This is a genomic window from Enterococcus sp. HMSC072F02, assembly GCF_001837725.1.
GTDB classification, from domain to species: Bacteria; Bacillota; Bacilli; order Lactobacillales; family Enterococcaceae; genus Enterococcus_B; species Enterococcus_B lactis.
Genome location: NZ_KV833932.1, coordinates 38,117 through 79,410, shown reverse-complemented (window position 1 = coordinate 79,410; position 41,294 = coordinate 38,117). Strand labels below are relative to the sequence as shown.

Sequence of the window (41,294 nt, the reverse complement as noted above, 5' to 3'; positions counted from 1 at the left end):
AAATCAGATCGATTGATGATTCATGAAGAACTAAAGAAACACGATGAAAGATTAGATACACATGCAGAAAAATTGGTAGAACACACACAACAAATTAAAACTTTATTTAGGGAAACATCTCGATAAAAATAGAAAGAAGATGAATAAAGATGATCTTACCTGATAAATATTATCAAATCATTAAGTGGGCGGTACTTACGGTACTTCCGGCTACATCTGTATTAGTTGCAACACTAGGCAAAGCATATGGATGGAATGGAACAGATATGACAGTGCTGACTATCAATGCAGTAGCAACATTTTTAGGTGTTATCACTGGTGTGTCGGCTTATAATTTGAAAAAATAGGAGGAAACAAATGAAAAAGAAAATGACTATTACTGCGATGAGCCTATTAATGGCTCTTTTTTTATTGCCAATTAATGGGTTTGCCTATACGATTAACAATGAATTTAATTTAGGTGTAAATGAAGGTAGCTCTCAAGTAGCGAATAATCAGTATATTTTACTGCATGAAACAGCTAACGAAACAGCAACAGGACGCAATGAAGCACAGTATATGCAACGTTCATGGACTAGTGCTTACACTGCTTACATTGTGGGAGACGGCGGAATTGTTTACCAAGTTGGACAACTTGGTTATGTGCAGTATGGCGCTGGTTCATATGCTAATGCAAATAGTCCTGTGCAAATCGAGTTACAACACACACATGATAAAGAAACTTTTGAAAAGAACTATAAAGTATACGTTGAATTGGCAAGAGATTCAGCAATAAAATATGGTATTCCATTAACATTGGACACGCCTTATAACCAACCAGGAATCAAATCACATTTATGGGTAACACAAAATATTTGGGGCGATCATACAGATCCTTACGGTTATCTTTCTGAAATGGGTGTAAGTAAAGAAAAACTAGCCTATGATTTGGCTCATGGTTTTACGGATGATAATCCAACTACTTCGGAGGATAAACCAGTCATTGATCCAACTAGAGCAGGTGCTGCAAATTCTACGCTGACAGATGGAACAAATTACGCCCACATTGATCAGTTCGGAGAAATCGAAAACGCAAACTTGCATGTAGCTGGATGGCACATTGCTAATTATAAATACGAGTATATTTTCATTATGGACTACAATACTGGAAAAGAACTAGCTAGAGTAAGAGCTGATGGGATTTATAGACCAGACGTAAAATCAAGCTTATAATACTTTAGGAAATGTTGGCTATCATGTATCTTTCAATATGCGTGATTTCCCTAATAAGAAAGTATACGTCATGATGCGTGCGACAAACGATCCAGAAGGAAATACTAAGGGTGGAGCACAAGATTTTCATGACAAGCGTTGGTATTTAAATATTCCACAACGATAAAAAATTCCCCCCTCTTTGAGGGGCGGTACATAAAAATTTATTATTTAGATTCTATAAACATGTGCAACTTATCTAACAACAAAGTATATATTCTACAGAAGTAAACAAATAGCTTATATTTTAGGATGTACACAAATTGACAAGTATAATAAAACTTTGATAAAATACAAATGTTTTTTTATTTTTATGTGTGATTAGTTAGAACTTACTTAAATCCTATTATAATATTTTTGTTAATGATTTTAATAAAATGATTGGAGAGAAAATGATGGATCAAAAAGCGTTTATCGAATCTATTGATTCTACAATCGATAGATTAAAAAAAGAAATTCGATTTTATAATAGAGTAATTGGTATCGGAAATATTATAAAAATAGTCTTATCAGCTAGTATCCCAATATTAATTGATCAGGCTTCCGAACACAGGTCTTTACTATTGATTGTTTCAATTGCTTCAGCAATAATTACAATTATACAAAGTGGGATGTCTGCATTTAATTATCAAGATAAAGTACAGACTTCGACAGAGTTATTAATGAAAATTGAAAAAGAAAAGTTGTTATATATAACGAAAACATCCCCATATAATAAAACAGATGAAGAAAATTTCCATTTAATCGTTACAACCCTTCAAACTGAATTAAATGATATTATCTCTGATTTTAATCAAGTTAATAACTAAAAATTTATTTAATTAGAAAGTAGTGCAGATAATACTAATTTTACAATTAAGAAAAGAGATAAGACTTTACATTCCTAAAAAAATGTAAAGTCTTATCTCTTTTCTTAATGCTATAAATTCATAATAACATTATGGACAATAAATTTAAAATTTATTCAGACTGTAGACAAACTCCTAAATTTAGAGTGTTGTTTGCAGTCTGACGACTCAAAAATGAGTCGTATAAATCAATTATAGTAATAAGTCATTGATTTCTTTAAATTCTTTATCAAGTTCTTTTTCATCATATTTTTCATATTTATCAGCTTCATGAAGAACTTTTTTAATTTCATGAATAGCCTTTCGTTCAACTAACCATTTTTTTAGGTTATGTTTTTTTTCTGGATTTTCAGATACGTATCAAGTTCGTCTAACTCTTTATCCAGTTTATTGACAACAGAAACAATTTTGTTTACAACTTTTTCTTCTTTGTTTTCTAAATTTGACATTTAACTTCACGTCCTTTTTATTTGATAATTTAAGTATAGAACTTTGATATAGTTTATACAAATAGAAACGCTTCTTCGTGTATTCTGTGATTTTCTTTTGAAATGAGGAAAACTTTGGAGTAAAATGAACGTGGACAGAACAATATTTAGGAGGAATAAACTATGTGTACGTCTATTACTTATGTAACAAGTGATCATTATTTTGGAAGGAACTTTGATTATGAAATATCTTACAATGAAGTAGTCACTGTTACTCCAAGAAATTATAAGTTGAATTTTCGAAAGGTAAATGATTTGGATACTCATTATGCAATGATTGGTATTGCCGCTGGTATAGTTGACTACCCTCTTTATTACGATGCGACAAATGAAAAAGGATTGAGTATGGCTGGGCTAAATTTTTCTGGGTATGCTGATTATAAAGAAATACAAGAAGGGAAAGACAATGTATCTCCTTTTGAATTTATTCCTTGGATTTTAGGACAATGCTCAACAGTAGGAGAAGCTAAAAAATTGTTAAAAAATATCAATTTAGCAAATATAAATTATAGTGATGAACTTCCTTTATCCCCTTTACATTGGCTATTAGCTGATAAAGAAAAATCAATTGTCATTGAAAGTATGAAAGATGGACTTCATATATATGATAACCCTGTGGGCGTTCTTACCAATAATCCTTCATTTGACTATCAATTATTTAATTTAAACAATTATCGTGTCTTATCGAGTGAAACTCCTAAAAATAATTTTTCAAATCAAATAAGTTTGAATGCCTATAGCCGCGGTATGGGAGGGATAGGCTTGCCTGGAGATTTATCCTCAGTATCTCGTTTTGTTAAAGCGACTTTTACGAAGCTGAATTCTGTATCTGGAGATTCAGAGTCAGAAAGTATTAGTCAATTTTTCCATATCTTAGGTTCAGTAGAACAACAAAAAGGTTTGTGTGATGTTGGTGATGGAAAATATGAATATACAATTTATTCTTCTTGTTGCAATGTTGACAAAGGAATCTATTATTATCGAACATATGAAGACAGTCAAATTACTGCAATTGATATGAATAAAGAAGACTTAGATAGTCATAAGTTAATTAGTTATCCAATTATAGAAAAACAACAAATTAAATATATAAATTAGTTAATGTGTTGTGATTGATTATTTAATATAGATATAATACAAAAAGGCAAAGATATTTTCAAAACATTTTTTCTTGATGTGATATCCTTGTCTTTTTTGTAATGTTTTTAACTTATTGCTTTTGCAAAATTTATTTACCTGTTTTCTGGATCAACGATAGTGTATATTATGCTATCCTTGTTTGGATTTTAGGACGTTTAAAGAGGCACTTTTTTACATAACTTAATCCATAGACATAGACCTTTTAAGCATGCTGTGAGATAATAATAAAGAAGAGTTTAAAGCGCACCCCAAACCACTTCCCCATAAGTGTATTACGCTTTAAACTCTTTTATATTTGAATTCACTAAGAAGCATACCATATATTTGAATTTACTAAGAAGCATACCATATATTTGAATTCACTAAGAAGCATACCATATTTTTGAAAAAAAGTGAGAAAAAAGGCTTATAATTAGGATCTAGAGTAATTAATTAGATGTTTATTTTATAGGACTGATACTATAGATTACAAATAGTATAGTATTTCGCAATCTTAAATTATCTTCTTACTATAAATAAGATAATAAAATTTGTATTTGTCCTTTTTAGGTAACTTATTTTAATCTATATACCTTTCTGGATCAACGAAAGTATACTTTATATAGTCATAACGCCGATGATCGCTTCGTGCGTCTGGCACGTCAGTCACGATATCAAACAAAAAGTATACATCCTTCTTCATTCTAGTTTTCGCAGCAGGAATTTTGAAATAGTTCTTATTAGAATAGTAGAGATTGATTAATAAGCTATCTTCGATTGCTAAAAAGAAAACTTCTGAATCCCATACTTTGTGAAAGTCTTTAATGAATTTGTTCGAAGGATCAAATTTAAACCATAATTGTGTTTTTCCTTCCATTAACATATAAAGTTCACCTCAAAAAGAGTATACGAACAAACGTTCTTATTGTAAACCCTAAAATAGATTTTCCTGAATATGTATTGACAATATATAAACGATAATATGCATTTCTTCTTATAAAAAGACCCCAGCAATTAAATTTGGTTGAGGTCTTTTTTCGTTCTTCTATTAATTTTTCTAACTCCTGTTTCAATATACATATAAAAAAGTAAAAATAATAGAAAAACTAGTGATAGCTTTGGTGATAGTGATATTAAAAATCAGAAAAGATAGAAAAAACAAGAGATAGATAAAATGCTGATATTTCGGCGTTTTCTAACGGTATAAAAGAGAAAAAAAGTAATAAATGTATATATGATACAAGAAAAACATGTTCGCACTTCTAGGCAAACCAGGCTTTGAAGACCTTGCCAAAGAATTGAACGAACGCCTGTAAGATAAGGGTTTTTCACTAGATTTAAATAATTAGTGATAGAAACATGCTGACTTTAAAATGAAAGCTGGTACCCATTTAGGTACTTAACACATATCGGCACCATTTATTCGGAAAAAGGGGGCTGTGACAAGAATTTTGTCCCAGCCTCTTGTTTGTATGGGAATCGATTCATTGCCTTGTTCTTTAGTTAAGGACTTGAAGAACAGGAAAGTGACTTCGAAGACCAATTCTATTTTTTTCTAAAATCAGTAAGTAAAAAAGCACTCACTTCGAGTGCTTTTTTGCGATATTTTCTTAGTGTTAAGATAGCCCTAATTTGTCTTTTACAGATGAAGGTACTTTATCGCTAGTGATTACTTTTTTCTCTATAATTCGCTTTTCGCTTGCTTTCAACTGCAAGATTGTTCCTTCGGGATAAGCAGAACCATTAGCAGAGTCGCCAGAAGTAATGACATCAAAATCCAATTGTCTTTTTTCACCGTTTTCAGCGTACGCATCTACGTTATATTTAAACCCTTTTCCAATTACTTCTCCATTATCTGCTTTAATATCAGTTTCTGCAGGCATCGGTGCTTTGATTACTGCATAATAATCTTTTCCTACATAAGTAGACTGATAGTAGTCCCAGCCTTTCCAACCTATAAAAGCAATCAATACGATAACGATTAACCCTAAAATTTTTTTCATGAAAATTCTCCTTTTTTATTTTTATTCTATAGAATATTATACAAATCATAACAAAATATCATCATCGAAACAGCTAACAAAATTGTCATAAAAAGCGACGATAATTGATATTAAAACTATATTTTTGTTTAGGTCAAGAACAAATGACAGATATAATGACCAAATGTATGTAAAAAATATAAAAAGACGTCTGTCGCGGATCACCGTTACAAACGTCTTCTATTGATTTTCCGAGATCTCATCAGTCGCCATTTGGAATGGGTCACTCCCTATCTAGATTCATTTAATGCTCGGACTGCTTGTTCAATTGTAATACCAAACGCAACGTTATTTTCGTTTTGTGCATCAATCGCCATAAAACGGTTAGAAGTTGTATCAAAGGCTACGCGGTATTGCATATTTGTTTTTGTAAACGTCATAAAATTCATCTCCTTTGTAATGTAATTCAGTTCTTGAAAGTTTCCTTTAAACTTTCGAACCTATAACAAGTTTAGCATCGTCCGTTTTTTCATGCAATTAAAAAGCATTTATCACTTTTCTTATTTATTTTTTCTTAAATCAATCAGCTGTTTTCTTTCAAGCCAATAAGTAGCCCAACCATCAACGTTACAAAGACTATTGCTTGGATATAAATCATATACTCACCCCTTGTAAATAATTTAGCAGGATAATGAAAAGAACACACGAACAACATAGGAATATAAACAAACGTTTTTGTCACAACATCTAGAATTATGATAAGAAAATAGTTATCTAAAAAGTAAAAAATAAATCAAATAAAAATAAAAAAATGAAATAAAACGTTTTCAATTGAAGGAAGATTTGTTATTATAAAATAAAGAAAAACAAAGAAAAGAGGGAATGAAATGGTAAAAGCAGAAGTAGGAAGATCTTATATATGCAAACCGATTGGCGTATCTCACGAACTAATTGGCTGTATTGAACGTACATATAACAACACGGCTGTCGTGTATGTTGAAAGTTATGACCAACGAGACTATCCAATCATTTATGAAAGCAAGTACCGCATGCTCGTAAAATTCTGTGATATTAGTACACCTGCTGAATTGGTTTCTTAAACAGTATTTTTGAGAATTCGCAAGAACTCCCTTATAATATAAATAAAGACAGAAGGGAGCGAGAAGATATGCCTAAAAGAAAAAGTTCAGGGAAAATGGGAATTATTCTTGCAGTGATCTCTGCAATTCCTGCTATTTTAGCTATTGTTCGTGCGATGAAGGAATCAAGAGATAATTAAGGACACGTTATGAATGTCAAACAAAAAACGCATATACCTGCGGTAACAGGTTATGCGTTTTTTGTTGTATAAAAACTTATTTCATTAACGATTTTTGATTAGCCAACACCCAAAACAAAATTTAGTAGCTTGTCTGAATAAGTGATTTCTTCATCTGTTTGTTTCACACTTTCATTTAGTAGTCCCATCTCATCGGTTATGATACCATCCACACCATAAAACATCATGCGACTCATAGCATCTGAATCGTTGATCGTCCATACATATACTTTTTTTCCATCTTGATGGGCAGAATTAATGAAGTTACGATTGATCGTACTATACTCCATTGTCAAAAAATCAGCAGGCGTTACGGGAGGCCCAACGATATTGAAAGGCAAGATATAGCCCACATAAAAGTTTGGTTCTGCTTCTTTTAAATCAGAAACAGTTTGGTACGTCAAACTTTGCAAAATATGATGATTCTCTAAAATCGCTTTGCGGTATTTCTGAACAAATCGTTCGACCAGGTCATCTGAATCTTTTTTAGAGGTCTTAATCTCAATAAGTAATTTTTGGTTCAATTCATGCGCTTTTTCTAAATAAGAATCAAAAGAACACACAGGGGCTTGGAACCCATTTTCAGTAACCGTAAGATTTGTCAATTCTTTCAACGTCAAATCCTGTGGTGTTCGATTTACCCCAGTTAAGTGACGAAGATTTGCATCATGCATCACTACGAAACGGCCATCTTTTGTTTCCTGCACATCCATCTCTATATAATTAGGATGATAGTCTCTGCTTGTTTTTTCAAGTGCTTCTAAAGTATTTTGCGCCCCATTTTGCGTACTTACACCTCTGTGAGATACAGTCACTAGTTTTGTCTGAACTGCCGAAGTCAGATAATCCATATTGTAAAGACAAACGCCAATACCGAAAAAAACTGCAAAAAGGGTCAAACCAGTGTTTTTCAGCGCAGATAAATGCACGTTGGACGTTTGAGGCGTAAACCACTTGGGAATCTCTGGTAAGAAACCTTCGTCATCCATGAAATCAACGATGATATAAAAAATTCCTACAGTAGACATCACGATATTGAATAATAAAATTCCTTGTAAAAGCGTCATCGCAAATACAGCGCTGATCAATGCGTAATTCGGGAAAAATTCTTCAACAACACTTTGTGCCAAAATAACAACGATATATCCCAAAGAAGAAAGAAGTAAAATCGTACCGCCAATCACGATAAATTGCCCCGTGATAGCAAAAAGACGTGATTTGGTCAGCAACCAGCTTTCTCGAATGGATGCTCGAAAAGGTCGATCTCGTAAAATCATTTCAGGTAAAGCGAAAATCAGCCGAATCCCAATATAGCCAAGAAAAATGTAAACGAGTAAAAAGGAACTGACGACGATCCAACGGTTAGCAAAAATAAAATCCATGATAAAAGCAGGGATTTTTATTTTTGACAGTAGATCAGAATTGAAACTTAACCCGCTGATCGGTAGAATCAATAAAAAATAAGCAAGAAAAAACAGAAAAGTAATAGGTCTCACTTTCTTCAGTTGAAGTATCGTCAAGTGCAAGAGCTGCTTTAAAGAAACGGGTTCTTTCTTTTTAATAAAGAAGACACTCATCAAAAGAAATGCAAATTCGAAATAAACCAATAGTAAAATCGTCAATAAAACGGCGATTAACGACAGCAGAACTCCAGGATGCTGAGAGAAAATCAAAGGAATATTGTCATAAGACAAATAGTCAATTGCTCCTCGGTGCAAAATAAAACGAGTCGTACTGCTCAATAAGGGTAAACAAATAAATAAAATAAAGCCATGCATCAGCAAGACATCACGGAAATAAGCTTGTGTTCCTTTCAAAAAATCCCACGCGTTGCCTAAGCTACGTTTCAAATAATTCATCCTATCACCTACTTTCACATTGTAGCGCAAATCCAATGAAAAAGGAAAGGGTGCAATGTATCTTGCAGATCCTTTCCCAGAATTAACATTGGTAATCAATCAATAACTGATTTTGCAAAATAAATATTAACCAAGAAGACCACTTAGATATTGTCCTCCATAAATCAAAGCCATACTGTATAAGAAAATCGATAGTGGTTTAGCTATCAAAATAATCAGTGTATATCGTTTCATTGAAATGTTTGTCAATCCAGCCATCAAACATAACGCATCGTCCGGAGCAACAGGAAGAAAAATAGCTAGAGCAAACAGCTTCTCAAAGCGGTTTTGATTGTCTAACCAGCCAATATATTTGTTATAGGTCTTATCGCTGATCATGGAAAGAATGAATGGTTTTCCGTAACGTCGTCCTAGAAGAAAGATAATAATCGAACCAATACAGATTCCAACATAATTGTAAATAAAGCCAGCATAAGGACCAAATATCAGAACACCCGCTGCAGTGCTGATTCCTCCAGGAATGATTGGAATAACCACTTGCAAGATTTGGATGAAGATAAAAATGACCGGACCTAAAATGATCGAATCACCTACTAATCCTCTTAAAGCATTCAAATCTTTGAAAACACCTAAATTAATAAAATAAATCGTCAGCGCGATCGATAGACCTAATCCAATAATGGAAATGAAGTTTATCAGTTTTCGAGAGGCAGCAATATTCATTATTCATCAACTCCTTAGAGGTTCTTTGGTATCTATACTTTACTAGAAAAGCAACTGTCTGCGCCACTTTTTAAGATGACAGAAAACAAACAATTTTGTAAGTTCATCATACGTTCATTGTAAGTATAAAAGAATAATCTCAAAAAAACATCCAACTAAAGACTTATTTAATATCTTGTTTTTTCAAAAATAGAAAAAAGATAGAAAACGTTAACAATTATGCTTGGAAAGCATACTGATGGAGTAAACTAAGCATTGGACAGGTTAAAAAATAGGGCTTAAAATAAAATGCGAAGAAACAATAGATAATGATGTTATTTAAGAACAGTGTTTGAATCACCTAGCAATCACGAACGGAGGAAGTAAAAAAATGGCAGAAAAACAAACCGCAGGAAGAGATCAATTGGGGGAGTTTGCACCAAAATTTGCAGAATTGAATGACGATGTTTTATTTGGAGAAGTATGGTCAAGAGAAGAATTATCTCCTCATCAGCGTAGTATCATCACCCTATCTGCTTTGATCTCAGAAGGGAATTTTGAACAATTGCCGGCTCATCTGAAAATTGGCAAGCAAAATGGCATTACTAGTGAAGAAATAGCAGAAATCATTACCCATTTAGCTTTTTATGTAGGGTGGCCAAAAGCTTGGTCGGCTTTTAGTTTAGCAAAAGAAATCTATCTAGAAGAAAATAGTGAAGATAAGAAAGAGGCATAAATGATGACAAAACACGAAGAAATACAAAAAGGCGTGATTTTTCCAGCAGGTGAAAAAAACGAAGCTTACGCTCAAGTATTTACCGGGCAAAGCTATCTGAATATGTTAGTAAACGATCCCGAAATTTCTGTTGGTGTAGGTAATGTAACTTTTGAACCAGGCTGTCGCAATCACTGGCATGTCCATACAGACGGTTATCAAATCTTACTTGTGACCGGAGGAGAAGGCTGGTATCAGGAAGAAGGAAAGCCAGCAAGACGATTAATGGCTGGAGATGTCGTCGTAACGCACAAAGGGATCAAACATTGGCATGGTGCGACAAAAGACAGTTGGTTTGAACATTTGGCGATCACTGCTGGTAATTCAGAGTTTTTAGAACCTGTAACAGATAAATTATACGAAGGATTGGAAAATCAATAATATCAAGCTTAGAACAGCTCCTAAAAGTAGATTTTTAATCGAACTTTCAGGAGCTGTTTTAGGTGGATGAAGCTGTTTTGTAGAATAGGCTAATAATAAGGGCGAGGAGAAGCACGCCGAAAAATTTTGATATTGATAATCGGCTGGGCATACATGATTTCCACATCGTCAATCAAACTACCTAGCAGATGATAATCTTCCCGATCATGTCGAGGATTACCTAATAGCTCCTGATAGTAGATTTCCATGCTAGGGTCTCGAGGATTGTTCAGCAAATCAGCAAGTACATCTAGATCTTCTGGCTGAGATTCTGTTGTGCCCTGTATTTCTATGAAAAGTCCCTCCTCAGCAAATTCTACGCCAATACGTATTTCAGTTATTTCGTGGGAATATAGATAAGTAAGAAGCTCATCGATGATTCTTTTTGATAATTCTTTTTCCAAGTGTCTTTTTTTCCTTTCTGACAGCAGTAAAGTTATCTAGTATCGGTACAAGGATACCTGCAACGAATCCAGTTGAAAAACCACTGTTATATAAATTGAGTCCTCCGTGCAAAGTGCTGACGTTATGGACAAGAGCAATATGTAACATACCAGCTATTACACCGTAAAAACTGCCGTAAAAACCGCTTATGGGCGCGAGGCCTGTTCCAAACACAGCGGCAACGAGCATGCCGGTGCTGGTGATCTCATGAAACGTCCCAAACAAAGAAGCAAGAAAAATTCCGACTAGTATCGGAAAACTGTTTTTTAAATGACAACCAAAAGCACTGAAACCAACCGCAGATAAAATAGCACCGATGACAGGACCATTTAACTTACCACCAACCAGCAAAACATAAGAAGAAAGCATTAGACCAACTAGCCCCATGTTGATCAAAGTAGCACCGATACCAGAATTAGCAATGAAATCAGTTGTCAGTTTACCAGATGAATCGAAAATCTCTCGAATACCCGAAAGTCGAAAGGAATTATAATAGAAACCAAAACCGACTGTCAGCAAAAAAAAGCCGAAAATGATCCAGACGAGAGGGGAATGGTATTCATTGGAAACCAATGTATTCTCGACGATTGAGTAGCTGAACAATCGCAAAACAGCAGTAAAAGCCATGGCAATCAAGCCTGAGGTAAATCCAATATTATAAAGCGTGAACCCGCGTTGGAAAACTAAAGTTTGAGCAGCTAACGGCGGAAGAAGAAGACCAATTGCTATACCAGCCAAATTTCCCAGTAGAATTCCTACTAGCAAAGGAAAGCGCATACCAAAAGTAATGTAACTAACGACCGGCGACAATGCGCTGCCGAACAGGCCTATCATAATATACTGAGAAAAAGGTTTATTGACAAATACAGCATACAGGTATACACCTAAAATGATCGAGATTGAATTATAAAGGTTTTTGCCAAAAAAAGAAAAACGGGTAACTGTTAAAATCGAAGCGAATAAGGGGCCATTTAAAATCACCTTTTGCCGGTAAGCCACAAGCACAGAAAGTAAGGTCAAGATCCCAACGTTTATAAACGCGCTTCCAAAACCACCCAAAGCAAAATAATCTGTCAGAAGATTGCTTGGCGAGAATAGTCAGTAGACCACTCCAATTAGCGGCAGGTGTACCAGAAACTAAGCCAATAAAAAGAAAAAAAGCACCTGTAAAACTAAGATAAAAATATTTTCTTTTCTGTGAAACGATTCTTTTTTGAGGATGAATATAAATAACGTCAGTTTCGTTTTCCATTACACACCTTCTTTTTCGTTTTCTTTAACTATAACTTGAAATGAAAGATTTGGTCAACTATCATTTAGGTTAAAACTAAAAATGTAAGGGAACCCAGTGAATTTAACCAAATTTTTTTAATTTTGCAAAAAAAGTTAAAGAAGACTGATAAAAAAATTTAAAATATAACGTTTTGAGTAAAATGTTTGCAAAAAATACTAAAAATAGGGTACAATAAAACAACATATACTGCAGTAAAGAAGTGGGGGAGTTTTAATGAGAAGAAAAGTCTATACCAAGGATCAAATTCTAAAAGCTGCTTATGATGTTGTTGCAAAGGAAGGGTTTAAAGGATTTACTGCGAGAAACATTGCGAAAAAGATGGGGATTTCGACTCAGCCAATTTATCTGGAATTCAAAAACATGGAAGATTTGAAAAATACATTATTGGATTCGATCTTTGAACAACTAAAAGAAGATGTTTTCCCTATTGAGCGTACGGGTGATAAAATCATTGATCTCGGTTTGAACTATATCTACTTTGCAAAGAAACATCATAGTCTTTACATGGCATTGTACATTGATGAACATGGGGACGGAAAGAAAATACATGATTTTTCTTACAACTATTTCCGTGAAATAGTTAAAGAAGATGAAAGATACAATCAATTATCGGATGATTATATCGATGCCTTGCATACTGGTACATGGGTAGCGGTGACTGGCTTAGCATCATTGATGTCATCAAACATCATGCATCCAACAGAAGAACAAATCATCGCACTGATCAAACGGACAATTGACTCGATTTTAGCACTAGATAATCCTGAAACAATCAGATAGTGTTCTATCATGATGAATTTGATCGGTAAGTCCGTTGGCTGTAAACTGTCAATGGACTTTTTTTGTAAAAAAACGGTTTCTGTTATTTATCTGTTAGAAATAGGCTTGACATTTCGTGGGAAAAGTTTAAAAATAGTACTTGCGGAAGGTTGGCAGAGTGGTAATGCACCGGACTCGAAATCCGGCGAGCCGCAGTAATGTGGTGCACGGGTTCAAATCCCGTACCTTCCTTATATATCCATGTTTAGACACGATTTCGGTCGTGTCTTTTTGTTTGGAGGCTATTTTTTGAACAGCATCCACTAATATTTTTTTAACACGAAGAGAATAAGATAGCCTCAAAAAAGAAAACATGGTAAATTAGATATCGGGACTTTATTTTCTGTAAAAACAGAAACTTTCATCTTTTGTTTTCACGTGACGAAACTGTAAGAGAGAAAATATTCGTCCGCTATTTATTCTATGTTAAGATGCATATGGATGAAATAAACAGTAATTTTATATTAGGATGTGAAAGTTAAATGTGCGGTATTGTAGGTTTTGTTAACGACAAGGACAACAAAAAAACAATTATTAATACAATGATGGATCGAATCGTTCACCGTGGACCTAATAGTTCAGGGGAATATATCGATAAACACGTTGCTTTAGGATTTAGAAGATTAAGTATTATTGACTTAGAGGGCGGTACTCAGCCTATTTACAATGAAGATCGAACAAAGATCATTATTTTTAATGGCGAAATCTATAATTATCAGCCTTTGAGAGAAGAATTGATTACAGCTGGTCACGTTTTTCAAACACATGCAGATACAGAAGTCCTTTTGCATGGTTACGAAGAATGGGGAACAGAATTATTGCAAAAAATCCGCGGAATGTTTGCTTTTGCTATTTGGGATAATGAAAAAAATGAGTTATTCGGTGCGAGAGACCATTTTGGGATCAAACCATACTATTATGCAGAAATGAACGGAACATTTATGTTTGGTTCAGAAATCAAAAGTTTTTTGCCTCATCCTGATTTTAATAAAGAATTGAATAAAGAAGCATTGAAACCTTATATGACTTTCCAATATTCTCCATTGAACGGTGAAACCTTCTTCAAAGGTGTCTATCGTTTGCCTGAAGGTCATTATTATACGTATAAAGACGGAAAACTGGACATTCAACAATATTGGGATGCAGATTTTGAAACAAAAGAAACGCATTCCCGACAAGAATGGATCGAAAAAATCGACGAAACTGTTCAAGCTTCTATTGAAGCACACACAATCAGCGATGTAGAAGTTGGTTCTTTCTTATCCAGCGGGGTCGATTCCAGTTATGTAACCTCTGTATTGAAACCAGATCATTCTTTCTCAATTGGGTTTGATGATAAAACCTATAATGAAGCGATTGAAGCCAGAAAACTAACAGAATTGTTGGACTTAGACAATACGGCAGCTGTAATCGACGGAGACATGTCTTTTAAAGCATTCCCATTGATCCAGTATCACTTAGATGAACCAGACTCAAATCCTTCTTGTGTGCCGTTGTACTTTTTAGCAAATCTCGCTTCACAAAGTGTACGGGTGGTTCAATCAGGAGAAGGGGCAGATGAACTATTTGCGGGATACCAAACGTATGGATTCCACACGAATTCAAAATTTATCCGTGTGATTGCGCAAGGACTGAAAAAATTGCCAAAAGGGACACGCTATAATTTAGGACGTAAAATCGGAAAAATGAAAAATTTCCATGGACGTATCCATTTATATGAATCACTTGCGCCAGCAAAAGAATATTTTATCGGGCATGCTCGAGTGTTCGAAGAATCAGAAGCATCAGAAGTGTTGACGCCAAAATATCAAACAGCGCCATCTGTGAATGAGATCATGACTGTTCATTACGAGAAAACAGAAGGAATCAAAGATGAAGTCAATAAGATGCAATACGTCGATCTTCATCAATGGATGCCAAAAGATATTTTGTTGAAGGCAGATAAACTTTCTATGGCTAGTTCTCTAGAAGTTCGAGTACCTTTACTGGATATCGAAGTCATGAAATTGGCTCAACAAATACCAAGTAAGTTCTTATTGAATCAAAACAACACAAAAGATATTTTCAGACAAGCTGCGAACAAACATCTTCCAGAAGAGTGGTCGAATCGTGTGAAATTAGGATTCCCTGTGCCAATCAAAGCTTGGTTGAAAGAAGAACACGGCTACGAACAAGTCAAAGCACTATTCGAAGCAGATTTTGCAAAAGAATTTTTTGATCAAGAAAAAATTATGAAGTTGCTAGATGACCATCACGAAGGACGTAAAGAAGAACAACGTAAAATCTGGACGATCTTCAGTTTCTTGACATGGTATAAAGTTTACTTTGTCGATGAAACGATTCCGCAAGCAGAAGCAATCGACTATGTGACTGTTTGATAAAAAAAGAAACAACAATATGAGAAGAAGCATAGAAGCATGTGAGATGATCTCCTTGTTTCTATGCTTCTTTTTAAGCGCTTAGTAACTGATTTCTTTTTCTTTTGTCCCATCTTTTTTATAAATGATCAAAGTTGATTGTTTGTTTTGAGCTACTTGCTTTCCTTTTTCGATTGCTTCTTTTTTTGTATCAAAATGGTTGCTTGCCTTTTTTGCCCCTTTAGATTTCACGATCCATTGTTTTTCCTCATATTCTACGATCACATCTGAATCAAGCAGTTTTCCGGCACGAGGATTCGTATCGTGTTCATCCGTCTTGCTTGGATTTTTTTCTTTTTCGAAGGTTCGTTTTTCTGATTCACTAGCATCTTCATCCCATTTTTTTGCTTGATCAATGGCAATTGGGATCGCACGGCTATCAGGGTACCCTTCATCCAACAGTGCATTTGCGATGTCGATTGCTTTTTTTCTTGTCAGTTTATCTAAGTTTTTCATTGATGCAGGAAAGTCCTTCATGTTCCATGGCATATTAGTATCCCCCTTTATTAAAAAACATAATCTATATAAACAAGTGTAAGGGTATTTATACAAAAAGGAAAAGATTTTGTTTGAGAAGTAAAACCGTTGTATTTATCGTCAAGTAGTTTTACTTAACAAAATCGTGAAAAACACTAGCAATCTAGAAAAAATCATGGTAAGATAATCAAGTCTGAGAGTCATCTTAGAGGATTCTTGTAAAAATGGGAGGGAAAAACATGCGCGTAAACATCACTTTAGAGTGTACTTCTTGTAAAGAACGTAACTACCTAACAAGCAAAAACAAACGTAACAATCCTGATCGTTTGGAAAAACAAAAATATTGCCCACGCGAACGCAAAGTTACTTTGCACCGTGAAACAAAATAATGTTTTTAAAGTTCTCAATTCCTTGCTGGTCAAAGAATTGAGACTTTTTTTATCTCAAACCATCTAAAATCATAAGGAGCGGATGATATGTTTATTTCAATGTGGGCACAAGATAGGAATGGTCTGATCGGCAAAAATGGATTGCTACCGTGGCGATTGCCAAATGACATGCGTTTTTTTCGTGAACATACAATGGATCGAATCTTAGTGATGGGAAGAAAGACCTATGAAGGAATGGGCGATCTCTCACTTCCTTATCGCCATATCATCGTGTTGACAACGCAACCGAACTTTCGCACGAAAGAAAATGCAGAAGTGATGCATTCAATCGATGAACTTTTGGCGTATAGTCAAACAATCTCAGAAGATATCTATGTTTCGGGTGGCAGTCGGATTTTTCAAGAACTTCTTCCTTACACCGGTCGAATCTGGCGGACATTGATTGATAGCACGTTTGAAGGAGATACGTATATTGGGGATATCGATTTTTCAGACTTCGCTCTTATAGAGGAATACGAGGGAATAACGGATCAGGAAAATTTATATGCCCATCGTTTTCAAAAATGGGAAAGAGTAAGAAATAAGGTTGTTTCAAAAGAAGAATAATATCCGGGTATTTAGTTTTTAATAATAAAAAAGCATCTCGCGAATGAACGTGAAGATGCTTTTTTAGTTAAAATCAGTTTAGCTTTTCTTTGATATCATTGACCATTTCCTGACTGGCAATAGGTCCATTATATAGCCAGCTAGATTCAGGGCCGAATTGCAGTACGTGATTGTCCTTCACTGCTTTGAGATTTTTCCAGCTTGGTTCATTGAACATAGCAGCATCTTTATCACTGTTTACAAGAATGATGTAATCAGCATCTAATTCAGCTAGTTTTTCCGAAGAAACAGCAGACCAGTCAGAAGTGGCTTCTTTGGACACTTCTTCTACTAAATCAGGCACACCAAATTTTAGATCGTCATATACGATTCTACCGCTTGACCGATTTTTGCTGACCATGAAGGCGGAGTTATTGGTCACCCATAACACTGCAGCTGTCTTGTTCTCAATTTTATCTGCTAATTCTTCGCGAGTGCTCTCGACGGATTTTTGATAATCGGAAATGACTTTTTCCGCTTCTTTTTCTTTTGCCAAAGCCTTGCCGACATCTTTTAGTTGTTCTTCCCATGTGACGTCTGTTCCATTTTTTACGACATAAGTTGGTGCGATTTTACTATATTGCTCGTATTTTCCACCTTCGACAGTAGCGGAAGAAGAAATCAACAGCAAGTCAGGTTCGAAGCTTAATACTTTCTCGTAAGGAAGATCATAAGAAATAGTTGGAACATCTTTCAAATCATCTTGCAGATAATCTTGGATAGAACCACTGCCCACTGTCCATTGGGCGATAGGTTTTTCTCCTAGGGAAATCAGATAGTCTTCTAAGTAACTGCCGATGATTCGTTTAGGTGCGTTTGGAATGTCGACTTTATGTCCAAGCGTATCTGTGACTGTATGCGTGCTGGTGGATGAAGTCGTCGAATTGGTAGTTGTAGCTGTTTCTTTATCTGAAGAGGGGGAGCAAGCGCTCAATACTCCAGCCAGCAGCAACATGCTAGATAAGGTGAATACTTTTGTTTTTAAGTTCATTTCTTTCCTCCTGACATAATTGAGAATCTTTCTCATTGGTTATTATTCCTGATATTTCGAATGCTGTCAACCGCTTCATTTAGCTATAGATATGAAAGTAGCGCTTGACGAAATAGTGAAACAGCGTCATAATTGAGAATGATTTTCAGCGAAAGGGTGGGTGAAATGACGAGACTAAGGGCAGCTGATATTGCAGCCGGCTACGAAAATAAAAAAATTATTGAAAACATGTCTGTTACGATTCCTGAAGGGAAAATCACGAGCTTGATCGGGCCAAACGGAAGTGGAAAATCTACTTTATTGAAAAGCTTTACCCGTATACTACCTGTGAAATCAGGAAAGATCATTGTCAATGACTCTGATATATCTACATACAGTTCAAAAGAACTTGCAAAAAAAATTGCTTTATTAGCACAAACTAGTGAACATCCTATAGGTATGACAGTAGAAGAAGTAGTATCTTACGGACGATATCCCTATCAAAAACTGTTTAGTGGTATGGATGCACAAGATCATGAAGCAATCGAGTGGGCTTTGGATGCAACAGGTTTGTCTGGATATCGCACTCGAGATATCGCAACGTTGTCTGGTGGACAAACCCAGCGTGTCTGGATCGCTATGGCACTTGCTCAGGAAACAGATATCTTGATCTTGGACGAGCCGACGACGTTTTTAGATCCGTCACACCAATTAGAGATCCTACAGTTATTGTCTCAAATCAATCAAATAAAACAAACAACGATCTTGATGTCGATCCATGATATTAATCTTGCTTCACGTTTTTCTGATTATTTACTAGGCATGAAAGACGGTGAATTGATTACGGAAGGTACACCTGAAGAAGTGATCACAAAAGAGTGTATGAAAAAAATATTTGAGATTGATGCAACGATTGTCACACTACCAAAAACGAATAAACCAGTTTTTCTGACGTATGATCTGTTGCCAAAAGAGCAGGAGGATCAATTATGAAGGCTAGGAAAAAAAACAAACTCTTGCTTTTGATCTGTTTTGTTCTTTTGATCATTTTTTTTATTGCTCTTTCAAATGGCGCAGCGAGTGTGGGAAAAACAGCCTTTTGGCAGGCTTTGGTTGATTTTGATGGATCAAAACAAAGTCATCAAATCATAAGAAACATTCGCTTGCCTCGGGTCGCAGGGGCATTTCTCGTAGGGAGTTGTTTTGCATTGAGCAGTGCATTGATGCAAGGTGTGACAAGAAATCCGTTAGCAGATTCAGGTTTACTAGGAATCAACGCTGGTGCTTCGTTGGCAATGGCTCTTAGTTTTGCTTTTTGGCCCAAAGCTTCTGGGTTTTCTGTGTTTCTGGTGTCATTGGCAGGTTCTTTTGCTGTGACTTTGCTCGTATTTGGCTTTTTGCAGTTTTCGAAAATGGGCATGAATCCTTTACAGCTGATTTTAGCTGGCGTAGCTATTAGTTCTTTTTTTACTGCAATCAGTCAAGCACTTACCCAATTTTTTAATCTACAGCAGGATCTTGCCTTTTGGTTTGTAGGTGGAGCTGCCAATATCACATGGAAACAGTTAACAGTGTTGTTCCCTGTATATGTGCTTGCTGTCTTGGTTTCTTTTTCATTAGGAAAAGCGATATCCTTGATTAGTTTGAGTGAAACTCATGCATTAGCTCTTGGAGGTCGTCCTAAACGAACACGGTTGATTGTTTTCTGTCTAGTTGCAGTGTTAGCAGCCATTGCCGTTTCGTTAGTCGGACCTGTTTCATTTATTGGGCTGTTGGTTCCGCCGATTGTTCGCGGAATGGTTGGGACAGACTATCGTTATGTCCTACCTGTCTCTTTTTTAGTTGGAGGCGGACTGGTCATGTTGGCGGATCTTGTAGCAAGGATGATCAATCCACCTTTTGAAACACCTTTTGGATTAGTCATTGCATTGATTGGCGTTCCGTTTTTACTGATACAAGTAAGGAGGGAACGACGGTGAAAAGAATATATTGGACGTTGTATTTCTTGCTTTTTCTACTTATCGTCTTGTCTGTAGGTAGTTTGATGATTGGCACGCCTTTTATTTATCTTGATCAGCTTTTTGACACGTTCATAGGGAAAGGCTCCTCTTCTTTGGCGCTGATTGTTGGAGAGTTTCGAGTTCCCCGATTACTGATCAGTTTATTAGCAGGAGCTTGTCTTGGCGTTTCTGGCTATATCTTGCAAGGAGTGACGAGAAATGAATTGGCAGATTCTAGCATATTGGGGATTAATGCGGGAGCTGGATTTCTAGTGATGCTTTATTTAGGTTTCTTTTCACAATATTCTCTGCCGTTTCTGTTGCTAGTTGTAGCCTTTATAGGTGGTATTCTCGCTGCTTGCTGTGTGTATCTTGCGGCCTATGATCGAAATGGATTTTTAGGGATGAATCGTATCTTATTGTCTGGTATTGCCGTTAATGCTGGTCTTTCTGCATTAACGTTGTTGTGCACCATCCAATTGTCAAAGGAAAATTATGGATTTGTCAATGCATGGTTGGCGGGATCGATTTGGGGTGCGAGCTGGTCCTATGTTTGGGCGCTTCTTCCATGGGCGATTATCTTGATTCCGCTAGGAGGATTTTATGCGCAACGGATTGGCTTGCTATCATTTGGCCAAGAAAGCGCGCAAGGATTAGGGCTAAATGTGAATAAAAGTCAAAAAATCCTTTTGTTGTTAGCTGTTGCTTTAGCAAGCGGTAGCGTAGCGGTGACAGGGAGTTTATCCTTTGTAGGACTACTGGCTCCTCATGCTGCGAAGCTAGTCGTACGTAAAGAAAATCATTGGACCTTTATTTTGAGCAGTTTGTTCGGTTCCGTTTTTGTACTTAGCGCAGATATTGTTGCACGAGTGATTCTACCAAGTGGGGAAATACCGACAGGGATTTTGATCGCCTTTTTTGGTGCGCCATATTTTCTGTATGTATTGTTTATCAGACAAAAACACGTGCTGAGCAGTTGAAGTTCATTAAAAGGCAAGAAGGCCAATCATTGTTAGGTCTTCTTTTTCTTTTATTTATACATTTATTTGAAAGTTCGATTGCTATTTTTCTTTTTTTCCTATACCATTTTATGAGAGAAGGAAAGGTGATTTTTTGGAGCAAATGAAAGAAAAATTACGCCGGCAAGGAATTGAAAAGCTGAAAAATCTGGCCAAAAGCGGCAAGAAAAAGGGCAAAGAACAGCGAATCTATGAACAGCTATTCGCAAGCGAGTACTGGAAGTCGGCACAAGTGATAGGGACGACTTTGTCAAATGAAATTGAGCTGGATACACAGCCGATTATCCAACGGGCGAAAAAAGAACAAAAGAAAATAGTTGTTCCTAAAACTTTACCAAAACGACAGATGGCGTTTTATGAAATGGATGAACACACCATTTTTGAACGTTCGAGTTTTGGCGTTCTTGAGCCACAATCAGAGAAGCTTTATTTGCCGGAAATGATCGACCTCCTCATTGTACCAGGGATTATCTACAATAGAGCCGGTTATCGTATTGGTTTTGGCGGTGGTTATTACGACCGGTATTTAAAAAATTTCCATCGAAAAACATGCAGCCTCGTTTTTCGAGAACAATTGAATGAACAATGGCAACCGGAGAGTTTTGATCAGAAGATCCAACAATTATTTATTGACTAAAATGAAATAGGAGGTTTTCATGAATTATCAACAGCAAATAAAAATGCGTGCATGGTTGAGGCGACCGTTATGGACCTATGTTTTTTTGGGGATACAGACAATATTCTTCATTATAATGGAGTTGTTTCCGCGTCTTGAAATTCCTTATTATACTGGAATGTATGGTCCTTATCTTGTTCACTTCAATGAATGGTGGCGCTTAGTGACACCAATCTTCATCCATTTTGGAGTGATGCATTTCGTCATGAACTCACTGATATTGTATTTTATGGGGCAACAAATCGAGGCAATATACGGTCACTGGCGGTTTTTCCTGATCTATATGTTCAGTGGGATAATGGGAAATACAGCAAGTTTTGCTTTCAACGAAGCGAATGTTTTGTCTGGTGGTGCAAGCACCTCGATATTCGGGTTGTTTGGTGCGTTGTTTATTTTAGGATTTCATTTTAAATATAATACGGCGATCCAACAACTAGTCAGACATTTTCTTTTATTTATTGCGATGACATTTGTTTTTGGTCTTCTTGACACCTCTGTAGATGTTTGGGGACATGTCGGCGGACTGGTGGGCGGTTTAGTATTAGGAAATATTTTAGGGCTACCGAAACAGCAGACAAGCTATTCGATACACCAGAAGATTCTTTCTACACTAGTTTTTGTATTTCTTTTTGTAATATGTATTTTACTGGGTTTAAAAAAATATGGTTTACTTGTATAATATGAAGGAAGTGCTTAAAGATGGAGAGCTTATATGATGTACAGCAGCTGTTCAAAAAATTTGGCATCTTTATCTATGTGGGTGCACGCATCTATGATATTGAATTGATGACTATTGAATTGCGGAATCTGTATGATAGCCGTTTGATCGATCATGATACATACATGACAGCGTGGCGCATATTAAAAAGAGAGCACCGAATTGAAGAAAGCCGAAAGAAAGGAAATTTGTAATGGACAAGAAAATTATTGGGATTGATTTAGGTGGAACAACAGCAAAATTTGCAATTTTAACACCAGAAGGAGAGATTCAACAAAAATGGAGCATCGATACCAATATTTTGGATGATGGCAAACATATCGTTCCTGAAATCATCGAATCAATCAACCATCGATTGAATTTATATAATATGAAAGCCGAAGACTTTATTGGAATCGGTATGGGTACTCCAGGAAGCGTGGACAGTGACGCTGGAACAGTTATTGGTGCATATAACTTGAACTGGACAGAAGTACAATTTGTGAAAAAACTGATTGAAGCAGGGACAGGAATCAAATTCGCTATCGATAATGATGCGAATGTGGCTGCTTTAGGTGAACGATGGAAAGGTGCTGGAGAAAACGATCCAGACGTTGTATTCGTTACTCTAGGAACAGGTGTTGGCGGTGGTATCGTTGCTGGCGGGAATTTGATCCATGGCGTGAGCGGAGCAGGCGGAGAGATCGGCCATATCACTGTGGATCCTGAAGGGTTCGAATGTACTTGCGGTAAACGCGGATGTTTAGAAACAGTATCTAGTGCTACTGGTGTGGTACGTCTAGGTCGTTACTTGGCAGAAGAATACGCAGGAGATTCAAAACTGAAAGCAATGTTAGATAACGGTGAAGAAGTAACAAGTAAAGATATCTTTGAAATGGCTCAAGAAGACGATCCGTTTGCATTGATGGTTGTTGATCGCGTATGCTTCTACTTAGGTTTAGCTTGCGCCAACTTGGGGAATACATTGAATCCGTCAAGTATTGTGTTAGGCGGCGGAGTATCGGCGGCAGGAGAATTTTTACGCAGCCGTGTAGAGAAACATTTTAAAGAATTCACTTTCCCACAAGTAAGAGAATCAACAAAAATCAAATTAGCAGAGCTTGGAAATGAAGCTGGTGTCATTGGCGCTGCCTCATTAGCCTTGAAATTTGCTTAAAAAAACGGAGGCATTACATGGTTTTATGGGTAATTAATATCATTTTGCTATTGATTGTGCTTGCAATCATCTTTTGGGAAGTCTATCTACGAGTAATGGCCAAGCGTTCAGCAACGACTTTGACAGAAGAAGAGTTTCGAGAAGGAATGAGAAAAGCACAAGTAATCGATGTTCGCGAAAAAGATGTGTTTGATGCAGGGCATATCTTAGGTGCAAGAAACATCCCTTACACTGTTTTGAAAGATTCACTAGGATCGATTCGAAAAGACCAACCTGTCTATATCTACGATCAAAAGAAAAGCTTGAGTATCCGTACGGCAAATAAATTACGTAAAGCAGGTTATAAAGAGATTTATTTGCTTAAGGGTGGTTATGACGGCTGGTCTGGGAAAATCAAAAGCAAAAAAGTATAAAGCATATATTTTTATGACAGCTTTGGAAAAACTAGATCAATAATCAGGTATTGACTAAGAAAAAATGAACGACGCGTGGATAGTTGTGTCGTTCATTTTTTATTTTATGCTATTATCTACATATAAAATATAAAAGAAAAAAGGCAGAAAGAAGGAAACAACTATGATTAAATTAAAGCGTGTTTACCTTGATGCTGAAGAAGAGGATGGCTTTCGGATACTCGTGGATAGGCTCTGGCCGCGAGGGCTTTCAAAAGAAAAAGCACACTTGGATCTATGGTTGAAAGAAATTGCGCCTAGTAATGAGGCACGCAAAGCTTTTGACCATGTACCAGAACGTTTTGCTTCATTTGCAAAGAAATATCAGCAAGAATTGTCTTTTGAAGAAGAAAAGACGCGAGCTGTTTCCGAACTCACCCAACTTATGAAAGAACATCCAGTCATTACTTTTGTTTATGGTGCAAAAAACGAGCACCATAACCATGCCGTTGTGTTAAAAGAATTTATCGAAAAGGAGGTGTACAAATGAAAATAGGGATCATTGGTGCCGGACCTAGAGGATTAAGTGTAGCAGAAAGGATTCTCCATAATAATCAGGGCAGATATTCTCTTGAACTTATTCTTTTTGATCCAGAAGGTCCAGGCGGTCGAGTTTGGCGATTGAATCAGCCACCAGAATTATTAATGAACTCTGTTTCTCAACAAGTGACGCTTTTTACAGACGAAACGTTGTCCAGTGGGGGAACGGTAATGCCGGGACCTAATTTGTTTCAATGGAGTAAAGGACCTGCTACAGATTATATCGAACAGACGGTAACCAAAAATAAGCAACTATTTATAGAAGAAATTAACCGTCTGGAAAAAGATCAGCAATCTACTCGTTGCCTATACGGACTTTATCAACGCTGGTTTTTCTCAAAGTTGCAAGAAGAATTTCCAGCTTCTACTCAGCTTGTCTATTCTTTAGTGAAAAAGGTCAGCAAAGAAAAAGACGGTTTCCTATTACAGACAGATCAGCAAAGCTATCCTGTTGATCAGCTCATTTTAGCGAGTGGTCATTGGGAAAATGATCAGACAGAAGAGGAAAGGGCTTGGGTAGACTATGCAAAGAAAAATGATTTACTGTATCAGCTTCCTTCTAATCCTGCAGATGTCGATCTTTCAAAGATACAGCCAAAAGAAAATGTCTTTCTAAGAGGGCTTGGTTTAAGCTTTTTTGATTATGTCGGATTGTTTACGGTATCAAGAGGAGGGCGCTTCGAAAACAAAAAGGGAAAATTGGTCTATCATCCATCCGGCAAGGAACCGATTATATACAGCGGGTCAAGAAGAGGTCTGCCTTACTATCCTCGAGGGAGAAATCAAAAGCAAGGCGGAGCAATGGCATGGCCACGGCTACTTACAAAAGAAAACCTTGAGCGATGGCATCGATCGGGACTTTTGACTGGCGAAACATTTTTTGACTATCTGAAAAAAGACTCTGAGTTGTTTTATTACAAGAAAATCATCGAAGAACATCACTTGCCGATTTCAAGGAAAACTTTTGATCATGATTTTCTTTCCCTCTCCTCAGAAGAGTGTCTTGGAAAGTATCCAGCATTACTTCCATACAAATGGTCTTGGTCGTATCTAGAAACTCCTCTTACCTATCAGGATGAGTCCTTTGCAGAAGCTAGCCGAGCATTTATTGAAGGACAGATAAAAGAAGCGGAAAAAGGCAATTGCACAGGGGCATTGACTTCGACATTTGATGCATTGAAAGACTGGCGTGATCCAATCCGGCAGGCTATTGAATGGCACGTTTTTTCTGCTAAGGAATACAAAGAAATACTGTGGGGATGGTTTACTCATCTAAACAGCTTTTTAACGATTGGACCGCCAGTTATTCGGACGAAAGAGTTAGCAGCACTGATAGATGCGGGTATTTTTCATTTGATCGAACCGCCACTTGATATTCAGCAAAAGCAAAACCACTATGTTATTTCTCTACAAGATAAAGAAATCAGCAGTCGCTATTTGATCGAAGCTCGTTTGCCACAAACAAGCTTTTCTCGTTCAAGTAATCCTGTCATAAAAAATTTGAAGGAAAATAAACTTGTTCGCCCTTTTTCGTTTTCAGATAATACAGGAAGTTATCATTCAGAAGCTATAGATGTTGAGCGAGGTACGAATCGCGTGACTGATGCTTCCGGGAAAATCCAGTCTGGCTTTTATTGCTACGGAATACCAGTTGAAGGTGTGGATTGGTTAACTGCAGCAGCAGCTAGACCTTATACAGATCCATGGAATTTGAGACAAGCAGATAAAATAGCACAACTTATATTGACTGACAAATAAAAATACGCATGAAGACTTATCTGTTCTTTCACAAGTCTTCATGCGTATTTTTTAAATAATTATTAACGAGAAACGCGTTTGCGCATTGCTTTTTTACGATTTTCTTCGATCATTGCTTCTTTTTCGTCAATCGGATCGATCACTGTTTTTTTCACAGAAGCGACCAAACCAGCAACGGCAGCGGCTGTTGCCAAGCTGCCTACTAATATTCCAGATACAAATTTTTTCATTGAATCCACCTCATTTATTATTTGTTATATCTATTATGGAACAAAAGAGAAAAAAAGGCTAGTTTTACGTTTGTTTGTAAACCTTTGCAAAAAATCCTTGAAAATGTTTACTAAATGTTTTATTATAAATTTACCAGATAAATTTACGAAATTTTACTTTCTTCTTTTCCACCATAAAAGTAGACTTCGCTTTTTTAATTATATAGAATCAACAAACACAATTTCACTAATCAAAGGAGTGTTTTTTATGACAATTTTAGTACTAGGCGGAGCCGGCTATATCGGTTCGCACGCTGTAGACCAGCTAGTTCAAAAGGGGTATCAAGTAGCTGTGGTAGATAATTTACTCACAGGTCACAAACAAGCAGTACATCCAGATGCTCATTTTTATGAAGGAGATATTCGGGATAAAGAATTTCTACGTTCCGTATTTGAAAAGGAACCGATTGAAGGAGTAATCCATTTTGCTGCAAGCTCTTTAGTAGGAGAATCTGTCGAAAAACCATTGATGTATTTTAACAACAATGTATACGGTATGCAAATCTTGCTTGAAGTCATGCACGAGTTCAACGTGAATAAAATCGTATTCTCTTCTACTGCAGCAACTTATGGAGAGCCGAAAGAGTCTCCAATCACGGAAAATACACCAACTAATCCTAAAAACCCGTATGGTGAAAGCAAATTGATGATGGAAAAAATGATGAAGTGGTGTGATCAAGCGTATGGCATGCGCTATGTCGCTTTGCGCTACTTCAATGTAGCCGGAGCAAAAGCAGATGCATCTATCGGAGAAGATCATACACCAGAAACGCATCTTGTCCCAATCATTTTACAAGTAGCTCTTGGCCAAAGAAAAGCATTGGCTGTTTATGGAGACGATTACGATACACCAGATGGAACATGTATTAGAGATTATGTTCAAGTAGAAGACTTGATTGCCGCGCATATTTTAGCTTTGGAATACTTGAAAGAAGGAAACGAAAGCAACTTCTTCAATTTAGGCAGTAACAAAGGGTATTCGGTCAAGGAAATGTTAGAAGCAGCTAGAGAAGTGACAGGGAAAGAAATCCCGGCAGAAATAGCACCAAGAAGAGCTGGAGATCCTAGTCGATTAGTCGCTTCAAGTGAAAAAGCGAGAGAGATTCTGGGCTGGAAACCTGAATACACAGATATCAAAGCAATTATCAAAACAGCATGGGATTGGCATGTCAGCCATCCAAATGGTTATGAAGAATAGGGGAATGAGATATGTCAATCAGTCAAACGATTTGTGATTTTGCCACACTTGCGATCGAAGCTGGCGGATGGATGGAAATGGACCGCTTATATTTACAGAATCGTCTTTTAGGGATGATAGGAGAAGACGCTCTAGAAAGCGTCGAAGTAAGACCAGTTAAGGAAGAATCAGTAGACTTATTGGATCAGTTTGTCGCTAAGGCAAGAGAAAATGGTGTGCTTTCAGAATTACCAGCAGAACAAGAGATTTTTGAAGCACAATTGATGGATTTTCTTACACCGCCGCCTTCCGTTGTCAATGCATTCTTTGCGCAGCATTATTCAAAAAGCCCAGAGGAAGCAACTGATTATTTCTTTGATTTAAGTAAGAAAAATGATTACATCAAAACAAGAGCTATCGCTAAAAATATCAAATTTCCAGCAGAGTCAGCATATGGTGAATTGGAAATCACGATCAATTTATCTAAACCAGAAAAAGATCCAAAACAAATTGCGGCAGAACGTGAGGCAGCCAAAGTAGATTATCCTACATGTATGCTGTGCATGGAAAATGAAGGATATAGAGGACGCTTGAATTATCCAGCCCGTACCAATCATCGAATCATTCGAATGAATCTAGATGGTGAAAGCTGGGGATTCCAATATTCTCCTTATGCTTATTACAATGAGCATTCGATCATTTTATCAGAGCAGCACCGTCCAATGAAAATTTCAAAGGAAACATTTGTTAGACTGCTTCGGATTACTGAAGTCTTGCCTCATTACTTTGTTGGTTCAAATGCTGACTTGCCGATTGTTGGAGGATCGATTCTTTCTCATGATCATTATCAGGCAGGACGTCATGAATTTCCTATGGCAAAAGCACCAATAGAAAAACTCATCAAATTAGCAGATTATCCGCAAGTCATCGCAGGAGTTGTGAAATGGCCGATGTCTGTGATCCGTTTGCAATCAACAGATAAAGAGTTGCTGATTGAAGCAGCTAATTCAGTGTTGGAAAAGTGGAAAGAATATTCGGATGAAACTGTAGAAATCCGGGCTTTTTCAGCAGATGGTACACCACACCACACGATTACGCCAATTGCACGAAGAAGGGACAATTATTTTGAGCTGGACCTTGTCCTTCGAGACAATAATGTTTCAGATGAGCATCCTGATGGTATTTTTCATCCGCATAAAGATGTCCAACATATCAAGAAAGAGAACATTGGATTGATCGAAGTAATGGGGCTTGCTGTTTTACCACCTCGTTTGAAACCGGAACTAGCAGAAGTAGAGCGGTTCTTATTGGGAGAAGAAAACCAGATGGCTGAATATCATCGTCCATGGGCTGAACAGTTGAAAAAAGAGCATCCTGATTTGACGAAAGATGCGGTCACTGATGTTGTACAAAAAGCTGTAGGTCAGGTTTTTGCTCGTGTCTTGGAAGATGCTGGGGTGTTCAAGCGAGATGAAAAAGGACAAGCAGCGTTTGAGCGGTTTACTGCGATTTTATAAACGGAAAAAAAGGAGGAGAGACAAATGGCAACAATTAAAGACATTGCTCAGTTGGCAGGAGTTTCTCCTGCTACTGTTTCAAGAGTGCTCAACTACGATCCTGAACTTTCCGTCGGCTTAGCCACAAAGCAAAAAATTTTTGAAGCAGCGGAACGCTTGAATTATACGAAGCACCGCAAAAATGCAGCAAATGCTAAGCAAACCCTTCGTCTGATCCAATGGTACGACGATACAGAAGAACTTGAAGATCTTTATTATTTGTCTATTCGTTTAGGAATCGAAAAAAAGGCAGAAGAAGCAAACGTTACTTTGTTGAAAGAAACGTGGGATTCTATTAGTGAGCTTCCAGCGGATGGAACGATCGCATTAGGGAAATTCGATGAAGCTCAGCTGTTGGATTTGAAACAATCCCAACAAGCCTTGCTTCTGGTAGATTCTGATGGCACTTCTCAAGGAATCGATTCTATAGTTGTCGATTTTAAGTCGAGTGTTCAAAAAGTCATTGAGCACTTTGTTTCCCAGAATGCACAACATATCGCGATGCTTGCTGGAACAGAATATACAAAGAAAAACCATCAGCGACTAAGAGATCCTAGAATCATGGCATTCCAACAAGTTTTAGCAGAAAAAGGCTACGACGAAGGTTCCATTATCGAAGCAGATTTTTCTGTCGAGTCAGGCTATCAAGCGGTTAAAAAATATTTAAAAACAAATGAGCAGATTCCTGATGCACTTTTTGCGGCTAATGATGCATTAGCGATTGGCGCGCTGAAAGCGATTCAAGAAACAGGTTTAGCGGTGCCAGAAGATATTTCCGTGATGGGTTTCAACGATGTCAGTGTAGCGAAATATGTGACACCCTCTCTTTCTACTGTGAAAGTTTATACGGAATGGATGGGAGAGCTAGCAGTGGAGACAATCCTTCAACTAAGTAATTCCAAAGCACCCGTTTCAAGAAAAATCATTGTTGAAACAGAGTTGATTGTTCGAGAGTCGACGAAATAAAAAAAGAAAAAGTTGTGGTAAAGTGTCGTGATACCGCAACTTTTTTTGTGTATGTAAGGAAGAAACTAGATTTGCCGGTCAGCAGATAATCATGTATCATTGTACTAGTTTTGCCTTTGATATTTTCATCATTGGAATAAAAAAGTATGCTACAATGGAAGGCGAGAATGTTATAGCAGAAAGGATCAAATATATGATTACATTAGGAATAGATACTGCAAATCAAACTTTGGCGATCGGTGTGGTGGAAGATAAACAAATTCTTGGGCAAATACAGACAAATATCAAACGCAACCACAGTGTGACGCTGATGCCTGCCATTGACCAATTGTTTGCAGATCTTCAAATGAGTCCCCAAGACATTGACCGAATCGCGGTTTCTGATGGTCCTGGTTCTTATACAGGACTTCGTATAGGTGTAACGACAGCGAAAACGATTGCTTATACACTAGATAAAGATCTAATAGGAGTATCTAGCCTGAAAGCCATCGCGGCTAATTGTGTCGGGGTGAATAAAATGATTGTGCCCATGTTTGATGCTCGAAGAAAAAATGTCTATGCTGGGGCATACCGCTGGAAAGAAAATAGATTAGAAACTGTACTTGAAGATGTACATATTGCTGCTTCTGATTTGTTTGCACAACTACAAGAGCTGAATGAAGCTATTTATTTTGTTGGGAGTGATTGTCATAAATTTATCTCTGAAATAAAAGAAATGCTGCCTGATGCGATGATTAATACAGTTCCATCATGGGATATCCCAAGCGGTGTGACTGTGGCTCAATTAGGTGCGTTGGATGAACCAGTTGCAGATAAACAAGCTTTTCTCCCTCGTTATTTAAAACGAGTAGAAGCTGAAGAGAAATGGTTAGAGACGCACACGCCTGGAGACGAAAGCTATGTTGAAAAAATTTAAAGCATATGCTAGAAGCCTTTTTCAAGATAAAATGATCTATACAGAAAAAACAATCGAACAAATCGATCGTCGCTATATACTAAGAGAATTGACTATAGAAGATATCAAAGAGCTATTGGATGTCGAACGAGAAGTCTATAATGGCGAGTTGCCATGGACCAAAAGTGCCTTTATGTCAGAATTGAAGTCACCACTTCCTCATCTATATTTAGGGATCTTTGATAATGGAAGAATGATCGGATTTGTCGGCTCAAGAGCGTTCGGTTTAGATTGCCATATCACGAATATTGCTGTTCGACCGGCATATCAGCGAAAACGAATTGGTTCGCTGCTTATTGACGAAATTGAGAACTTTGCTATAATGAATCGCTGTGAGACGATGTCATTGGAAGTACGCATGAGTAATCAGGATGCGCAAAGACTTTATCGGAAATTAGGGTTTCAAGCTACGACAATCAAAAAAAGATATTACACTGAAACAAAAGAAGATGCGTTGGATATGATAAAAATTTTAGAAAATGAGTGAGATTAGTTGATTTGCAGAAAAAAAGATTTTGATGAAGCATATTTGGCAGAATGCGTATGGGCAATTAGCGAAAATGCTTATCCATATGGCTCACCTTGGACGAAGATGCAGTTTTTGACAGATATCCAACAGCCCCACACAGATTATCTTCTTTTAGTTGAAGATAACCAAATCTGTGGTTTTGTCGGGTATTCGAAAGTAATGGATGAAGTCGAAATCACAAATATCGCTGTTGCAGTTTCAGAACAAGGAAAAGGCTATGCACGGCATTTACTACATCTGCTGATTGCGGAACAAATAAAAGATTCGCTGCATGTTTTTTTAGAAGTACGTCTGTCTAATGAAGCAGCAAGAAAACTTTATGAATCAGAAAAGTTCCGTATATTAGGTAAACGGAAATCATATTATCGCAATCCGACAGAAGATGCGATCATTATGAGCAGAAAGTTAAAAACGGAGACGATGAAATGAATGAAGAATTGATTCTGGCAATTGAATCAAGTTGTGATGAAACGAGTGTAGCGGTCGTTAGAAATGGAACAGAGATCTTATCTAACATCGTTGCTTCCCAAATAAACAGTCATAAACGTTTTGGCGGAGTGGTGCCTGAAGTAGCTAGCCGCCATCATGTAGAACAAATAACCTTATGCTTGGAAGATGCACTGGTAGAAGCTGGTGTATCGGCAGAAGATTTATCGGCAGTCGCTGTCACTTATGGGCCTGGACTCGTCGGCTCTTTGTTGATTGGTATTTCTGCAGCTAAGGCTTTTGCTTGGGCACACCAATTGCCTCTGATTCCTGTGAACCATATGGCAGGTCACATTTATGCCGCACGTCTGGTCAAACCATTCCAGTTTCCATTGATGGCACTTCTTGTTAGCGGAGGACATACAGAATTAGTCTATATGCAAGAAGATGGATCATATGAAATCATTGGGGAGACAAGAGATGACGCAGCAGGAGAAGCTTATGACAAAGTTGGAAGAGTATTAGGTCTTTCTTATCCAAGTGGAAAAGAAATCGATCAGCTAGCTCATCAAGGAAAAGATAATTATCATTTTCCACGAGCGATGATCCATGAAGATAATTATGATTTCAGTTTTAGTGGATTAAAAAGTGCATTTATCAATTTGGTGCATAATGCACAACAGCGTGGAGAAGATCTAGACAAAAATGATTTAGCAGCTAGCTTTCAAGCAAGTGTGATTGATGTATTGATTACTAAAACACTTCGAGCTTGTCAAAATTATCCAGTCAAGCAACTGGTTGTAGCTGGAGGTGTAGCGGCCAATCAAGGGTTGCGTGAAGGATTGCAAGCTGCTCTGTCAGCTAAACTCCCTGAAGTAGAATTAGTGATTCCGCCTCTGAGACTTTGTGGAGATAATGCTGCAATGATTGGAGCAGCAGCACATGTGGAAATGCAAAAAAGAAATTTTGCCAGCTATCAGTTGAATGCTGAACCAAGCTTGGTTTTATCTGAATAAATAAAAGAGAGTGTAAAAAAACTGCCCTGCATCAAGTTATAAGAACAGCAAAGAAAAAAACAGCTTCACATGTTTTTGACTTGGTTGAACTTATTACCGTAGATGCAAACTTTTGAACACTATTTATTGTAATAAGGGTTGTGACAGATTTTTGTCACAACCCTATTTTTTTGCCTGTTTTTAATTAATTGTGTTATTTAAATTTATAATATAGCTTGTTTTAGAAGTGTTTCATGCCGATATCTGTAATAAAAAAATAGTTATTATATAAATTGTGTTCGTTTTTTTCCTGTGCTATGATTAATTCAATAAATCATAGGATTTATTCGTATACATAGAAAGTCTAGATACAAAATGAAAAAAGAAAGTAGAGAGAATATGAAGAAAAAGAAAACATCTGCCCCTCCGGTTCCTTTAGTTGCATTAGCTGATCAATCAATTACTGCCGAGAAATATCGAACGATCCGGTCCAACATCCAGTTTGCAGCGATTGATCGTGAATTGAATACATTGGTCATCACTTCTTCTGGTCCAGATGAAGGGAAATCTATTACTGCCGCTAATCTAGCAGTAGTTTTTGCAAATAGTGGAAAACAGGTCTTACTTGTAGATGCCGATTTGAGGAAACCAACTGTAGCGTTGTCTTTTCAATTGCCGCATAATGAAGGATTGAGTAATTTACTTAGTGAGCGTGAACGGATAGCGGACGATTACATAACTGAAACACATATAGAAAATCTTTGGGTCTTGCCCAGTGGTCCAAAGCCGCCGAATCCTTCGGAAGTTTTAGGGACGAAAAGAATGGAAGAGATAATAGAGGAACTGATACTTGACTTTGATCTGGTCATTTTTGATATGCCTCCGGTAGCAACTGTAACGGATGCTCAAATCCTTGCAGCAAAAACGGATGGAACGCTACTTGTTGTCAGAGAAAGAAAGACAAAGAAACAAGAGTTGTTAAAAGCGAAAGAACTGTTGCAGATTGCAAAAGCAAATATATTAGGTGTAGTTTACAATGGAACAAAAAAAGAAAGTGATCTCACTTATTATTACCAATCATTTGAATAGACGAAACGAAAAGAAACAGTGATCCCGATAAATATCAGGATCGCTGTTTCTTTTTGTCGCGTTATTCTCTCAAAGCTGGAGTAGTAGCGGTCTTACAGAAAGTAAAATGCTTTTTGTGATAATCTAACAATCCTGAATCACGTAGTTGTTTGATTACTTGTCCAGCAGTTTCACGTGTCGTACCGCTATTCACTGCTAATTCTTTTAAGGTAATTGGATAAGGAATGGTGATATGACCGTCTTCTGTTGGTACGCCAAGTTCTTCTTTCAAAATGAATAGATTTTGTTTCACTCGATCAAAAGCACTGGAGGTTAATCCAATTTGGATACGTAACTCATGTATTTCGACTACTTTAGAAATTTTTTGAATCATATAGATCAGTTGTTCAGGATTTTTTCGTGCTAATTTTTCATAGTAGGAAACAGGAAGATAGAAAGTTTCGATATCAGTCATCGCTTGAGCTGTATAAGTGTAGGTCTCTTCTCCAAACATTCCTGACATAGGAAAAAGGTTATTGGTAGTCACGTAATCATAATAATAATAGGTGGCACTTTCATCGTAACGTTCTAAACGAACAAGTCCTTTGGTCAAGATATATAACCGTTGTCTAGAATCTCCATCATCAAAAAGGATTTGTCCTTTCTTATAGGAACGAAGAACAGTATGTTCCTTGATCTGTTGGAACTCTTCATCCGAGAAATGTTCAAAATCAGGTTGATATCTGAGTTTTGAAAAGTGAAAATCGATTTTATTAACACGCATTAAAAAGTCCTCTCCTTATTGTTCACTATATTTATTGTTACTTTTTTTAAAGAATTTGTAAAGTTTTAACACATCTGAATTAAACATAAGTTTTAATACTTTACAAATTTGATTTGTTATTATGTAAAAAATATACATTCGCATTGAATAATTTATTTTGAAGATAAGTATTTGTGTATAAAAAACAATGATAATACATATAGCAAACGCTAACAATGTTAGTATAGTTTATTTTTATGATTTATTCAAAAAATTTTTTTAGATGAATAAATATTTTTTTGGAAGTGTATACAGAATAAAAAATGAATAAATTACGCTTAAAATTAGAAAAACGTTTAATTATTTAATTATCGAATATTAATGTGAGGGATGTCTCATTTTGAATGAGACAAAATTATGAAAGTGATTACAAAAGGAGGCTATCCTATACATGTAATCAAAAAGAAGGAGGCAACACAACATGGATAAACCTATTCACGTTTTCTCTGAAATAGGGAAATTAAAGACAGTTTTACTGAAACGGCCTGGACAAGAAGTGGAAAATTTGACACCAGATATTATGGATCGTCTGTTGTTTGATGATATTCCATATCTTCCGATTGCTCAAGAAGAACATGACAACTTTGCAAAGACCTTGCAAAACGAAGGCGTTAAAACTCTTTACTTGGAAAAATTAGCAGCAGAAGCGATTGACGCAGGCAACGTCAAAGAACAATTCTTGAATAAAATGTTGGATGAATCTCATATCGCATCGAATGCAGTAAGAGATGGTCTTCATGAGTTCCTTCTATCAATGGAAACACAAGAAATGGTAGATAAAATCATGGCTGGGGTTCGTACAAAAGATATCGAAGTACGTTCTAGCAGCCTATATGATCTTTCAGCAGACGACGACTATCCATTTTACATGGACCCAATGCCAAACTTGTACTTTACACGCGATCCTTCCGCATCAATGGGAAATGGGATGACCGTCAATAAGATGACTTTTGAAGCACGTCGTCGTGAATCGATGTTTACAGAATATATTTTGAAACATCATCCAAGATTTGCCAATAAAGGGATTGAAGTATGGTTGGATCGTGAAAATCCAGATCATATCGAAGGTGGAGATGAATTAATCTTAAGCGATAAAGTAGTAGCAGTTGGGATTTCTCAACGAACAAATGCAAAAGCTTTAGAAAAATTAGCACGCCATCTATTCGCAAAAAATTCAGGATTTGAAAAAGTATTAGCAATCAAAATCCCGAACAACCGTGCAATGATGCATTTGGACACCGTATTCACAATGGTAGACCATGACAAATTCACTATCCATCCAGCAATCCAAAGTAAAGACGGTAAGATGGATGTCTTTACGATCGAACCAGATGGTGATGATATCAAGATCACTCATTCAGATAACTTACACGAAACGATGAAAGCTGCTCTTGGATTAGATGATCTTGTATTGATTCCAACTGGTAATGGGGATGAGATCGTTGCCCCTAGAGAACAGTGGAATGACGGATCCAATACATTGGCAATCGCTCCAGGTGTCGTAGTCACTTACAATCGGAATTACGTATCGAACGAATTGCTTCGTAGCTATGGTATCAAAGTGTTGGAAATCAATTCAAGTGAATTGTCACGAGGTCGTGGCGGTCCACGTTGCATGAGTCAACCACTTGTCCGTGAAGACTTGAAGTAGTTTATAACCTGACGACAGTCTTACTGTCAGCTGTCGTCAGGATTTCCTCTTTAATCTTAAATAAAAACAATCTAAAGGAGAATGTTTAATATGAAAGAATCAGTATTCCAAGGAAGAAGTTTATTAGCAGAAAAAGATTTTACAAAAGAAGAGTTACAATATTTGATCGATTTTTCAGAACACTTGAAAGACTTGAAAAAGCGTGGGATCCCACATCACTATCTAGAAGGAAAAAATATCGCGCTTTTATTTGAAAAAACATCTACACGTACTCGTTCTGCATTTACCACTGCAGCAATCGATCTAGGTGCACATCCTGAATACCTAGGTGCGAATGACATCCAATTAGGTAAAAAAGAATCAACAGAAGATACAGCTAAAGTGTTAGGTCGTATGTTTGACGGAATCGAATTCCGTGGATTCAGTCAAAAAATGGTAGAGGAACTAGCAGAATTCTCTGGTGTTCCAGTTTGGAATGGATTGACTGACGAATGGCATCCAACGCAAATGATCGCTGACTTTTTAACTATCCAAGAAAACTTTGGAACTGTAGAAGGCATCACTGTTGCATACTGTGGGGATGGTCGAAACAATATGGCTAACTCTTTATTAGTAACAGGTGCAATTTTGGGAGCAAACATGCGTATCGTTGCACCAAAAGAATTACAACCTGAAGAAGAAATCGTCAAAATGGCAGAAGGTTTTGCTGAAAAATCAGGGGCACAATTGATGATTACCGACGATGTTGATAAAGGTGTAGACGGAGCAGACGTTCTTTATTCTGATGTATGGGTATCAATGGGTGAAGAAGATAAATTTGAAGAACGGATCAAATTGTTGAAACCTTACCAAATCAATATGGAAATGGTAGAAAAAACACACAATACAGATCGTTTGATCTTCTTGCACTGCTTACCAGCTTTCCATGATACAAACACTGTTTACGGTGAACAAATGAAAGAACGCTTTGGCATCACTGAAATGGAAGTAACAGACGAAGTCTTCCGCAGCAAATATGCTCGTCAATTTGACCAAGCAGAAAATCGTATGCATTCAATCAAAGCAATCATGGCGGCAACATTAGGTAACTTGTTTATCCCTCGCGTTTAAGCATAACCACATTCATCTCACGAAAAAACGAGTCAGCATTGAGGGAAAATCACAAGACGCTGGCTCGTTTTGTTATCTAGAAAATTCAGAAGAACTGAAGAAAGGACGAATGAAATGGCCAAACGAAAAGTAGTTGTCGCTTTAGGAGGCAATGCCATCTTGTCTACGGATGCAAGTGCAAAAGCCCAACAAGAAGCGTTAATGGAAACAGCAAAGTATTTAGTGAAATTTATCGAGCAAGGAGATGAACTAATCATCTCTCACGGAAATGGTCCGCAAGTCGGCAACCTATTGATTCAGCAGCAAGCTGCTGATTCTGAGAAAACACCAGCAATGCCTTTAGATACATGTGTCGCAATGACAGAAGGGTCAATCGGCTACTGGCTCCAAAACGCGATGGGTGAAGTACTGAAGGAAAAAGGAATCGATAAAGATGTAGTTTCTTTAGTCACTCAAGTCATTGTGGATGAAAACGATCCTTCCTTCAAAAATCCAAGTAAACCAGTCGGCCCATTCTACACGGAAGAAGAAGCGAAAGAACAAATGAATGCTGATTCTACTGTGACATTCAAAGAAGACGCTGGACGTGGATGGAGAAAAGTAGTCGCTTCCCCTAAACCAATCTCGATCAAAGAAGCACGTGTCATCGAAACGCTAGTCGAACAAGGAGTTATCACGGTGTCTGTCGGCGGTGGCGGGATTCCTGTTGTAGAAACAGCTACTGGATTAGAAGGGCGAGAAGCCGTAATCGATAAAGATTTTGCTTCAGAAAAATTAGCCGAAATCATCGATGCGGATTTGCTGATCGTTTTGACAGGTGTAGACAATGTGTATGTCAATTACCAAAAACCGGATCAAAAGAAACTAGAAACTGTTACTGTTTCAGAAATGAAACAATACATTGATGAAAAACAGTTCGCTCCAGGAAGCATGCTTCCGAAAGTAGAAGCAGCTATTGCATTTGTTGAAGCAAAACCGAACGCTAAGGCAATCATCACTTCTTTAGAAAATATCGAAAATCTTTTAGCTTCTGAAGAAGGAACGATTATCGTAGCTGATTAATTTGTTAAGTCTTTCGTATTTACGAAATGATTTATAACTATCCAGGTGGTATTTCTTCTCCTTTAGGCCATCTGGATTGTTTTTTTTATTAGAAACGACTAGCCTTTCGTTTTTTTTTCTGATATAATTCAAGAAAGTTTAATAAGATTAAGATTTGTTGAACAAGAGAGTACTTGTATCATTCTTAGCTAGCGAATTCGGAAGTGGTGGAAGCCGAATGAAGGAGATACAACGAAGCGCACTTGGAGAATTCTGTTTTAAACAGACGGTCGTCTACCGATATCAGATGGAGCTGGTCCTTTTTTAGGACAATTGGAGTGGTACCGCGGGAAATCTCGTCTCTAATGATGGCATACTAAGTATGTCGTCATTAGAGATTTTTTTTGTTGAACAAATAAGAGAGTATTTTAGGAGGAATAAAGATGAATAATAAAGATCTTGTCGCAAAAGCTGTCTATGACGTTGTCAAAGACGATTTGACACTTGAACAAGTCGAACAATTACTAGAAAATCCAAAATCAGCCGAACACGGGGATGTGGCATTTCCAGCCTTTTCATTAGCAAAAGTTTACCGAAAAGCACCACAGCAAATCGCTGCAGATTTAGCAGAAAAAATCGACTCTGCCAACTTTGAAAAAATCGAAGTGGTTGGACCTTACTTGAACTTTTTCATGAATAAAGAACTTATCAGCAAAAAAGTTTTGCAAACAGTAGTGAAAGAAAAAGAACATTATGGGGATAGCAATATTGGGAATCAAGGGACCGTACCGATCGATATGTCTTCTCCAAATATTGCAAAACCAATCTCAATGGGACATTTACGTTCGACAGTTATCGGTAATTCGATTGGCTTCATTATGGAAAAAATCGGATACCAGCCAATCCGCATCAATCATTTAGGTGACTGGGGCACGCAATTCGGAAAACTGATTGTTGCTTACAAAAAATGGGGTTCAGAAGAAGCGGTCAAAGCAGAGCCAATCAATGAACTGCTTCGTTTGTATGTCCAATTCCATGAAGTAGCTGAAACAGAACCAGAATTAAATGAAGAAGCTCGTGCTTGGTTCAAACGTCTAGAAGAAGGCGATGAAGAAGCTATCCAATTGTGGCAATGGTTCCGTGATGAATCGATGAAAGAATTCAACAAAATCTATGATCTACTAGAAGTACAGTTTGATTCATTGAACGGTGAAGCTTTCTATAATGACAAAATGGATGAAATCGTCGAACTTTTAGAAGAAAAACATTTGCTGAACGAAGATAAAGGTGCGGAGATCGTTGACCTTTCTGCTTACGACTTGAATCCAGCATTAATCAAGAAATCAGATGGCGCGACACTATACATCACACGTGACTTAGCTGCCGCATTGTATCGTAAACGTACCTATGACTTCAAGCAATCTCTATATGTAGTAGGGAATGAACAAAGTTATCATTTCAAACAATTGAAAGCTGTCTTGAAAGAAATGGGCTTTGACTGGTCTGACGATATGCACCATATCCCATTTGGTTTGATCACACAAGGTGGTAAAAAATTATCAACTCGTAAAGGAAAAATCGTCTTACTAGAAGAAGTATTGAATGAAGCAATCCAATCTGCTAAAGAACAGATCAGCGAGAAAAACCCTGATTTAGAAAACAAAGATGTTGTAGCTAAACAAGTAGGGGTTGGAGCAGTCATCTTCCATGATTTGAAAAACGATCGTCTCAATACATTTGACTTCAACTTGGAAGAAGTGGTTCGTTTTGAAGGAGAAACTGGACCTTATGTGCAATATACACATGCTCGTGCAGTCAGTCTGTTGGAAAAAGCAGGATTCGTCCCTTCAGAAACAGCAGACTATGCGTTGAATGACGATATCAGCTGGGAAGTAGTCAAATTGGTTCAAAAATATCCTGAAACAGTCTTATCCGCTGGGGAAAAATATGAACCTTCAGTGATTGCGAAACATGCAATCAAATTAGCACAGGCATTCAACAAATACTATGCTCATACGAAAATTTTAGCTGACGATGAACAAAAAGAAGCACGCTTAGCTTTAGTGTATGCAGTGACTGTATTATTGAAAGAAGATCTTCGTTTGCTAGGACTTCATGCACCAGATAAGATGTAAGAAAAAAAGAATGTGAAATCAGTGATCAGCTCCGAGTCACAAGGAACAATTTCAAAA

General features: G+C 37.0%; 42 protein-coding genes, 1 tRNA gene and 3 pseudogenes. 34 read left to right on the top strand and 12 right to left on the bottom strand.

What is annotated here, in order from left to right:
- Positions 1-149: 149 nt before the first annotated feature.
- The 3 genes and pseudogenes from HMPREF2731_RS04380 (at position 150) to HMPREF2731_RS04370 (ending at position 2,060) form a co-directional block, all read left to right on the top strand.
- Positions 150-347 carry a phage holin gene (locus HMPREF2731_RS04380; RefSeq protein WP_002314481.1) on the top strand — a complete coding sequence of 66 codons (198 nt, stop codon included), beginning with the start codon at positions 150-152 and terminating at the stop codon, positions 345-347.
- Positions 348-357: 10 nt separating this feature from the next.
- Positions 358-1,378: pseudogene (locus HMPREF2731_RS04375) on the top strand (N-acetylmuramoyl-L-alanine amidase).
- Positions 1,379-1,628: 250 nt separating this feature from the next.
- Complete coding sequence (locus HMPREF2731_RS04370; RefSeq protein ID WP_002305693.1) at positions 1,629-2,060, top strand: DUF4231 domain-containing protein; 432 nt, start codon at positions 1,629-1,631, stop codon at positions 2,058-2,060.
- 231 nt (positions 2,061-2,291) lie between these two features.
- On the opposite strand, the pseudogene HMPREF2731_RS04365 reads toward HMPREF2731_RS04370, so the two are convergent.
- Positions 2,292-2,548: pseudogene (locus tag HMPREF2731_RS04365) on the bottom strand (hypothetical protein).
- Between the two features lie 162 nt (positions 2,549-2,710).
- Here HMPREF2731_RS04365 and bsh point away from each other — a divergent pair.
- Complete coding sequence (gene bsh, locus HMPREF2731_RS04360; protein WP_070872400.1) at positions 2,711-3,685, top strand: choloylglycine hydrolase; 975 nt, start codon at positions 2,711-2,713, stop codon at positions 3,683-3,685.
- 601 nt (positions 3,686-4,286) lie between these two features.
- On the opposite strand, the gene HMPREF2731_RS04355 is transcribed toward bsh, so the two are convergent.
- The 3 genes from HMPREF2731_RS04355 to HMPREF2731_RS15010 form a co-directional block, all read right to left on the bottom strand.
- Positions 4,287-4,589, bottom strand: coding sequence for a DUF5960 family protein (locus tag HMPREF2731_RS04355; protein WP_002308844.1), 303 nt, complete (start codon positions 4,587-4,589; stop codon positions 4,287-4,289).
- Positions 4,590-5,322: 733 nt separating this feature from the next.
- Positions 5,323-5,709: a YxeA family protein gene (locus tag HMPREF2731_RS04350; protein ID WP_002308846.1), complete on the bottom strand. Its 387-nt coding sequence runs from the start codon at positions 5,707-5,709 to the stop codon at positions 5,323-5,325.
- Between the two features lie 269 nt (positions 5,710-5,978).
- Positions 5,979-6,128, bottom strand: coding sequence for a hypothetical protein (locus HMPREF2731_RS15010; protein ID WP_002293931.1), 150 nt, complete (start codon positions 6,126-6,128; stop codon positions 5,979-5,981).
- A gap of 447 nt (positions 6,129-6,575) precedes the next feature.
- Between HMPREF2731_RS15010 and HMPREF2731_RS04340 the strand changes: the two genes are divergently transcribed.
- Positions 6,576-6,788 carry a hypothetical protein gene (locus HMPREF2731_RS04340; RefSeq protein ID WP_002308849.1) on the top strand — a complete coding sequence of 71 codons (213 nt, stop codon included), beginning with the start codon at positions 6,576-6,578 and terminating at the stop codon, positions 6,786-6,788.
- A gap of 277 nt (positions 6,789-7,065) precedes the next feature.
- On the opposite strand, the gene HMPREF2731_RS04335 is transcribed toward HMPREF2731_RS04340, so the two are convergent.
- The gene (locus HMPREF2731_RS04335; protein WP_070872398.1) at positions 7,066-8,865 is read right to left on the bottom strand and encodes a glycerophosphoryl diester phosphodiesterase membrane domain-containing protein; all 1,800 of its coding nucleotides are present in this window, start codon (positions 8,863-8,865) and stop codon (positions 7,066-7,068) included.
- A gap of 126 nt (positions 8,866-8,991) precedes the next feature.
- Positions 8,992-9,588, bottom strand: coding sequence for a TVP38/TMEM64 family protein (locus tag HMPREF2731_RS04330; RefSeq protein ID WP_002308851.1), 597 nt, complete (start codon positions 9,586-9,588; stop codon positions 8,992-8,994).
- 370 nt (positions 9,589-9,958) lie between these two features.
- Here HMPREF2731_RS04330 and HMPREF2731_RS04325 point away from each other — a divergent pair, with 370 nt between their 5' ends.
- Together HMPREF2731_RS04325 and HMPREF2731_RS04320 are read left to right on the top strand one after the other, a co-directional pair.
- Positions 9,959-10,303 (top strand): carboxymuconolactone decarboxylase family protein, encoded by a 345-nt coding sequence (locus HMPREF2731_RS04325; RefSeq protein ID WP_002308852.1) that lies wholly within the window; start codon positions 9,959-9,961, stop codon positions 10,301-10,303.
- Positions 10,304-10,723: a cupin domain-containing protein gene (locus tag HMPREF2731_RS04320; RefSeq protein WP_070872396.1), complete on the top strand. Its 420-nt coding sequence runs from the start codon at positions 10,304-10,306 to the stop codon at positions 10,721-10,723.
- 89 nt (positions 10,724-10,812) lie between these two features.
- Here HMPREF2731_RS04320 and HMPREF2731_RS04315 read toward each other — a convergent pair whose 3' ends face one another.
- Together HMPREF2731_RS04315 and HMPREF2731_RS04310 are read right to left on the bottom strand one after the other, a co-directional pair.
- On the bottom strand, positions 10,813-11,166 hold the full coding sequence (locus HMPREF2731_RS04315) for a hypothetical protein (protein ID WP_002308854.1): 354 nt from the start codon (positions 11,164-11,166) through the stop codon (positions 10,813-10,815).
- Positions 11,132-12,458: pseudogene (locus tag HMPREF2731_RS04310) on the bottom strand (DUF1576 domain-containing protein). Before HMPREF2731_RS04310 ends, HMPREF2731_RS04315 begins: the two are co-directional and overlap by 35 nt.
- A gap of 255 nt (positions 12,459-12,713) precedes the next feature.
- Between HMPREF2731_RS04310 and HMPREF2731_RS04305 the strand changes: the two are divergent.
- The 3 genes from HMPREF2731_RS04305 (at position 12,714) to asnB (ending at position 15,697) form a co-directional block, all read left to right on the top strand.
- Complete coding sequence (locus HMPREF2731_RS04305; protein WP_010727129.1) at positions 12,714-13,280, top strand: TetR/AcrR family transcriptional regulator; 567 nt, start codon at positions 12,714-12,716, stop codon at positions 13,278-13,280.
- A 143-nt stretch (positions 13,281-13,423) separates the two neighbouring features.
- A tRNA-Ser gene (locus HMPREF2731_RS04300) sits at positions 13,424-13,511 on the top strand.
- A 290-nt stretch (positions 13,512-13,801) separates the two neighbouring features.
- A complete protein-coding gene (gene asnB / locus HMPREF2731_RS04295; protein WP_002308857.1) occupies positions 13,802-15,697 on the top strand; it encodes an asparagine synthase (glutamine-hydrolyzing) in 1,896 nt (631 codons plus the stop codon).
- An 81-nt stretch (positions 15,698-15,778) separates the two neighbouring features.
- Here the strand turns inward: asnB and HMPREF2731_RS04290 are convergent, their stop codons facing one another.
- Positions 15,779-16,225 (bottom strand): DUF2188 domain-containing protein, encoded by a 447-nt coding sequence (locus HMPREF2731_RS04290; protein ID WP_002308858.1) that lies wholly within the window; start codon positions 16,223-16,225, stop codon positions 15,779-15,781.
- A 212-nt stretch (positions 16,226-16,437) separates the two neighbouring features.
- Here HMPREF2731_RS04290 and rpmG point away from each other — a divergent pair, with 212 nt between their 5' ends.
- Together rpmG and HMPREF2731_RS04280 are read left to right on the top strand one after the other, a co-directional pair.
- Entirely contained in the window at positions 16,438-16,602 is a 165-nt protein-coding gene (rpmG, locus tag HMPREF2731_RS04285) for a 50S ribosomal protein L33 (RefSeq protein WP_002320810.1), read from the top strand.
- Positions 16,603-16,689: 87 nt separating this feature from the next.
- Positions 16,690-17,208, top strand: coding sequence for a dihydrofolate reductase (locus tag HMPREF2731_RS04280; RefSeq protein ID WP_002308859.1), 519 nt, complete (start codon positions 16,690-16,692; stop codon positions 17,206-17,208).
- 73 nt (positions 17,209-17,281) lie between these two features.
- Here HMPREF2731_RS04280 and HMPREF2731_RS04275 read toward each other — a convergent pair whose 3' ends face one another.
- Positions 17,282-18,238, bottom strand: coding sequence for an ABC transporter substrate-binding protein (locus HMPREF2731_RS04275; RefSeq protein WP_002344363.1), 957 nt, complete (start codon positions 18,236-18,238; stop codon positions 17,282-17,284).
- A gap of 165 nt (positions 18,239-18,403) precedes the next feature.
- Here HMPREF2731_RS04275 and HMPREF2731_RS04270 point away from each other — a divergent pair, with 165 nt between their 5' ends.
- The 10 genes from HMPREF2731_RS04270 to HMPREF2731_RS04225 all read left to right on the top strand — a co-directional run bounded on the left by HMPREF2731_RS04270 (position 18,404) and on the right by HMPREF2731_RS04225 (position 26,536).
- Positions 18,404-19,210 (top strand): ABC transporter ATP-binding protein, encoded by an 807-nt coding sequence (locus HMPREF2731_RS04270; RefSeq protein WP_002308861.1) that lies wholly within the window; start codon positions 18,404-18,406, stop codon positions 19,208-19,210.
- Entirely contained in the window at positions 19,207-20,196 is a 990-nt protein-coding gene (locus HMPREF2731_RS04265; RefSeq protein WP_070872394.1) for a FecCD family ABC transporter permease, read from the top strand. Before HMPREF2731_RS04270 ends, HMPREF2731_RS04265 begins: the two co-directional genes overlap by 4 nt.
- Complete coding sequence (locus HMPREF2731_RS04260) at positions 20,193-21,197, top strand: FecCD family ABC transporter permease (RefSeq protein WP_070872392.1); 1,005 nt, start codon at positions 20,193-20,195, stop codon at positions 21,195-21,197. Before HMPREF2731_RS04265 ends, HMPREF2731_RS04260 begins: the two co-directional genes overlap by 4 nt.
- A gap of 142 nt (positions 21,198-21,339) precedes the next feature.
- On the top strand, positions 21,340-21,873 hold the full coding sequence (locus HMPREF2731_RS04255; protein ID WP_002320135.1) for a 5-formyltetrahydrofolate cyclo-ligase: 534 nt from the start codon (positions 21,340-21,342) through the stop codon (positions 21,871-21,873).
- Between the two features lie 19 nt (positions 21,874-21,892).
- Positions 21,893-22,591, top strand: a complete 699-nt coding sequence (locus tag HMPREF2731_RS04250; protein ID WP_070872390.1) for a rhomboid family intramembrane serine protease — start codon at positions 21,893-21,895, stop codon at positions 22,589-22,591.
- A gap of 20 nt (positions 22,592-22,611) precedes the next feature.
- Positions 22,612-22,824 carry a YqgQ family protein gene (locus HMPREF2731_RS04245; protein WP_002293902.1) on the top strand — a complete coding sequence of 71 codons (213 nt, stop codon included), beginning with the start codon at positions 22,612-22,614 and terminating at the stop codon, positions 22,822-22,824.
- A complete protein-coding gene (locus tag HMPREF2731_RS04240; protein ID WP_070872389.1) occupies positions 22,824-23,786 on the top strand; it encodes an ROK family glucokinase in 963 nt (320 codons plus the stop codon). Before HMPREF2731_RS04245 ends, HMPREF2731_RS04240 begins: the two co-directional genes overlap by 1 nt.
- Positions 23,787-23,803: 17 nt before the next feature.
- Complete coding sequence (locus HMPREF2731_RS04235) at positions 23,804-24,199, top strand: rhodanese-like domain-containing protein (protein WP_002308872.1); 396 nt, start codon at positions 23,804-23,806, stop codon at positions 24,197-24,199.
- 163 nt (positions 24,200-24,362) lie between these two features.
- On the top strand, positions 24,363-24,728 hold the full coding sequence (locus tag HMPREF2731_RS04230; protein ID WP_070872387.1) for a DUF488 domain-containing protein: 366 nt from the start codon (positions 24,363-24,365) through the stop codon (positions 24,726-24,728).
- Complete coding sequence (locus HMPREF2731_RS04225; RefSeq protein WP_070872385.1) at positions 24,725-26,536, top strand: FAD/NAD(P)-binding protein; 1,812 nt, start codon at positions 24,725-24,727, stop codon at positions 26,534-26,536. The genes HMPREF2731_RS04230 and HMPREF2731_RS04225 overlap by 4 nt, the downstream gene beginning before the upstream one ends.
- 62 nt (positions 26,537-26,598) lie before the next feature.
- Here HMPREF2731_RS04225 and HMPREF2731_RS04220 read toward each other — a convergent pair whose 3' ends face one another.
- On the bottom strand, positions 26,599-26,766 hold the full coding sequence (locus HMPREF2731_RS04220; RefSeq protein ID WP_002288457.1) for a DUF3042 family protein: 168 nt from the start codon (positions 26,764-26,766) through the stop codon (positions 26,599-26,601).
- A gap of 247 nt (positions 26,767-27,013) precedes the next feature.
- Here HMPREF2731_RS04220 and galE point away from each other — a divergent pair, with 247 nt between their 5' ends.
- From galE to HMPREF2731_RS04180, 8 genes are all read left to right on the top strand, one after another.
- Positions 27,014-28,003, top strand: coding sequence for a UDP-glucose 4-epimerase GalE (galE, locus tag HMPREF2731_RS04215; RefSeq protein ID WP_002308878.1), 990 nt, complete (start codon positions 27,014-27,016; stop codon positions 28,001-28,003).
- A gap of 11 nt (positions 28,004-28,014) precedes the next feature.
- Positions 28,015-29,499 carry a UDP-glucose--hexose-1-phosphate uridylyltransferase gene (galT, locus tag HMPREF2731_RS04210; RefSeq protein ID WP_002308879.1) on the top strand — a complete coding sequence of 495 codons (1,485 nt, stop codon included), beginning with the start codon at positions 28,015-28,017 and terminating at the stop codon, positions 29,497-29,499.
- Positions 29,500-29,523: 24 nt separating this feature from the next.
- The gene (locus HMPREF2731_RS04205; RefSeq protein ID WP_002308880.1) at positions 29,524-30,504 is read left to right on the top strand and encodes a LacI family DNA-binding transcriptional regulator; all 981 of its coding nucleotides are present in this window, start codon (positions 29,524-29,526) and stop codon (positions 30,502-30,504) included.
- Positions 30,505-30,697: 193 nt separating this feature from the next.
- Positions 30,698-31,420, top strand: coding sequence for a tRNA (adenosine(37)-N6)-threonylcarbamoyltransferase complex dimerization subunit type 1 TsaB (gene tsaB, locus HMPREF2731_RS04200; protein ID WP_033607578.1), 723 nt, complete (start codon positions 30,698-30,700; stop codon positions 31,418-31,420).
- On the top strand, positions 31,404-31,946 hold the full coding sequence (gene rimI / locus HMPREF2731_RS04195) for a ribosomal protein S18-alanine N-acetyltransferase (protein ID WP_002334782.1): 543 nt from the start codon (positions 31,404-31,406) through the stop codon (positions 31,944-31,946). Before tsaB ends, rimI (HMPREF2731_RS04195) begins: the two co-directional genes overlap by 17 nt.
- Positions 31,947-31,952: 6 nt before the next feature.
- Complete coding sequence (rimI, locus tag HMPREF2731_RS04190) at positions 31,953-32,417, top strand: ribosomal protein S18-alanine N-acetyltransferase (protein ID WP_002308883.1); 465 nt, start codon at positions 31,953-31,955, stop codon at positions 32,415-32,417.
- Positions 32,414-33,430: a tRNA (adenosine(37)-N6)-threonylcarbamoyltransferase complex transferase subunit TsaD gene (gene tsaD / locus HMPREF2731_RS04185; RefSeq protein WP_070872383.1), complete on the top strand. Its 1,017-nt coding sequence runs from the start codon at positions 32,414-32,416 to the stop codon at positions 33,428-33,430. The genes rimI (HMPREF2731_RS04190) and tsaD overlap by 4 nt, the downstream gene beginning before the upstream one ends.
- A 378-nt stretch (positions 33,431-33,808) precedes the next feature.
- Positions 33,809-34,498 (top strand): CpsD/CapB family tyrosine-protein kinase, encoded by a 690-nt coding sequence (locus tag HMPREF2731_RS04180; RefSeq protein ID WP_002308885.1) that lies wholly within the window; start codon positions 33,809-33,811, stop codon positions 34,496-34,498.
- Between the two features lie 61 nt (positions 34,499-34,559).
- On the opposite strand, the gene HMPREF2731_RS04175 is transcribed toward HMPREF2731_RS04180, so the two are convergent.
- A complete protein-coding gene (locus HMPREF2731_RS04175; protein ID WP_002308887.1) occupies positions 34,560-35,261 on the bottom strand; it encodes a Crp/Fnr family transcriptional regulator in 702 nt (233 codons plus the stop codon).
- A 460-nt stretch (positions 35,262-35,721) separates the two neighbouring features.
- Between HMPREF2731_RS04175 and arcA the strand changes: the two genes are divergently transcribed.
- The 4 genes from arcA to argS all read left to right on the top strand — a co-directional run bounded on the left by arcA (position 35,722) and on the right by argS (position 41,237).
- Positions 35,722-36,951 (top strand): arginine deiminase, encoded by a 1,230-nt coding sequence (gene arcA / locus HMPREF2731_RS04170; protein ID WP_070872381.1) that lies wholly within the window; start codon positions 35,722-35,724, stop codon positions 36,949-36,951.
- A 90-nt stretch (positions 36,952-37,041) separates the two neighbouring features.
- Positions 37,042-38,061 (top strand): ornithine carbamoyltransferase, encoded by a 1,020-nt coding sequence (gene argF, locus HMPREF2731_RS04165; RefSeq protein ID WP_002288437.1) that lies wholly within the window; start codon positions 37,042-37,044, stop codon positions 38,059-38,061.
- 114 nt (positions 38,062-38,175) lie between these two features.
- On the top strand, positions 38,176-39,123 hold the full coding sequence (gene arcC / locus HMPREF2731_RS04160; RefSeq protein ID WP_002313642.1) for a carbamate kinase: 948 nt from the start codon (positions 38,176-38,178) through the stop codon (positions 39,121-39,123).
- 422 nt (positions 39,124-39,545) lie between these two features.
- A complete protein-coding gene (gene argS / locus HMPREF2731_RS04155) occupies positions 39,546-41,237 on the top strand; it encodes an arginine--tRNA ligase (RefSeq protein WP_002308891.1) in 1,692 nt (563 codons plus the stop codon).
- Positions 41,238-41,294 lie beyond the last annotated feature (57 nt).

Bases quoted from the DNA above. Each gene is read 5' to 3' on its own strand.
- HMPREF2731_RS04380 (WP_002314481.1), top strand. From the start codon at position 150: ATGATCTTACCTGATAAATATTATCAAATCATTAAGTGGGCGGTACTT.
- HMPREF2731_RS04370 (WP_002305693.1), top strand. From the start codon at position 1,629: ATGATTGGAGAGAAAATGATGGATCAAAAAGCGTTTATCGAATCTATT.
- bsh (WP_070872400.1), top strand. From the start codon at position 2,711: ATGTGTACGTCTATTACTTATGTAACAAGTGATCATTATTTTGGAAGG.
- HMPREF2731_RS04355 (WP_002308844.1), bottom strand. From the start codon at position 4,589: ATGTTAATGGAAGGAAAAACACAATTATGGTTTAAATTTGATCCTTCG.
- HMPREF2731_RS04350 (WP_002308846.1), bottom strand. From the start codon at position 5,709: ATGAAAAAAATTTTAGGGTTAATCGTTATCGTATTGATTGCTTTTATA.
- HMPREF2731_RS15010 (WP_002293931.1), bottom strand. From the start codon at position 6,128: ATGACGTTTACAAAAACAAATATGCAATACCGCGTAGCCTTTGATACA.
- HMPREF2731_RS04340 (WP_002308849.1), top strand. From the start codon at position 6,576: ATGGTAAAAGCAGAAGTAGGAAGATCTTATATATGCAAACCGATTGGC.
- HMPREF2731_RS04335 (WP_070872398.1), bottom strand. From the start codon at position 8,865: ATGAATTATTTGAAACGTAGCTTAGGCAACGCGTGGGATTTTTTGAAA.
- HMPREF2731_RS04330 (WP_002308851.1), bottom strand. From the start codon at position 9,588: ATGAATATTGCTGCCTCTCGAAAACTGATAAACTTCATTTCCATTATT.
- HMPREF2731_RS04325 (WP_002308852.1), top strand. From the start codon at position 9,959: ATGGCAGAAAAACAAACCGCAGGAAGAGATCAATTGGGGGAGTTTGCA.
- HMPREF2731_RS04320 (WP_070872396.1), top strand. From the start codon at position 10,304: ATGATGACAAAACACGAAGAAATACAAAAAGGCGTGATTTTTCCAGCA.
- HMPREF2731_RS04305 (WP_010727129.1), top strand. From the start codon at position 12,714: ATGAGAAGAAAAGTCTATACCAAGGATCAAATTCTAAAAGCTGCTTAT.
- asnB (WP_002308857.1), top strand. From the start codon at position 13,802: ATGTGCGGTATTGTAGGTTTTGTTAACGACAAGGACAACAAAAAAACA.
- HMPREF2731_RS04290 (WP_002308858.1), bottom strand. From the start codon at position 16,225: ATGCCATGGAACATGAAGGACTTTCCTGCATCAATGAAAAACTTAGAT.
- rpmG (WP_002320810.1), top strand. From the start codon at position 16,438: ATGGGAGGGAAAAACATGCGCGTAAACATCACTTTAGAGTGTACTTCT.
- HMPREF2731_RS04280 (WP_002308859.1), top strand. From the start codon at position 16,690: ATGTTTATTTCAATGTGGGCACAAGATAGGAATGGTCTGATCGGCAAA.
- HMPREF2731_RS04275 (WP_002344363.1), bottom strand. From the start codon at position 18,238: ATGAACTTAAAAACAAAAGTATTCACCTTATCTAGCATGTTGCTGCTG.
- HMPREF2731_RS04270 (WP_002308861.1), top strand. From the start codon at position 18,404: ATGACGAGACTAAGGGCAGCTGATATTGCAGCCGGCTACGAAAATAAA.
- HMPREF2731_RS04265 (WP_070872394.1), top strand. From the start codon at position 19,207: ATGAAGGCTAGGAAAAAAAACAAACTCTTGCTTTTGATCTGTTTTGTT.
- HMPREF2731_RS04255 (WP_002320135.1), top strand. From the start codon at position 21,340: ATGAAAGAAAAATTACGCCGGCAAGGAATTGAAAAGCTGAAAAATCTG.
- HMPREF2731_RS04250 (WP_070872390.1), top strand. From the start codon at position 21,893: ATGAATTATCAACAGCAAATAAAAATGCGTGCATGGTTGAGGCGACCG.
- HMPREF2731_RS04245 (WP_002293902.1), top strand. From the start codon at position 22,612: ATGGAGAGCTTATATGATGTACAGCAGCTGTTCAAAAAATTTGGCATC.
- HMPREF2731_RS04240 (WP_070872389.1), top strand. From the start codon at position 22,824: ATGGACAAGAAAATTATTGGGATTGATTTAGGTGGAACAACAGCAAAA.
- HMPREF2731_RS04235 (WP_002308872.1), top strand. From the start codon at position 23,804: ATGGTTTTATGGGTAATTAATATCATTTTGCTATTGATTGTGCTTGCA.
- HMPREF2731_RS04230 (WP_070872387.1), top strand. From the start codon at position 24,363: ATGATTAAATTAAAGCGTGTTTACCTTGATGCTGAAGAAGAGGATGGC.
- HMPREF2731_RS04225 (WP_070872385.1), top strand. From the start codon at position 24,725: ATGAAAATAGGGATCATTGGTGCCGGACCTAGAGGATTAAGTGTAGCA.
- HMPREF2731_RS04220 (WP_002288457.1), bottom strand. From the start codon at position 26,766: ATGAAAAAATTTGTATCTGGAATATTAGTAGGCAGCTTGGCAACAGCC.
- galE (WP_002308878.1), top strand. From the start codon at position 27,014: ATGACAATTTTAGTACTAGGCGGAGCCGGCTATATCGGTTCGCACGCT.
- galT (WP_002308879.1), top strand. From the start codon at position 28,015: ATGTCAATCAGTCAAACGATTTGTGATTTTGCCACACTTGCGATCGAA.
- HMPREF2731_RS04205 (WP_002308880.1), top strand. From the start codon at position 29,524: ATGGCAACAATTAAAGACATTGCTCAGTTGGCAGGAGTTTCTCCTGCT.
- tsaB (WP_033607578.1), top strand. From the start codon at position 30,698: ATGATTACATTAGGAATAGATACTGCAAATCAAACTTTGGCGATCGGT.
- rimI (WP_002334782.1), top strand. From the start codon at position 31,404: ATGTTGAAAAAATTTAAAGCATATGCTAGAAGCCTTTTTCAAGATAAA.
- tsaD (WP_070872383.1), top strand. From the start codon at position 32,414: ATGAATGAAGAATTGATTCTGGCAATTGAATCAAGTTGTGATGAAACG.
- HMPREF2731_RS04180 (WP_002308885.1), top strand. From the start codon at position 33,809: ATGAAGAAAAAGAAAACATCTGCCCCTCCGGTTCCTTTAGTTGCATTA.
- HMPREF2731_RS04175 (WP_002308887.1), bottom strand. From the start codon at position 35,261: ATGCGTGTTAATAAAATCGATTTTCACTTTTCAAAACTCAGATATCAA.
- arcA (WP_070872381.1), top strand. From the start codon at position 35,722: ATGGATAAACCTATTCACGTTTTCTCTGAAATAGGGAAATTAAAGACA.
- argF (WP_002288437.1), top strand. From the start codon at position 37,042: ATGAAAGAATCAGTATTCCAAGGAAGAAGTTTATTAGCAGAAAAAGAT.
- arcC (WP_002313642.1), top strand. From the start codon at position 38,176: ATGGCCAAACGAAAAGTAGTTGTCGCTTTAGGAGGCAATGCCATCTTG.
- argS (WP_002308891.1), top strand. From the start codon at position 39,546: ATGAATAATAAAGATCTTGTCGCAAAAGCTGTCTATGACGTTGTCAAA.